Here is a 53773-nt window from a genome sequence, read left to right as displayed (position 1 = left end):
ACTGCGGCCAGACCAACTGCTCCAACGTGTGGGACACCGTCAAGGACGGCGTCACCGCATGGTCGGAGGCCCAGAAGAAGGCCGGCAAGACCGACGCGCAGATCAAGGCGCAGCTGTCCCAGTACGACCAGTGGGACCGCTACGACTTCGACAACGACGGCAACTTCAACGAGCCCGACGGCTACATCGACCACTTCCAGATCGTCCACGCGGGCGAGGACGAGTCGGCCGGTGGCGGCGTGCAGGGCACGACCGCGCTGTGGGCGCACCGCTGGTACGCCTACGGCACCGCGGCGGGCAAGACCGGCCCGGACAACAACAAGGCCGGCGGCACCCAGATCGGCAGCACCGGCATCTGGGTCGGCGACTACACGATGCAGCCCGAGAACGGCGGCCTCGGCGTCTTCGCGCACGAGTACGGCCACGACCTGGGCCTGCCCGACCTCTACGACACCACCGGTGGCGGCGAGAACAGCGTCGGCTTCTGGTCCCTCATGTCGGCCGGTTCCTGGCTCGGCAAGGGCCAGGACTCCATCGGCGACCTCCCGGGCGACATGACCGCCTGGGACAAGCTCCAGCTGGGCTGGCTGAACTACGACACGGCCAAGGCCGCGACGAAGTCCACCCACAAGCTGGGCGTGGCGGAGTTCAACACCAAGGACAAGCAGGCGCTCGTCGTCGAGCTGCCGAAGAAGCAGGTCAAGACCGAGGTCGTCAAGCCGGCCGAGGGCTCCACCCAGTGGTGGAGCAACATGGGTGACGACCTCAAGAACACCCTGACCCGCTCGGTCGACCTGACGGGCAAGAAGTCCGCCGCCCTGTCCCTCAAGGGCTGGTGGGACATCGAGGCCGACTACGACTACCTCTACACCGAGGTGTCCACGGACGGCGGCGCCACCTGGACCGCCCTCGCCGGCACCGCCGACGGCACGGCCCTCCCGGTCGACGCCTCCGGCAGCCCGTCGCTCACCGGTGTCTCGGGTGCCTGGAAGAACCTGAACTTCCCGCTCGACGCCTACGCGGGCAAGAAGGTCGACCTCCGCTTCCGCTACCAGACGGACGGCGGCGCGGGCGGCAAGGGCTTCACGGCCGATGCCGTCTCCCTGACCGCGGACGGGTCCGCGCTGTTCACCGACGGCGCCGAGAACGGCGACAACGGCTGGACCGGCAAGGGCTTCTCGCGCATCGGCGCCGACTTCTCCAAGGAGTACGCGCAGCGCTACATCGCCGAGAACCGCCGCTACGTCTCGTACGACTCCACCCTCAAGGTGGGCCCGTACAACTTCGGCTTCGGCAACACCAAGCCGGACTGGGTCGAGCACTACCCGTACCAGGACGGTCTGCTCATCTGGCAGTGGGACACCAGCCAGAAGGACAACAACACCAGCGTCCACCCCGGCCAGGGTCTGATCCTGCCGGTCGACGCCAACGCCAAGCCCATGAAGTGGGCGGACGGCACCCTGCTGCGCAACAAGATCCAGCCGTACGACGCCACCTTCAGCGCGTACTCGACGGATGCGTTCACGCTGCACAAGAACGGCGAGTCGCTGTTCCTGAAGCCGAAGCCCGCGAACCTGGTCTTCGACGACCACAAGGGCAAGTACTACTACGACGAGAACCCGACCGGATCGGTGAAGGTCACTGACACCAACACCAAGATCAAGATCCTGAAGGAGACCTACGACGGTGAGGTCATGACCATCGAGGTCGGCCCCTCCTCGAAGTAACTCGTTAAAACCGCAGGTCAAAGCATGATCGGCCGTCGCCCTCTAGCGGGCGGCGGCCGATCGCGTTTAGATGCCCGGTACGAGTTTCTTATTGACGGGGGAGATGACAGCGATGCCAGGCGGCGGTTTCGTGAGATTGCCGGGCGGCAGTGTGGTGGTTGCGCTCACACTGCCGAAGCCGACCGGAGAAGGTGGAAATGTCCGCGTGCTGGTGCACGCCGCGAACCGGGCCCGCGCCCTGACCAGGCTGCGGAACCTCGGCATGCGGGCGGTGTACCTGCGGGGCAACGCGCACCCGCCGACCCCGGACGAGGTCACGGCCGTCCTGCACCATCCGGACGGCCTGCTGTGGCGCGGCGCACCGGACCGGGCCCAGGAGCTCTGGCACCCCATCCGGGCCCTGCTGGGCACCCCCTAGGACGCGTCCTGGCCGGCCTGACCGCCGACCAGGGTCACACCGGCCGAACGGAGCTCGTCCAGGGCCCGTGCGGTCGTGTGCGGGGCCACGGCGGCGGTCAGGTCCAGCAGGACGCGGGCGGCGAAGCCGGCGCGGGAGGCGTCGAGGGCGGTGGCCCTCACGCAGTGGTCGGTGGCGATCCCGACCACGTCCACCTCGGTGACGTGCCGGTCCCGCAGCCACTGGCCGAGCGTCGTCCCGTTCTCGTCGGCGCCCTCGAAACCGCTGTACGCGGCCTCGTACGCGCCCTTGTCGAAGACGGCGGAGACGGCTCCCGAGGCCACGGCGGGGGCGAAGTTCGGGTGGAAGCCCACGCCCTCGGTCCCGGCGACGCAGTGGACCGGCCAGGAGGTCTCGTAGTCCGGCTCGGCCGGCGGGTGTGCGAAGTGCGACCCGGGGTCGACGTGGTGGTCGCGGGTGGCGACGACGTGCCGGTACGCGGGCGTGGCCTGGCCGATGTACTCGGTGACGGCGGCGGCGACATCGGCTCCGCCGGTGACCGCGAGGCTGCCGCCCTCGCAGAAGTCGTTCTGTACGTCGACGACGATCAGTGCGCGGTGCATTTCGCGTGCCCTTCGGCTTGATGGTGTGCTGCGGCGGGCCCTGCGGGGGGCTCTTCCCCCACCCCGCCCCTTCCCGAAACTGGGGCGCTGCCCCGGTCTTCCAGCCCCTCCGGCGTTTGAGGAGCAGAGTCCGGGGCGGAGCCCCGGCAGCGGACCCGCAGGGTCAGACGTACTCCGTCGGGATCACGGCCTCGCCCCGCGACAACTGCGTCGCGGACAGCGGCAGGCTCGCGCGCGCGGCGCGGTGGCGGTCCCGCGCGGCCTCCAGCGGCTCGCGGGCGACCACCTCGCCGGCCTTGACCAGATGGGTCAGGAGCTGGTGGTCGGCCAGGGCGGCGGGGACGGGCCCCACGCCGATCACCTCCGCCTCCGCGACGCCGTCGGCGTCCTGGCGGCGGGCCGCCCACTTGCGGCCGCCGATGGAGGTCTTGCCTCCCAAGGACTTCTTGGCCACCGGGACCAGCGCCGCCTTCGGATCCGCCGAGGTGGCCCGCGCCACCAGCTTGTAGACCATCGAGCACGTCGGGTGCCCGCTGCCGGTCACCAGCTGGGTGCCCACGCCGTACGCGTCCACCGGGGCCGCCGCCAGCGAGGCGATGGCGTACTCGTCGAGGTCCGAGGTGACCACGATCTTCGTCGAGGCCGCGCCCAGCTCGTCGAGCTGCTGCCGCACCCGGTGCGCCACCAGCAGCAGGTCTCCGGAGTCGATCCGGACCGCGCCCAGGTCGGTCCCCGCCACCTCGACGGCGGTACGGACGGCCTCGGCCACGTCGTACGTGTCCACCAGCAGGGTGGTGCCCCGCCCCAGCGAGTCCACCTGCGCGGTGAAGGCGTCCCGCTCGCTGTCGTGGACCAGGGTGAAGGCGTGCGCGCTCGTGCCGACCGTCGGGATGCCGTACCGGAATCCGGCCGCCAGGTCCGAGGTCGAGGTGAAGCCGCCCACGTACGCGGCCCGCGACGCGGCGACGGCCGCCAGCTCGTGCGTGCGCCGGGCGCCCATCTCGATCAGCGGGCGTCCGCCCGCCGCCGAGGACATCCGGGAGGCGGCCGCGGCGATCGCCGAGTCGTGGTTCAGGATCGACAGGATCACGGTCTCCAGCAGCACGCACTCGGCGAAGCTGCCCTCCACCCGCAGGACGGGGGAGCCGGGGAAGTAGACCTCCCCCTCCTGGTAGCCCCAGATGTCGCCGGAGAAGCGGTACGAGGCCAGCCAGTCCAGCGTCCGCATGTCGACGACGGCCCGCTCGCGCAGGAATTCCAGCACCGCGCCGTCGAAGCGGAAGTTCTCCACCGCGTCCAGCACCCGCCCGGTTCCGGCGATCACCCCGTAGCGGCGCCCTTCGGGCAGCCGCCGGGTGAACACCTCGAAGACCGAGCGTCGGTCGGCGGTGCCGTTGGCCAGGGCGGCCTGCAGCATCGTGAGCTCGTAATGGTCCGTGAAGAGCGCTGTCGACGGCACGTCCACCGGCAGGCCCAGGTCCGCAGGGTTCATGGCTGGGATGCTAGCGCACATTTCGTCAAAGTGACGAGATGTAGGCGGAGAATGCCGGACGGGGCTGTGCGGCCCCTGTTTGGGCGCTGGTGCGGTCGAGGTGGCAGCATGGGACGAGTGAGTGTTGCTCCTGTTGAGATCGAACGCACCAAATCCGCCGAAGAGACCTTCGCGGTCCCCGAACCCGACGTCCCCTGGGTGACCCTGGTGCACAACGACCCGGTCAACCTCATGAGCTACGTGGCGTACGTGTTCCAGGCGTACTTCGGCTACTCGAAGGACGTGGCGCACAAGCTGATGCTCGATGTCCATCACAAGGGGCGGGCGGTCGTCTCGAGCGGCACCCGCGAGGAAATGGAGCGCGACGTGCAGGCCATGCACGGCTACGGCCTGTGGGCGACCCTTTCGCAGGACCGCAACTGATGGGCGGCACCTTCGAGTCCCTGAAGGGCGGCGGCGCCGCCATCACGCTCGACGAGATCGAGATCTCGATCCTGCGCACCCTGGCGGTCCAGCTGCTGGAGCTGATCGGCCCCGGCGAGCCGGAGCCCGCCGAGGACGCCGACCCGCTCGCCGCGCTGTTCGCCGAGGGCCCCTCCGAGCCCCCGTCCGACCCGGCGCTGGCCCGGCTCTTCCCCGACGCGTACGGGGCCCCCGACGGGGCCGGCGACAAGGGCGTGGCCCCCGAGGAGCTCGCGGCCCGCTCCGCGGAGTTCCGCCGCTTCACCGAGAACGACCTGCGCGCCCGCAAGCGCGAGGACGTGCTGGCGGTCGTACGCAGCCTGGACGGGCTCGCCCCGTCCGGCGACGGTGCGGCGGTGCTGGAGCTGTCCGGCGAGCTGCCGCTGCGCTGGCTCGGCGCGCTCAACGACCTGCGCCTGACCATCGCGGCCCGCCTCGACATCACCGAGGACGACGAGAGCGCGATGCTGTTCCGGCTGCCGGACGAGGATCCGCGCAAGCCGATGGTGATGGCCTACCTCTGGCTCGGCGCTCTCCAGGAAACCTTGATCGAAACCCTCTGAGAATCCTCAAGCCGGAACACTGTTCGCTCAGCGGACGCTCAAATCCGGATAACGATCAGATCACCGCCCTGCGGTGATCTGATCCATTTCTATGCCTTTGGGGTGATTTTTTGATGCCCTCCGCCACATTTCTCCCCCTCGGGCGGCCGTAAGCACGTGATAAATCTTCACGATCGCCGACGGGACGCCACCCATGTCCCCCGGCTCGCTTGGACCGGCTGACCGCCGGCGTGCAACTCCATCCGTATCCGGGGGGATCGAGGACCCGATCCGCAGCCAACGAAGGCGCGGGTCGGCGTGGAGAAAGGCGCACCAGACATGACCTCTGTGCAGGTCGAGCAGCACGACAAGACGCCCGGCGAGGGCGGACAGGGCGAGGGCGGCGAGGGTTACCACCGCACGCTCGGCGCCCGGCAGATCCAGATGATCGCGATCGGCGGGGCCATCGGTACCGGCCTGTTCCTGGGCGCGGGCAAGGCGATCTCCAAGGCGGGCCCGAGCCTGATCCTGGCGTACGCCATCGCCGGCCTGGTCATCTTCTTCATCATGCGGGCCCTGGGCGAGCTGCTCATGTACCGGCCCGTCTCCGGCTCCTTCTCGGACTACGCCCGGGAGTTCCTGGGCCCGTTCTGGGGCTACGTCACCGGCTGGACGTACTGGCTGTTCTGGGTGGTCACCGGCATCACCGAGGTCACCGCGGCCGCGCAGTACATGTCGTACTGGACCCACGACAGCTTCCCTCAGTGGGCCTACGCGCTGATCTTCACGGTCATCCTCTACGCCGCCAACCTGATCTCCGTGAAGCTCTTCGGTGAGCTGGAGTTCTGGTTCTCCATGGTCAAGGTCACCGCCATCGTCGGCATGATCCTGATCTGCGCCGGCATCCTCACCATCGGCTTCTCCGACGCGGCCGACACCGCCACCGTCTCCAACCTGTGGAACGACGGCGGCTTCTTCCCCAAGGGCATCGGCGGCACGCTGATGACCCTGCAGATCGTGATGTTCGCCTTCCTCGCGGTCGAGCTCGTCGGCGTCACCGCCGGCGAGTCCAAGGACCCCGAGAAGACCCTGCCCAAGGCCATCAACACCGTGCCGTGGCGCATCGCCGTCTTCTACGTCGGCGCACTGATCATGATCCTGTCGGTCGTCCCGTGGACGCACTTCCAGCCGGGCGTCTCGCCCTTCGTCGCCGCCTTCGAGCGCATGGGCCTGGGCATCGGCGCCGCGATCGTCAACTTCGTCGTGCTGACCGCCGCGCTGTCCTCCTGCAACTCGGGCATGTACTCCACCGGCCGCATGCTGCGCGACCTCGCGATCAACGGCCAGGGCCCGAAGGTCTTCACCAAGCTCACCAAGAGCGGCACCCCGCTGGTGGGCACCACCTTCTCCGCCGCGCTGATGCTGGTGGGCGTCTGGATCAACTACGTCGCCCCGGGCAAGGCCTTCGACTACGTCGTCTCCTTCGCCACCATCTCCGGCATGTGGGCCTGGATCATGATCCTGGTCTGCCAGATCCGCTACCGGGCCAAGTCCGACCGCGGCGAGCTGCCGCAGTCCGCGTTCCGCGCCCCCGGCGCCCCGTACACGAGCTGGTTCGCGCTGCTCTTCATCGGCATGGTCATCGTGATGATGGGCGCCGACAAGGACTCCCGCGTCTCGCTGTACTGCGCCCCGCTGTGGGGCCTGATCCTGGGCGTCTCCTACCTGGTCATGAAGTCCCGCGACCCGCGCGGCGCGGCCTTCAGCAAGGCCTCGTAACACCCGGAGACCGTGCGTCCCGGCCGCCTGTCACGGCCGGGAACCGCGCTCCCACGACGTTGTCCCCAGGGCGGCGTGTCCATCATGCGGGCCCTTCCGTACCACTCCTCGGTACGGAAGGGCCCGTCTGCTTATCCTGTCGCTCATGCTGACCCTCACCCAGGCCCTGTACGACCAGATCGTCGAGCACGCCCGCAAGGACCACCCCGACGAGGCGTGCGGTGTCGTGGCCGGCCCGGCGGGCACCGACCGCCCCGAGCGGTTCGTCCCGATGCTCAACGCGGCCCGCTCGCCCACGTTCTACGAGTTCGACTCGAAGGATCTGCTGAAGCTCTACCGCGATCTGGACGACCGCGACGAGGAGCCGGTGATCGTCTACCATTCGCACACCGCGACCGAGGCGTACCCCTCGCGCACCGACGTCACGTACGCGAACGAGCCCGCTGCGCACTACGTGCTCGTCTCGACGGCGGACGAGGACGGCCTCGGGGAGTTCCAGTTCCGCTCGTACCGGATCGTCGACGGAGTGATCACCGAGGAAGAAGTGCAGGTCGTCGACGCCTACTGACCAGTATGTGAGCAGTGGGCGTCCGCGATGCGGGATCACACTCCAAACGGGGGACCGGGAATCGTTAACATGACCGCATGGTTTCCCACGACGTGAGCATCGAGACGCCCGGCAGGCTGCTGCTCGTGGCGCGGCTGCACGTCGACCTGTGCCGCCTCGCCAGCGCCATCTGTCCTGCGCTCTGAGCACCAGAGCCCTTCCGCGCGGGGGGCCGACGAACCGCGCGCCGCACCTTCCCACGCTTCTCACGCACTCCCAGACGACTGGAGACAGCCATGGCCATCGAGGTCCGCATCCCCACCATCCTCCGCACCTACACCGAAGGCGAGAAGGCCGTCTCCGGTGAGGGCGCGACGCTCGCCGACCTCTTCGCGGACCTGGAGACCCGTCACAAGGGCATCGAGGAGCGCATCGTCGACGGCGGCCAGCTGCGCCGCTTCGTCAACGTCTACCTCAACGACGAGGACGTCCGCTTCCTCGACGGCATCTCCACCGCCCTCAAGGACGGCGACAGCGTCACCATCCTCCCTGCCGTGGCCGGCGGATCGAAGTAATGCGCTACGACTCCCCGCTGGCCGCGGTCGGCAACACGCCGCTGGTCCGGCTGCCCCGGCTGTCGCCCTCGGACAACGTCCGCATCTGGGCGAAGCTGGAGGACCGCAACCCGACCGGCTCGATCAAGGACCGCCCCGCGCTCCACATGGTCGAGCAGGCCGAGAAGGACGGCCGGCTGTACCCCGGCTGCACCATCCTGGAGCCCACCTCGGGCAACACCGGCATCTCGCTGGCGATGGCGGCCAAGCTCAAGGGCTACCGCATCGTGTGCGTGATGCCGGAGAACACCAGCCAGGAGCGGCGTGACCTGCTGGCCATGTGGGGAGCCGAGATCATCCCGTCGCCGGCCGCCGGCGGCTCGAACACGGCCGTCCGGGTGGCCAAGGAACTGGCAGCCGAGCACCCCGACTGGGTGATGCTCTACCAGTACGGCAACCCGGACAACGCGGGCGCCCACTACGCCACCACGGGCCCGGAGATCCTCGCGGACCTCCCCTCCATCACCCACTTCGTGGCGGGCCTGGGCACCACGGGCACCCTCATGGGCGTCGGCCGCTACCTGCGCGAACACGTGGCGGGCATCAAGATCGTCGCGGCCGAGCCGCGCTACGACGACCTGGTCTACGGGCTGCGCAACCTGGACGAGGGCTTCGTCCCGGAGCTCTACGACGCCTCCGTGCTCACCACCCGCTTCTCGGTGGGCTCCGCGGACGCGGTGACCCGCACCCGGGAGCTCCTCCAGCAGGAGGGGATCTTTGCGGGCGTCTCCACGGGAGCCGCCCTGCACGCGGCGATCGGCGTCGGCCGCAAGGCGGTGGCCGCGGGCGAATCGGCGGACATCGTCTTCGTCGTGGCCGACGGCGGCTGGAAGTACCTGTCGACGGGCGTCTACACGGCCGCGACCACCGAGGAAGCGATCGAGGCCCTCCAAGGCCAACTCTGGGCGTAGCCCCTGCGGGGGTGCCCGCGCGGTACCGGGCGCGGCGCCGTTTCCCGGGCTCTGCCCGGACCCGGTCCTCAAACGCCGGACGGCTGAAAAGATCAGCCTCGCCGGCGTTTGAGGCGCGGGGTCCGGGGCGGAGCCCCGTGCAGCGGCGCCGCACTGCTAGTCGGCGAGCCGCTCCGCCAGGATCGCCGCGTGGCTGGAGGCCGGGTCCTTGACCGAGGTCAGCAGGGTGACCGGACCCGCCGCCGCCAGGCTCCGCAGGCGGGCCAGCTCCGCCACCGCCCCCGGCTCCGCCAGCTCCGCCTCGTACCGCTGCCGGAACTCCTGCGCCGAACCGCCGTCGTGGAACCACTTCCGCAGCTCCGCCGACGGCGTCACCGCCTTCGACCACTCGTCCACCCCGGCCACCGCCTTCGCCAGGCCCCGCGGCCAGAGCCGGTCCACGAGGACCCGTACCCCGTCCGCCGCCGGGTCCGGCGGGTCGTACACCCGCCGCAGGCGGATCACCGGTTCCCGCGTCACCGCGCGCCTCCCAGTCCCTTGATCTCGTCCCACACCGCAGGGTCCAGCATCCCCATCCGGGTGCGGAACTCCCACAGCGACACCTCCGCCGGCCGGTCCGCCTCCAGGAAGCTCGCCCGGCCCTGCGCCCCGACCGTCCCCGGGGGCAGCGGGATCACCCCGGCCCGCCGGTCGTCGTACTTCCCGGTGATCCACGCGACCCGCGCCCGGTGGCCCCGTACCGACCGCACCGCGAGGACCAGGCACGTACGGCCGTCGGCCAGGCACCACAGCTCGCCCGCCCGCGGCTGCGGCGGCGGACCGGACCCGTGCGCCGGCGGGGTCCGGCGGGGCAGCCCGAAGCGGCCACCGGCGACCAGCACCAGCAGCGCCACGGCCACCACCGCGGCCACCGCGGGCCACCAGGACGTGTCCATGCTTCGACCGTAGCCGCGCGGGAACGCCCCAGCATGGCAACGCCCGTGCCCACCGTCGCTCCCCCGGGTGACAGCGCAGGTGATTCCCCCCACAACGGCCTGCCGCGGAGGAGCGACCGGACGTTTCGCGCCTTACGCTCGACCCACGCACGGCCCGCATTCCGCCCACGGACCGTCCTCGGAGGTTCACGCTCCATGAAGCTCACCGTCGTCGGCTGTTCGGGGTCGTTCCCGTCCGCGGAATCGGCCTGTTCGAGCTACCTCGTCGAGGCCGACGGCTTCCACCTGCTCCTCGACATGGGCAACGGCGCCCTCGGCGATCTCCAGCGCCACATCGGCCTCTACGACCTCGACGCGATCTTCCTGAGCCACCTGCACGCCGACCACTGCATCGACATGTGCGCGTACTTCGTCGCCCGCTACTACCGGCACGAGGGCGGCCGCTGCGGCACCATCCCCGTCTACGGTCCCGAGGGCACCGAACGCCGCCTGACCACCGCCTACGACGACGTCCCCGACGAGCGCTCGATGAGCGAGGTCTTCGACTTCCGCACGCTGAAGTCCGGGACCTTCGAGATCGGCCCGTTCCAGGTCCGCACCGAGCGGGTCTCCCACCCGGTCGAGGCGTACGGCATCCGCATCGAGCACGGCGGCCGCTCGCTCACGTACTCCGGGGACACCGGCACCTGCCCCGAGCTGGGCCTGCTCGCCGACGGCACCGACCTCTTCCTGTGCGAGTCCTCCTTCACGCACGGCAAGGAGGACATCCCGGGCCTCCACCTGAACGGCCGCGAGGCGGGCGAGTACGCGCGCGGCGGCCGCGTGGGCCGGCTCGTCCTCACCCACATCCCGCCGTGGACCGACCCCGCGCAGAACATCGCCGACGCCCGCGCGGTCTACGACGGCCCCGTCGACCTGGCGTACTCGGGCGCGGTCTACGAGGTCTGACGCCCCGGCGGCGCGCCCTCCCGGCCGTGCCCCCCGCCCGCGACCGACCCCGCCCGCGACCCCGCCCCGGGGAAGCGCAGCACCCCTCCGTGACAGCGAGAAGCCCCCGCCCTCCCTTCCGGGAGAGCGGGGGCTTCTTCGGTCCTGCGGGGCCTACTTGGCGTCCGCCTTGGCCATCTCGGCCAGCTCCTCGTCGGACTCGCGGCCCGGCGTCGGGAGGTTGAACTTGACGATCGCGAAGCGGAATCCGAAGTAGTAGACCGCTCCGAAGACCAGACCGACCGGGATGATCATCCATGGGTTGGTCGCCTTGCTCCAGCCGAGACCGAGGTCGATCAGACCCGCGGAGAAGGTGAAGCCCGCGTGGACCCCGAGCGCCCAGGTGATCGCCATGGAAAGCGCGGTCAGGACGGCGTGGATCGCGTACAGCACCGGCGCGATGAACATGAACGAGAACTCGATGGGCTCGGTGACACCCGTGACGAACGAGGTGAGGGCGAGCGAGACCATCATGCCGGTGACGGCCTTGCGGCGCTCCGGGCGGGCGGTGTGGGCGATGGCCAGGGCGGCGGCCGGGAGGCCGAACATCATGATCGGGAAGAAGCCCGTCATGAACAGACCGGCTTCCGGGTCACCGGCGAAGAAGCGGTTCAGGTCACCGTGGACGACCTCGCCGGCGGCGTTGGTGAAGTCGCCGATCTGGAACCAGGCGACGGTGTTGACGAACTGGTGCATGCCGATCGGGATCAGCGCACGGTTGATGACACCGAAGATGCCGGCGCCCGCGGCGCCCAGCCCGGTCATCCACTCACCGAAGTTGGAGATGACATCGCCGATCGGCTCCCACACCAGGCCGAAGAACACACCGGCGATGACACCGACGAAGGCCATGATGATCGGGACGAGGCGGCGGCCGTTGAAGAAGCCGAGCCAGTCCACCAGCTTGGTGCGGTGGTAGCGCTGCCACAGGACCGCGGCGAGCAGACCCATGATGATGCCGCCGAGGACGCCGGGGTTGTTGTACACCGCCGGAATGTCGACACCGTTGTTCTCGGTGGTGTTGATGATGGCCTCGTGCACCGGGAACGCGGTGAGCACGTTCTTGTAGACGAGGAAGCCGACGAGGGCCGCGAGGGCGGTGGAACCGTCGGCCTTCTTGGCGAAGCCGATGGCGACACCGATGCAGAACAGCAGCGGCAGGTTGGCGAAGACGGCGTCACCGGCGGTGGCGAACACCGTGGCGACCTTGCCCCAGCCGAGACCGTCCTTGCCGAAGACGTCGGGCTGGCCGAGGCGCAGCAGGATGCCCGCGGCGGGCAGGACGGCGATGGGCAGCTGGAGGCTGCGGCCGACCTTCTGCAGACCCTGGATCAGGCCGGATCCCCGCTTCTTGGCGGGCGGCGCAGCGGCGTCAGTAGCCGTACTCATAACTTCCTCCGGGGGGAGCAAGGCGCCGCCAAGGGGTGGAACCAAGAAGGACGGCGACGTCTCAGAAAGGGGGACACGCCGCCGGGGGAAGCGGTCGTGGTCTACACCAATTCATGGTGTAGACCAGTTGTAACACGGTGAGGGTTAGATAAGGAACCTTCGATTTCCTGTGGCCTGGATCACACGCCCCGGGGTATGCCGAAGGGCCTCCGGATCGTGATCCGGAGGCCCTTGACGGACCGTACGGTAACCCTGCGGGGGCTGGGCTGGGCTGGGCTGGGCTGGGCTGGCCGGGCTCAGGCCTTGGTGGTCTCCGACTCCATCGCCGCGATCTCCTCGTCCGACTCCCGGCCGGGCGTCGCCAGGTCGAACTTCGTGATCGCGAAACGGAACACCACGTAGTAGACGACCGCGAAGCACAGGCCGATCGGGATGATCAGCCAGGGTTTCGTGGCCAGCCCCCAGTTGATGATGTAGTCGATCAGGCCCGCCGAGAAGGTGAAGCCGTCGTGGACGCCCAGGGCCCATGTCACGGCCATCGACACGCCCGTCAGCAGTGCGTGGATCACGTACAGCAGGGGCGCCACGAAGAGGAAGGAGTACTCCAGCGGCTCGGTGATGCCCGTGACGAACGAGGTCAGGGCCACCGACACCATCAGCCCCCCGACCTCCTTGCGTCGCTGCGGCTTCGCGCAGTGCGTGATCGCCAGCGCCGCTGCCGGCAGGGCGAACATCATGATCGGGAAGAAGCCGGACAGGAACTGCCCCGCCTCAGGGTCGCCGTTCAGGAACATGGTGATGTCGCCGTGCACGACCTGGCCGCTCGGCGTGGTGTAGCTGCCGAACTGGAACCACACCGGCACGTTCAGGAACTGGTGCAGGCCGATCACCAGCAGCGCGCGGTTCGCGACGCCGAAGACGCCCGAACCCCAGGAACCCAGGCTCACCAGCCAGTCGGAGAAACTCTCCAGCGCGTCACCGATCGGCGGCCAGATCCACAGACAGATCACGGCGAAGGCGATGCCGACGAAGGCCATGATGATCGGAACGAGCCGGCGGCCGTTGAAGAAGCCGAGCCAGTCGACCAGCTTCACGCGGTGGTAGCGCTGCCAGAACCAGGCGGCCAGCAGTCCCATGACGATGCCGCCGAAGACCCCGGGGTTCTGGAAGGTGTACTCGGCGAAGGAGTCGTCCTGCCCCAGGCATCCACCCCCGACGTCCTTGGTTCCCTCGGGGCAGGGTGAGGGGAATGCCTCCAGGACGCCGTGGTAGACGAGGAACCCGGCCACCGCCGCCAGCGCCGTCGAGCCGTCGGCCTTCTTGGCCATGCCGATCGCGACACCGACGCAGAAGAGGAGCGGCAGGCCGAGGCTGGAGCCGAGCAGGGCGCCGCCCGCCGCGGCCATGACCTTGGCGACGTCGGACCAGAATCCGTCCCCCCCGGCGTCGATCACGCCCAGCCGCAACAGGATGCCTGCCGCGGGCAGTACGGCGATCGGGAGCTGAAGGCTGCGCCCCATCTTCTGCAGCCCCTGGAACAGCTTGTTCCGCCAATTCGGCTGTGGCGCTGCTTTGGAGTTGCTCACGCTCATCGGCGTCCTCCCTGACCGGCCCGTTTTGGCTGCCGCAACACTTACGGCACACTGGTGTAGACCAGTTGTGGGCGGGTTGCTGCTGATCGTCATCATTCGGCAGGGGCCCGTCATGTGCCTGCGTAGATGGGCCAACCGTGCGTTACCGTGACAAAGCGGACCGTGCAGGTGGGTAGCCATGTACCGGCCGCCGAGACCCGTTCTTCGAAACACTCAGGGAGAAACACATGGCCACCAAGGCTGAGAAGATCGTCGCCGGGCTCGGCGGCATCGAGAACATCGAAGAGGTCGAGGGCTGCATCACCCGCCTGCGCACCGAGGTCATCAACCCCGACCTGGTCGACGAAGCCGCACTCAAGGCCGCCGGCGCCCACGGCGTCGTCAAGATGGGCACCGCGATCCAGGTCGTCATCGGCACCGACGCCGACCCCATCGCCGCCGACATCGAAGACATGATGTGATCCGGTCACAGCACTAGGCCCTGTCCGGGCCCCAGCGGACCCCGTCCCGGAAGCCCCGGACGGGGTCTTCGCACAGCGGCACAGGCTCGGGCGGGCAGGGACTAGGCTCGGAGCCATGTCTCGCATCGACGGCCGTACGCCCGAACAGCTCCGCCCGGTCACCATCGAACGCGGATGGAGCAAGCACGCCGAGGGCTCCGTCCTCGTCTCCTTCGGAGACACCAAGGTCTTCTGCACCGCCTCCTTCACCGAAGGCGTCCCGCGCTGGCGCAAGGGCAGCGGCGAAGGCTGGGTCACCTCCGAATACTCGATGCTGCCCCGCTCCACCAACACCCGCGGCGACCGCGAATCCGTCCGCGGCAAGATCGGCGGCCGCACCCACGAGATCTCCCGCCTGATCGGCCGCTCCCTGCGCGCCGTCATCGACTACAAGGCCCTCGGCGAGAACACCATCGTCCTGGACTGCGACGTCCTCCAGGCCGACGGCGGCACCCGCACCGCCGCCATCACCGGCGCCTACGTCGCCCTCGCCGACGCCGTTGCCTGGGGCCAGAAGAAGAAGTTCATCAAGGCCGGCCGCAAGCCGCTCACCGGCACCGTCGCCGCCGTCAGCGTCGGCATCGTCGACGGCGTCCCGCTCCTCGACCTCTGCTACGAGGAGGACGTGCGCGCCGAGACCGACATGAACGTGGTCTGCACCGGCGACGGCCGCTTCGTCGAGGTCCAGGGCACCGCCGAGGGCGAGCCCTTCGACCGCAAGGAACTGAACGCCCTCCTCGACCTCGCCGCCGGCGGCTGCGCGGACCTCGAGGCCATCCAGCTGGGCGCGCTCGAACTGTAAACGGCAACCGCCGGGCCCGGCCCGGCGTCCAGGAAGATACGGGCGCACGGTCTCGAAGCCGTGCGCCCGTCCTCGTAGCGTCCAAGCCCTCAGGGGGAGAACCGTATGAAGCTCCGCATAGCGGCCGTAGCCGTGGCCGCCGTACTCACCGTCCCGGCCCTGTCCGCCTGCGACGCGATCTCCACGGCGATGGACTGCGCGAACACGGCCGTGGCCATCACGGACGGCGCGAACGACCTCCAGCAGGCCGTATCCCAGGCGGGCAACAGCCCCCAGGACGCCCAGAACGCGCTCAACCAGATCGAGTCGAACCTGAAGAAGATCGGCGACCAGACGGACAACGCCGACCTGGGCAAGGCCATCGACTCGATGAACACCGCCGTCAAGAACGTCCGCACCTCGATCGAGAGCGGCAACAGCGTCCCGGACATCCAGCCGGTGGCGGACGCGGCCAGCGAGATCTCCAAGGTCTGCACCCCGGGATAACCCGGATAATGAGGGCATGACCTCGACGCCCAGCCGCCTCATCCTGGCCACCCGCAACGCGGGCAAAGTCTCCGAACTCCGCGCGATCCTGTCCGACGCCGGCCTGCTGCACGAGCTGGTCGGCGCGGACGCGTACCCCGAGATCCCGGACGTCAAGGAAACCGGTGTCACCTTCGCCGAGAACGCCCTCCTCAAGGCCCACGCCCTGGCCCGCGCCACCGGCCTTCCGGCGGTCGCCGACGACTCCGGCCTCTGCGTGGACGTCCTGCACGGCGCCCCCGGCATCTTCTCGGCCCGCTGGGCCGGCACCCACGGCGACGACAAGGCCAACCTGGACCTGCTGCTGGCCCAGCTCGGCGACATCGCCGACGAGAACCGCGGGGCCCACTTCGCGTGCGCGGCGGCCCTGGCCCTCCCGGACGGCACCGAACGCGTCGTCGAGGGCCGCCTCCTCGGCACCCTCCGCCACGCCCCGTCCGGCACCGGCGGCTTCGGCTACGACCCGATCCTCCAGCCGCAGGGCGACACCCGCACGTGCGCGGAACTGACGCCGGCGGAAAAGAACGCCATCTCCCACCGCGGCCAGGCCTTCCGCGCGCTGGTCCCCTTCGTCCGCGCCCTCCTGGGCTGACGGGGGCACGCCGACGGCCGGTCACCCTCGCAGGAGGGGGACCGGCCGTTGATGTGGGCCCGGTGGGACTCGAACCCACGACACACCGGACCTAAACCGGCGCCCTCTGGCCAGCTGGGGTACGGACCCGTGCGACCACCTTACTGGTCGACGGGGGTCCGTTGCGATGGGATGGCCGACCTTGATCGTTTGGCGAAGGTCGGCGTCTGGCTGTGGCAGGAGGGGCACAAGTAGCGGAGGTTCTCCCGGCGGTTGTCCAGCCGGTCACCGTTCACGTGGTCGATCTCCAAGACGAGTCTCTGGCCGCGCCACACGTCCCCAATGCCACACTCCGTGCATACATGTGGCACCCCGAGGTCGTCCAAGGCTCGACGCAGAGTCGCGGTCTTGGTGCGAGAGGAACCGACTTCGAGTCGCCTCAGGATCTCTGTTGACGACTTGCGTGCAGGGGAGGGGCGGCCGACGGCGTGCCCCTGGCCCGTGAAGTGCGCTGTCGACAGCCCGTATTCCTCGATGCTCCGTCTGGCTTTGGAGCGTGCGGCGCCGTCGAAGGGGTGGTGGCCGAGGGTGCGCATGACCCCAGCCATGTTCTTCGAGTCGGCGACCGCGGGTGCGATCTCCTCGTAGGCGAAGAGGCGGCGTGACGAAGTGCCTCGACGGGGGAAGTGCGACGTGTCTATCCCGAACCGTTCGAGGAGCTTGGCGATATGGACGTGGGCGCTGTTGTACGGCTCGACGCCCATGTGAGTGAGCATCCCCGCGATGCTGTCCGTGTGGGAGGCTGCTTCCCGTAGCCGCTCTTCTGTGTAGCGCTGCCGGACCCGGACGGGAAGTGGCTCGTCGACGAAGTGGGATGTGTCGATGCCGTAGTGAACCAGCCTGTCACGCACGTACCGCCGAGGGCCGGCCAGCAGTGGGGCGTCGAGCCGTCTCAGGAGGTCGACCAGGCTGGTGGCCAGCGGCGCGGTTCGGCTCAGCAGCTCCCGGGTGTACCTGACCTCGCTCACGCAGCCCTCCTCACCTTACGGCCGCGGTACGTGTCGGTAGCCGCATGGCAGTTGGGGCAAAGGATCCGAAGGTTTTCCCGCCGGTTGTCCCACCACTCGCCATTGATGTGATCGACCTCGTGCCGAAGCGGTTTGTTGTTCCACTCCGGACCGACCCCGCACTCGGCGCATTCCTCAGGAACGCCGGCCTTCAGCAGCTCCCGTCGCAAGCGATCGCCAGGGACTCTGCCGTCCTGCGGATCTCTGACGGAGAGCGTCGGTCCCAGAGCTCCCTTGGGGCGAGGCTTTCGGGTGGCGACGAAGTGCGATGTGTCGATGCCAAGAGTCGAGATCCGTCGGGCGATGTGCGTCTGGTTGCCTCCGACGTTGCTGATGCCGAGGCGGCTGACCACCTCTGAGATGGATGTGGACCCGGAAACGACTTCCCGGAGCCGTTCCTCGGTGTGCCGCGCCCATTTCGTGGGGAAGTGGGAACAGTCGATCCCTGATTCCCGCATCTTCGCCCGCAGGTAGCGCCTGCTGCCGCTGCTCGGTGTGCCGCCGCACCAGCGGACGGCGTCGTCCCAGTTGTTCGTCTCGCGGGCCGCGGCTTCCAGCAGCTCTCGGGTGTATCGGACCGCCATTGCCTTCTCCTCCCGGCCGCGCGTGCGGCCCTCGTACGGAGCAACGGCACCGGAAGGCGGACGGTCACGGGCTTTTGCGTCCGATAAGCGGAGCGGCCCGCACCGGTTGGGGTGCGGGCCGCTTGCGGACGAGAGGGCCGGGCTCAGAGGCCCAGGTCCTTGATGATCTTGGCTACGTGGCCCGTGGCCTTGACGTTGTAGAAGGCGTGCTCGACCTTGCCCTCCTCGTCGACGACCACCGTGGAGCGGATGACCCCGGTGACCGTCTTGCCGTACAGCTTCTTCTCGCCGTACGCGCCGTACGCCGTCAGCGTCTCCTTCTCCGGGTCGCTGACCAGGGTGACCTTCAGGTCCTCCTTCTCGCGGAACTTCGCCAGCTTCTCCGGCTTGTCCGGGGACACGCCGATGACGTCGTAGCCGTGTCCCGTCAGGAAGGACAGGTTGTCCGTGAAGTCGCAGGCCTGCTTCGTGCAGCCCGGGGTCAGCGCGGACGGGTAGAAATAGACGATCACCTTGCGGCCCTTGTGGTCGGCGAGCGAGACCTCGTTGCCGTCCGCATCGGGCAGGGTGAAGGCGGGGGCGGTGTCGCCCGGCTGGAGTCGCTCGCTCATCGTGACACTCTCCTCGGGAGGGGATCGGTATGCCATGAGACTAAGCTGACAGACTGTTCATGGCGGACTACGCCCCACACGACCACGACGACGACGGAGGCAGCGCGGTGCCGGAAGCCAGGACCCCCGCACAGATCGAGGCGGACATCGTCCGCCGCCGTGAGCAGCTCGCCGAGACGCTCGACGAGATCGGTGTGCGCATGCACCCGAAGACGATCATCGGGGACGCGAAGGCGCGGGTCGCCTCGACTGTCGACCAGACCGCCGGGCGGGCCTTCGCCACGGTGAACCGGATCGTGACGGATCTGCGGGACGGTCTGCGTCACGACGACGGGTCTCCGCGCGTCGACCGGATCGTGCCCGTCGCGCTGGTCGCGGTGAGCCTGGTCGGGCTGCTCGTGGTGTCGGCGCGCCGCAAGCGCGGATGACCCTGAGCGGTACGGGACGGGCGCGGGCAGGTAGGTTCGGGGCGTGAGCGAGAACACCACCCACGACAAGCTGCCCATTCGCATGCTGCACGACCGCGTGCTCGTGAAGTCCGATCTGCCGGAGGGCGAGCGGCGCTCGGGCGGCGGCATCCTGATTCCCGCGACGGCCGCGGTGGGCAAGCGGCTGGCCTGGGCCGAGGTGGTCGCGGTCGGGCAGAACGTCCGGACGGTCGAGCCCGGTGACCGGGTGCTGTACGACCCCGAGGACCGTGCCGAGGTCGAGGTGCGGGGCGCGACGTACGTGCTGATGCGCGAGCGGGACCTGCACGCCGTGGCCGCGGAGCGGCTGGAGGGGTCGGAGGACTCCACCGGGCTGTACCTCTGAGGCTGTGAGCAAGGGCTGGTGGCCCAGGTCACCGGCCCTTTTCGCTGCCCTTTGCTACGGTGGAGGAGAACCCGACGAGACGCGCCGTACCGGGTACGACAAGACGACGCACCCCGTATCGCTCGATGTCTCGGAGGTGCCGTCATGGCATGGGTTCTTCTTCTCGTCGCCGGTCTGCTTGAGGTCGGCTGGTCGATCGGCATGAAGTTCACCGACGGTTTCACCCGGCTGTGGCCCAGTGTGTTCACGGGTGCCGGGATCGTCGCGAGCATGGTGCTGTTGTCGTACGCCGCGAAGACCCTGCCCATCGGTACGGCGTACGGGGTGTGGGTGGGCATCGGTGCCGCCGGCGCGGCCGTGCTCGGTATGGCGGTGCTGGGTGAGCCCGTCACCGCCGCCCGGATCTTCTTCATCTGTCTGCTGCTGGTCGCCGTGGTGGGGCTGAAGGCGACCTCCGGTCACTGACCTGGCCGGAGGCCCGACCCGGTCACTCCAGGAACGCCGACGGCGGGCGCAGGCCGTCCGCCGGGCCTCCGTCGCTGCCTTGTGCGCTGCCTTGTGCGCTGCCTTGTGTGCCCTGGGTGGTGCCGCCCTGGTTGCCGCCCTGGGTGGTGCCGCCGTTGTCCTGGCCGCCGTTGTCCTGGCCTCCGTTCACCGGGCCGCCGTTGTCCTGGCCGCCCTGGTTCTGGCCTCCGTTGTTCTGTCCGCCCTGGTTGCGGCCGCCGGCCGGGTTCGACGGGGAGGGCCGGGCGGGGCGCTCGGGGGCGCTGGGCGAGGGTTCGCCGGGGGGCTCCTGCGGCGGGTTGGATTCCGGGCTGGGCGGTGGCGGGGGCTGTGCGCCGCCGGGCTGGAGTTCCAGGTCGAAGTCGACGGGGTCGGTGCCTTCCAGCGCGGTCTTGGTGTAGGCGGCCCAGATCCGGGCGGGGTAGCCGCCGCCGCCGATGCGGGCCTCGCCGAGGGCGCCGTAGAGGGATTCCAGGGTTCCGGTGTCCGGGTCCTGGCCCATCATCGAGATCACGGTGACCAGGTCCGGGGTGTAGGCGGCGAACCAGGCCGAGCGGTCGAGTTCGCCGGTGCCGGTCTTGCCCGCGGCCGGGTGGCCGGCGGCGAGGGCGGCCGTACCGGTGCCGTTGTCCACGACGCTGACCAGCATGGACGTGGTGGTGTCGGCGGCTTCGCGGCTGATGGCCTGGGTGGGGGTGCGCTGGGGGAGGCCGATGGTGTCGCCGCCCTTGGTGATCTTCTCCAGGAAGGTGTAGGGGGTGCGGCGGCCGTGGTCGGCGAGGGTGGCGTAGGCCTGGGTCATGTCCAGGACACTGGCCTGCAGGGTGCCGAGGGCCATGGCCGGGCCGGGTACGAAGTTGGGGGTGTTCTCGGGGATGCCGAGGTCGATGGCGGTCTTCTTGACCTTGGCGGTGCCGACGTCGACCGCCATCTGTGCGTACACGGCGTTGACGGAGAGGTCGGTCGCGGTGTTGACGGTGATGTTCCCGTAGGAGACCTGGCCCTCGTTCTCGGGGGCGAAGTGGATGCGGCCGCCGGCGACCGGGCGTTTGTTGTCGCCGCTGTAGATCGTGTTCGGGGTGATGCGGCGGCCGTCCTGGGTGCGGGAGCCGTTCTCGACGGCGGCGGCGAAGACGAAGGGCTTGAAGGCGGAGGCGACCTGGTAGTCGTGCCGGGTCGCGTTGTTCACGTACTGCCTGGTGTAGTCGATGCCGCCGTACATGGCGAGGACCTTGCCGGTGGCCGGGTCGATGGAGACGCCGCCGGCCCGGACCAGCCGGTCGGCCTTGCGCTTGTCGGGTTGGAGCTTGTTGACCATCTGGTCGTCGACGGCGTCGACGAGGGCGTTCTGGCGGCGTTTGTCGATGGTGGTGGTGATGCGGTAGCCGCCTTCGGCGAGGGTTTTGTCGTCGAGGATCTTGTTGTCGACGATGTAGTCCTTGATCGCTTCGACGAGGTAGCCGCGCTGGCCGGAGAGGCCGGCGGCGGCGCGGACCTTGCCCGGTTCGGGGAAGCGGGTCGCCGCGCGTTCGGCGGCGGGCAGCCAATTCTTCTTGACCATGCCGTCGAGTACGTAGTTCCAGCGGGCGAGGGCGCGGGGGCGGCTCTGGGGGTGGGCGACGACGTCGAAGGCGCTGGGGGAGTTGAGGAGGGTGGCGAGGTACGCGCCTTCGGCGGTGGTGAGTTTGCCTACGTCCTTGCCGTAGTAGGCCTGGGCGGCGGCCTGGATGCCGTAGGCGTTGCGGCCGAAGTAGCTGGTGTTCAGGTAGCCCTCAAGGATGTAGTTCTTCGACTTCTCACGACCGAGTTTGATCGCGATGAAGAACTCTTTGACCTTTCGTTTGATCGTCTGTTCCTGGCCCAAGTAGTAGTTCTTGACGTACTGCTGGGTGATGGTCGAACCGGACTGGGTGCCCTTGCCGGTCGCGGTGTTCCAGGCGGCGCGGAGCATCGCCTTGGGGTCGACCGCCCGTTCGGAGTAGAAGTCCCGGTCCTCGGCGGCCAGTACGGCCTCCTGCACGGTCCGGGGGATCTGCGACAGCGGCACGTTGACGCGGTTGACCTCGCCGTCGCGGGCGATCTGGGAGCCGTCGGAGTAGAGGTAGACGTTGGACTGCGCGGTGGCGGCGGCGTTGGCCGGCGGGATGTCGACCAGCAGGTAGCCGGCCACGAGGGCGCCGCCGATCAGCAGGGCGATGAGCAGGATGCCGCCCAGGATCATGCGCCAGGTGGGCAGGAAGCGGCGCCGGCCGGTTCTCCTGCCTCGGGCCTTCTTCCCCGGTCCGCCCTGGTGCGGCGCCTGCTCCGGCGGCGCCGGTTCTGCCCGCGGCTGCGGTACGTCGGGCGGGGTGTCGGGGTCGCGAGGGGTCCAGCCCGGGGGTGGTGACTGGTCGCTCATCTCCAGGACTCCTCGACGCCGTTCAAAATATCCACTTCTGTACCTCATGGTGTCTACCCGATGGCCGCTGATTCCGCTCCGGACGGGCATAAATCGGTCGCGTGGCTCGCCCCTCCGCACTAAGCTCGCGCGCTTTGGCCGACCTAGGAACGACGTGGGAAACGGAGGGATACGGTGCGCCGGAGAGTGCGTCGCGGAGTGTGTGACGGAGCGAGCGACGGAGTGCGTGACGGAGCGAGTGGCGGAGTGCGTCGCGGAGTGCGTCGGGCGGTGGGTCTCCACCTGGCGGTCGCGGCAGGCGGATTCAGGCGCTACGCCACCTACGGGACGGCGACCGCGGCCGGGGTGTTCACCAACACCGTGTTCGGGTTCATCGTCGCGTACACGTACATCGCGCTGTGGGACGAGCGGCCCGGACTCGGCGGCTACGACCAGTCGCAGGCGCTGACCTTCGTCTGGGTGAGCCAATCACTGCTGGCCGCCGCCGCCCTGATCGGCGGCGGCTTCCAGGAGGAGCTCCAGGAGCGGATCCGGACGGGCGACATCGCGGTCGACCTCTACCGGCCCGCCGACCTCCAGATGTGGTGGCTCGCGGCCGATCTGGGCCGGGCGGGCTTCCAGTTGCTGGGCCGCGGGGTGGTGCCGCTGGTGGCGGGGGCGCTGGCGTTCCCGCTGGCGCTGCCCGTCGATCCGCTGCGCTGGCTGCTGTTCCTGGTGTCCGTCCTGCTGGCGCTGGTGGTGAGCTTCGCGCTGCGCTACATGGTGGGGCTGGTGGCCTTCTGGCTGATGGACGGGGCGGGGATCAACATCATGGCCACCGTCGCCTCGGTCTTCTTCTCCGGGATGCTGCTGCCGCTGACCGTCTTCCCGGGCGGCTTCGGCGAGTTCGTCCGGACGCTGCCGTGGGCGGCGATGCTGCAGGTGCCGATGGACGTCCTGCTGGGCAAGCACGCGGGGGCCGGGGGAGCGGCCGAGGCGCTGGGCTTCCAGGCCGGGTGGGCGCTCGTACTGCTGGGAACGGGGCGGCTGTTGCAGTCGGCCGCGACGCGGAAGGTGGTGGTCCAGGGTGGCTGAGGCCGAGGCCGAGGCAGGGGTCGGGGCCGGGGCCGGGGCCGCGGTGGAGGCGGTACCGGCGCGGGCGTGGGCGCGGGATGGGGAGCGGGATGCCGCGGTGGGCGGGGCGTCGCGGCGCGGCCCGGTTCTGGAGGGGCTGCGCGGCTACCGGCTGATCGTGGGCATGTGGATCCGCTCCACGATGACGTACCGGATGTCCTTCGTCCTGACGACCGTCGGGCAGGCGGCGATCACCCTCCTGGACTTCGTCGCGATCGCCGTCATGTTCTCCCACGTGGACACCCTCGGCGGCTTCACGCTGCCCGAGATCGCCCTGCTGTACGGGTCCTGCTCGGCCTCCCTGGGCCTGGCGGACCTGCTCCTGGGGAACACCGACCGGATCGGCGCCCGGATCCGCGACGGTTCGCTCGACACGATGCTGGTGCGGCCGGTCCCGGTGCTCGCGCAGGTCGCGGCGGACCGGTTCGCGCTGCGCCGGCTGGGCCGGATCGGTCAGGGGCTCGGGGTGATGGGCTGGGCGGTCTGGACCCTGGACGTGGACTGGACGGCCGGGAAGGTGCTGCTGGTGCCCGTGATGGTGATCGCCGGTGCGGCCATCTTCGCGGCGGTGATGGTGACCGGGGCGGCCTTCCAGTTCGTGACCGGGGACGCGGCCGAGGTACAGAACTCCTTCACCTACGGCGGCTGCACGATGCTGCAGTACCCGCCGACGGTCTTCGCGAAGGACCTGCTGCGCGGGGTGACCTTCATCGTCCCGCTGGCCTTCGTCAACTGGCTGCCGGCGCTGCACGTGTTGGGGCGGCCCGATCCGCTGGGACTGCCCGGGTGGGTCGCGTACCTGAGCCCGCTGGTGGCCTTCGTGGTGTTCCTGCCCGCGTCGCTGGCGTGGCGCGCGGGAGTCCGTTCGTACCGAAGCACGGGGAGCTAGAGCTGTGGCGGATGCGCTGATCTCGTTGGACGGGGTCGAGAAGGTCTTTGACGTACGGCGCCGGGTGAGCCCGATGCGCCGGGAGAAACGCCAGGTCAGGGCGGTGGACGGGATCAGCTTCGAGGTCGCCCGGGGCGAGATGGTCGGCTACATCGGGCCCAACGGCGCCGGGAAGTCGACCACGATCAAGATGCTGACCGGCATCCTGACGCCGAGCGGCGGCCGGCTGCGGGTCGCGGGCATCGACCCGGCGCGGGAGCGGATGCGGCTCGCGCACCGGATCGGGGTGGTGTTCGGGCAGCGCACGACGCTGTGGTGGGACCTGCCGCTGAAGGACTCGTACGGGCTGATGCGGCGGCTGTACCGGGTGCCGCGGGCGCGGTTCGAGGAGAACCTGGAGCGGTGCGTGGAGCGGCTCGACCTGGCCGAGCTGCTGGACGTACCGGTACGGCAGTTGTCGCTCGGGCAGCGGATGCGCGGGGACATCGCGGCGGCGCTGCTGCACGATCCGGAGGTGCTGTACCTGGACGAGCCGACGATCGGGCTCGACGTGGTGAGCAAGGCGAAGGTACGGGGCTTCCTGCGGCAGCTGAACGAGGAACTGGGTACGACCGTGCTGCTCACCACGCACGATCTCCAGGACATCGAGCAGCTGTGCGAGCGGGTGATGGTGATCGACCACGGGCGGCTGATGTACGACGGGCCGCTGGGCGGGCTGCACGCGGCGGGGGCGGTGGGGGAGAGCGAGCGGACGCTGGTGGTGGACCTGGAGCGGGAGCTCGCGCCGATCAGCGTGGCGGGGGCACGGGTGGTGAAGGTGGAGGGTCCGCGGCAGTGGCTGGCGTTCCCGGCGGGGGCGTCGGCGGCGCCGCTGGTGGCGGCGGTGGCGGCGGACTACCCGCTGGTGGATCTGTCGGTGCGGGAGCCGGACATCGAGGATGTGATCGCGCGGATGTACGCGGGCCGCGGCTGACGTTTCCCCGCATCGCCTGAATCAGGGGAAAGCCGGGGACGATCCGGGGGCGATCTCAGGGGTTGAGTCGTACAACTCGCCGACAACCCTGCATAGTCTGGTCCGCATGAGTGACGAGCGGCCGGAGAAGCCGTTGCCGGAGCTGAGGGCGTCGGACGCCGACCGGGACCGGGTGGTGGAGCGTCTGCGGGACGCCGTCGCCGAGGGCCGGCTCGACATGGAGGAGTTCGAGGAGCGGCTCGACGCGGTGTACAAGTCGCGGACGTACGCGGAACTGGAACCGCTGACGCGGGACCTGCCGGCGCCGGCGGGCGGGCCGGTGGCGCGGCCGACGGCGGCCGCCGAGCCCTGGACGGGCCGGATCGGCGGGGCGGGCAGTTCGGCGACGGCCGTCGCGGTCATGTCGGGCTTCCAGCGCAAGGGCCGGTGGACGGTGCCGGCGCGGTTCGACGCGGTGGCGTTCTGGGGCGGCGGGGAGCTGGACCTGCGCGAGGCGGACTTCGCACAGCGCGAGGTGGTGATCAACTGCGTCGCGGTCATGGGCGGCATCCAGATCACGGTGCCGCCGGGGGTGGAACTGGACGTCCGGGGCTTCGGCTTCATGGGCGCGTTCGACCAGCGCGACAACCCGGGCCCGTCCGAGCCGGGCGCGCCGCGGGTGGTCGTGACGGGCTTCGCCTTCTGGGGCGGCGTGGAGATCAAGGTCAAACAACGCAAGCGCCCTCTGGGCGGCCCCTCCCTCCGCAAGGAGCTGTAACGCCACGCCGTGTCCTTGGGTCCTGGGCATCCCCGGCGGAAGGGCGGGGCGGCACGGAGGTCTTCCAAGGCCGCCCGCACCGTATTCCCTCACGGGAGCGAAATGGTGTAGCGGGGTAGGGAAGGCGAATCGTCGTCAGGGCGATTCGTCATCTGTTTCCGCGGCGGTGAGCGCGACCTCAAGCAAGTGCACGATCTCAGAGTTGAGGGACCGCCGGTCGGCCTCAGCCTGGGAAGTGAGGCGTTCGTGTACGTCGTCAGGAAGTCGAAGGGTAATACGAATCATGACACCATCATAGTGTCACCTAGGGTATGGTGATCACCGTGAAGCTCAGGTATCAGTTCCGCGTGTACCCGAGCCCTTCCCAACAACATGAGCTGGCGAAGGCGTTCGGGTGCGCCCGCGTCGTATGGAATGACGCGCTGCGTATCCGCCAGGATGCCTACAAGCAGGGCAAGCCGGTTCCGTCCATTACCGCATTGGCGAAATCGGTGCTCACCGAGGCCAAGGAGACACCTGAGCGTGCATGGCTCGGCGAGGTTTCGGCCGTAGTGCTCCAGTCGTCCCTGCGGGATCTCCAGGCGGCACACAGCAACTTCTTTTCATCGAAGAGGGGCGCCCGCAAGGGGCCGAAGATCGGACCGCCCCGTTTCAAGAAGAAGACCAGCCGCCAGGCGGTCAGGTTCACCAAGGCCGCCCGCTTCTCCATCACCACGGACGGCAGTCTTCGACTTCCGAAGATCGGGGACGTCTCCGTTCGTTGGTCCCGCGAACTTCCCTCCGACCCATCGTCGGTCACGATCATCAAGGACGCGGCCGGAAGGTTCTTCGCTTCCTTCGTCATCGAGGCTGACGATAATCCCCTGCCGGAGCTGGACATCGAGGAGACGGATACCGGTATCGATCTGGGCCTGTCCTCCTACGCTGTCCTCCGCGGCCGGAAAATCGCCTCCCCGAAGTTCTTCCGTCGGCAGGAGAAGAAACTCAAGCGCACTCAGCGCAAGCTCAGCAGGTGTTTGAAGGGTAGCAACAACCGCCGTAAGGCCAAGCTGGCCGTCGCCAAGGTTCATGCGCGTATCGCCGACCAGCGACGCGACTTCATTGAGCAGGAAACCACTCGAATAGTCCGTGAGAGCCAAGCGGTCTATGTGGAGGACCTGAACGTGAAAGGCATCGCTTGCTCTGGTCGGTTCGGCAAGTCCGTCCACGACCAGGCACTGGGAATGTTCACTCGGACGCTCGAAGCCAAATGCGCGAGGTACGGGCGAACCTTCGTCAGGGTCAACCGGTTCTTCCCGAGTACTCAACTCTGCTCGCACTGCGGCTCCCTGTCAGGACCGAAGGGGCGCGAAGGTCTACGGATACGCACCTGGACGTGCGACTGCGGAACTACCCACGATCGGGACCAGAACGCCGAGCACAACCTACGCTTTGAGGGACGGAGCATCGTGGCCGAGGGACGACCGGACACGTAAAACGCCTGCGGAGCCCGTGTAAGACCCGGCAAGCCGGGCTGTGGGTGATGAAACAGGAACCACCCGAAGGTCTCCGCTCACCAACGGCGGCCAGGCGGGAATCCCCCACATTCATGCGGGGGAGACGTCAAGCAGACAAAACCGGCGCCCCCGGGGAAGGTCAGGAGCACGTGGAGAACAACACCACAACAACCGGCAGCGCCTCACAGGCGGAGCCCCCCGCACCGCACCCCGTCACCCCCCGCACCGCGTTCGTCTTCAGCGCCGCCGACGAGGAGCGCCGCCGCGGGGTCCGCCGGATGAAGGCCACCGCGACCGGCCTGCTGATCCTGGTCGCGCTGGTCTACGTCCTCGCCGAGTACGCCCAGCACGCCTGGGGCGCGGGCGGCTGGGCCGCGTACGTCGCTGCCGCGGCGGAGGCCGGTATGGTCGGCGCGCTCGCGGACTGGTTCGCCGTGACCGCCCTCTTCCGGCGTCCGCTCGGCCTGCCTATCCCGCACACCGCGATCATCCCGACCAAGAAGGACCAGCTCGGCGTGTCCCTGGGCGAGTTCGTCGGGGAGAACTTCCTCTCCTCCGACGTGGTCCGGGCCCGGCTCCACGCCCTCGGCATCGGCGGCCGCCTCGGTTCCTGGCTTGCCGAGCCCGAACACGCCGACCGGGTCACGGCCGAGCTGGCCGCCGCCCTGCGCGGCGCGCTCACCGTGCTGCGCGACTCCGACGTGCAGGCCATCGTGGGCGAGGCCATCACCCGGCGCGCCGAGACCGCCGAGATCGCGCCGGGCATCGGCAAGACCCTGGAGCGGGTCGTCGAGGACGGCGGCCACCGCCGCGCCGTCGACCTCATCTGCGCCAAGGCCCACGACTGGCTGGTCACGCACGGGGCCTCGATCACGGACGCGGTCCAGGGCGGCGCCCCCGGCTGGACCCCGCGGTTCGTGGACCGCAAGGTCGGCGAGCGCGTCTACAAGGAGCTGCTCCGCTTCGTCACGGAGATGCGGGATATGCCCGAGCATCCGGCGCGCGGGGCGGTGGACCGTTTCCTGGCGGACTTCGCGGCCGACCTCCAGTCGGACACGGAGACCCGCGCGAAGGTGGAGCGGCTCAAGTCCGAGATTCTGGAGCGCGACGAGGTCCAGGACGTCATCGCCTCCGCGTGGTCGGCGATCCGGTCGATGATCATCTCGGCGGCGGAGGACGAGCAGAGCGAGCTGCGCCTGCGGGTCCGCGCCTCGCTGATCTCCTTCGGTGCGCGCCTGGCCACCGACGGCCGTCTCCAGGCGAAGGTGGAGGGCTGGATCGAGGGCGCGGTCGTCTACGTCGTCACCACCTACCGGACCGAGATCACCTCGTTGATCACGGACACGGTGGCGGGCTGGGACGCCGAGCACACCTCCCGCAAGATCGAGGCCCACATCGGCCGTGACCTGCAGTTCATTCGTATCAACGGAACGGTGGTCGGCGCCCTGGCGGGCCTGCTGATCTATACGGTGTCCCGCGCCTTCGGGGCGTAGGCCGGCGGGCTCAGACCGGCGGGGATCAGGCCGGCGGGGCCCAGACCGGCGGGGATCAGGCCGGCGGGGCCCAGACCGGCGGGGCTCAGGCCGGCGGGAGCGGCAGTTCCAGCTGGGCGTGCCCGCGGGTGGTGACCTCCGGGGGAGCGGGGCGGGCGGCGCCCAGGACCAGGAGCGCGCGCAGGGCGGCGATCACGTCCGCCGGTCTGTCGTGCAGGAGCCCGGGGGTCGTGCTGGCCACCAGGACACCCCGGGATTCCAGGCGCAGCCGCCGGTACAGGGTGGCCTGCCAGGCGTCGCGCGTGTAGTGGTACTCCGCGGAGTCGATCTCCAGCGCCACGCCCTCCTCGGGCCAGTACGCGTCCGGGCTGGCGAGGAAGGCCCCGTCCCGGCCGTGGAGGCGGGCGTTCCAGAGCGGGGCGGGGAGGCCGGCCGCCGCCAGGCCCGCGCGCAGTTCGGCGTGCAGGTCGTGCGGGTGGCACCAGCCGCCCTGGACGACGTTGGCCAGTACGGAGCGCACCAGGTCGGCATCGTCCGTACGGGCCGCGAAGTCGGCGGCGGCCCGGATCGGGCGGGCGCTGGGGACGCCGGAGATGTGGATGGTGGCGGGCCAGCGCGAGGTCGAGCAGGGCCGGACCCGGCCTGCGGCGGCCGGCGAGCGCGGGGCGCGGACGAGGACGTCCAGCGGTTCGGGCGGGGCGTCGCGGATGCCCAGGAGCGCGAGCGCGGCGCCGCCGGTGAGCGCGGCGGTGGACCCGGAGAGCGGATCGGCCGCGGGGTGGGCGGCGTACAGGACGGCGGACAGCGCCCGCTGCCTGGTGTCCGGCGGGCCGGTCTGCAGGAGGTACACCCGTGGCAGGAGCCGCTGCCAGGGTCCTCCGCGGCGGCTGCGGCCGCTGATGGTGGCGGCCGGGATCCCGGCCTGCTTGAGCTGGTGGCAGGTGGCCAGGTTCAGCTGGCGCCGGGCGGTACGGGCGATTGCGGTGATCATGCCCCGGGTATGCCCGGTGGGGCCTGCGCGATGCTCAGGCCGAGGGGTGGTTCGGGGCGAGGAAGACGACGACGCCGTTCTGCGTGCCGGGCAGGGGGGTGACCTCGTGCCAGCCGAGGCGCCGGTAGGTGGCGACGGTGTCGGTGGCCATCCGGGCGGTCAGCAGCCAGGCGCGCTCGTCGGGGGCGTCGGCGGTGATCTCGGCGAGGAGGATGCGCCCGGTGCCGTTCCCGCGCGCGTGCGGGCGTACGGCGAGCTCGTCGATCTCCAGGGCGCCGATGAGGAGTTCCCGTACGCGCTGCCGGCCGAGCTGCGCGGAGACCTGCCCGTAGCCGCGGTCGCGGGGGAAGGTCTTGGGGGTCAGCCAGCCGGTGGCGAAGCCGTCGATGCCCGCGGGCGACTGTGCGAAGGCGGTACGGAAACCGGCGCGGCGGCTGTCGGCCTGGAGCCGGAGGGAGAACTGGCGAATGGTTTCTTCGTCCTCGTTCCACGGTGGTGCGGAGAACACCTCGCTGTAGGCGTCGGCCAGTTCGTCCGACAGGTCCAGCACGGCCGGTCCATAACAGATCACGTTTACAGCTCCTTGGGCCGGCTTGGGCGGCTTCGGTCGTATCGCCCGTGTAGGAGAGTGAATCTACGCCGGGGAGGTTCCACGGAGGGCACCTGCGCGGATCCGGAGGGTGTGCGACAAATCCGACTTCCGTACGTGGCCCGGCCCGCCCGTATCGCCTTTCCCCGGCCCGGCGTTGAACCCGTGTGTCCAGCTCCCTCCTGCGCAAAGCCCTGGTCGGCCTCGCCGCGTGCGCGGTGGCGTTCTTCATCACCCTGGGCGTCATCGCCGTCCTGCCCCGCGCCGTCCAGGACACCGTCCCGCCCGGCGTCCTCGGCGGAGCCGTCGTGGTCCTGGGCGTGACGACCGCGCGCCGCTTCACGCGGCGCGCGCGTTAGCCTCGTGCGGAGACGTTCGAACGGCTGGAGGACCCCACGATGGCGCAGATTCCCACCTCGGCAGTAGCGGCGGCCGGCCTGGTCGGCGGCTACGCCACGGCCCGCTGGACCGGCGTACGCCCGCTCGGCGGCGTGGTCCTCGCGGCCGCGGGCACCCTCGCGGCCCGCGAATGGCACCGCCGCACGACCCCGACGACGACGGCCCTCCTCGGCGCGGCCTACGTCGCCGCGTTCGCGGGATCGCACCCCCTGGCAAAGAAGATCGGCGCCTGGCCGGCGGTCTTCACGGCGGCGGCCGCGGTAGCCACGGCCTCCTACGCGGCGGCGGACCGCTAGGGGGCATCCGGCCCTCTGGCCCTCAACAGCCCCTCAAGCTTGTCGAAGCCCTGGGTCCAGCCCTCGTCGTGCAGGGCGAGACGTCCCTCGGTGGCGAAGCCGAGCTGCACGAAGACGAGCCGGGTGGAGCCCGTGCCGTCGCCGTGCAGCTCCAGGACCACGATCGTCTCCCGGTCCTCGGGGTCGGGGTCTTCCCAGCGGAACGTGTACGACAGCAGGGCGGGCGGCTCCACTTCCAGGAATTCGCCGGTGAGGAAGAAGGAACCCCCTTCCGGCGGTTGCATCTCGATCCGATAGGCCCCGCCGGGCCGCAGGTCGCTCTCCCCCCGGGGAATGCTGAACCCGTCCGGCCCCCACCACTTCGCCAGCTCCACGGGATCGGTCAAGGCCTGGAACACCACCCCGGGCGCTACGGGGAACGCGCGCTCCATGCGGAGCCTGAGCAAGCCGTCCTGAGTCATCACGCTCCCTGGGGATGCGGCGGAAAAGCAACTCATTCCATCGTAGGAGGCGGGAACCGCGCTGTCGCAGGGACGCCGCAGCTATGGGACGCGCCATCGCAATTGCGTCGCCCGGGCGCATCAGTATCAGCATCAGCAGTCTTTGGTTCAGCCCCTCACAATCGATCTCCGGCCACGTTCGGCGCTGCCGCTGTGATTCCGTTGCGGGGCTCTTACTGCATCCGTATCCTTTCGGGCAACGCGTCGACGGAGACGAGTAGCCACGGATCACGCGAGCAGAGAGAGCCGCCGGTAGCTGTGAAGGCGGACTCGTGCCCCGTGGTGAAGACCCTCCCGAGCGCGGGGAGGAAAGGCCCACGGGCCCAATGCCCCGCCGGTTTGCCCCCGTCATCGGGCTGAATGAGGCCGCCGCTGTCTGGCGGTGGCAAAGGCGTGGTGGCACCGCGAGTACCCTTCTCGCCCACGCTTCCAAGGGATCATGACGACGCCCCTGGAGGGCTGCGATGATCCACACGACTAGCCGCGTACTGGTTTCTGACCTACGCGCACACCTCGACCAGACCGTCACCGTCTCGGGCTGGGTGAACGCGCTCCGGCTGCAGCGCAAGATGCAGTTCGTCATCCTGCGGGACCACTCCGGCATGGTCCAGGTGACCCACAAGCGCGACGGCGGCCCGCTTGAAGCCATCATCGAATCGGTTACCCCTGAGTCCGCCGTCCGGATCACCGGCCGGCTCGTAGAGGCGGCCCAGGTCAAGCTGGGCGGCCTGGAGATCGTCCCCGAAGCGATTGAGGTGCTGAACCGGGCGGAGACGCCCCTGCCGATCGACGAGCACACCGGCCCCGAGCACCGGCTCGACTGGCGATTCCTCGATGTACGCAAGCGGGCCACCGCGCAGATGGTGTTCGCCGCGCAGACGACCCTGGAGCAGGGGCTGCGGGAGTACGCCATGCAGAACGGCTGCACGGAGATGCACACGCCGAAGCTGATGGGCACCGCCTCGGAGTCCGGCGCGGAGGTGTTCAAGCTCGGGTACTTCGACCGGTCGGCTTACCTCGCGCAGTCTCCGCAGTTCTACAAGCAGATGGCCGTGGCCGCCGGCATCGACCGGGTCTTCGAGATCGGTCCCGTCTTCCGGGCCGAGCCGTCGTACACCTCGCGGCATGCGACCGAGTTCACCGGCGTGGACGTCGAGCTGTCGTGGATCGACGATGTCGAGGACGTGATGGCGTTCGAGGAGCGGATGCTCGCTCACGCCATCGCGAAGGTCGCCGAGGTCCATGGTGAGGCGATCCAGGAGGTCTTCGGTATCGAGGTCGTGGTGCCGGAGGCTCCGTTCCCCAGGATCACGATGGCCGAGGCGCAGGAGATCCTGCGGGCCGGCGGCTGGGACCCCGAAGGCGTCAAGGAGGACCTGGACCCGGAAGGTGAGCGCACCATCGCCGCCCACATGAAGCAGCTCACGGGCCACGAGTTCGTGTTCATCACGCACTACCCGGCCAGCATCCGGCCGTTCTACCACATGCGTCCGGCGGACCGGCCGGACCTGACGCTCAGCTTCGACCTGCTCTGGAAGGGCCTGGAGATCACCACCGGGGCCCAGCGTGAGCACCGCTCCGACGTGCTGCTCAAGCAGGCGGAGGAGAAGAGCATGGACACCGAGCCGATGCAGGACTACATGAACATCTTCCGCTTCGGGTGCCCGCCGCACGGCGGCCTCGGCGCCGGCCTGGGCCGGATCCTGATGGTCATGCTCGGCCTGGACTCGATCCGCGAGGCCGCGTTCCTGTTCCGCGGCCCGAACCGCCTCACTCCCTGAGCCAGGGGTAGACGCACCTCTGCCCCACCGCCTGCCTGGCGGTGGGGCAGCTGGGGCTCGCTCAGTACCGGGTGTGGCCCAGGTCGAGGGTCCACGCCTCGGCGGGGTTCTTGTCCCAGTGGTCGCGCAGGGCCAGCTCGCGGTCGGCGTACCGGCCGCGGCGGGACAGGCCGCCATGGGAGAGCGTGACGCTGAGCGCGAGCGGCGATTCGGTGGTGACCCAGTGCGGGGTCAGGGCGTGACTCCACAGCTGGTCGCCTGGCTGCATCGTTACCGACTGCCTGGCCGCCTCGTCGTGCGGTGGGGGATCTTCGGCGGTGGTCTCACCGAGGACCGCGGCTTGGGGTGACAGGTGCTTGTCGGGGTTGTGGTAGCTGTGGAAGGTCTTGATCCCTTGGACCTGCCACACCAGACCGTGCGAGTTGTCGTTGTGGTAGGTCGAGGCCGCCCCTTCGGTGGACAGGAACAGGATGGGCGCGCACCGCTGCCACGTGAATCCCTGCGTCGACAGATGGGTGCGCCAGGGCACCATGACCTCGTCCTGGAAGCCGGCCAGGATCTCGCCGTAGAACCGGGCGAGGTTGAAGTGCACCAGGCGGAACGGCCACGTGGCGATCTCCTCGACTGGGGCCGTCCGGAACGCGGCTGTGCGCTCCATGCGCACCTTCCAGTCGTCCTCGCCGAGAATCGTGAACCGCACCTCCTCGTCCCGGCGGACGTGGTCGAGGATGTCGATCGACGGCAGGAACAGGTAGTCGAACGGGACCTGCATACGGAAGTTCGGCGGCCGCCTCCAGCGGCTGTTGAAGTCGTTGGGATCGGTGACGGAGACCGACGGTTGCACGTGGACCCCCAAGGTCAGGCTGCCGCGCAGTCGCGGGACGCGGGGCGGCAGATGGCGGCGCAGTCGGGTCCGACGCGGTCCGTGGTCGGCGCGTCGAGGAAGGCTCGGATCTCGGTACGTGGGGCGTGGACACTGACCTCGGATGCTCCGTAGGGGCAGTGCCGCACCTCGCCGTCGGCCGACATGTAGAGGGTGGCCGACCGACAGGGGTGACTCTCCTCCTTGGACAGCTGTAGTTGCCGCAGGTCGTCGAGGTAGGAGCGGTATCCGTTGGACAGGCGGAAGTACTGGTCGAGTACCACCGTGTCGCGCGCCCTCTGGACCAGGGAGTCCTGGAGTGATCGGTTATCCCGGCGCAGGGCGGCTTCGGAGAGGAGGACGGGACTCAGCTGGACGTCGATCCCCGTTCCCGCTACGAGGTCGGCGAGCTGCGCGGCTTCGTCGTCGTCCACATCCCAGTAGGTGAGGTGAAGGACTTTCGAGGGGGTGTCGACGGCGTCCAGCGTCGAGACCGCCGAGGCTGCGGTCCGTGTGGTGCGGCCGAGTGTCATCGCGCCCTGCGAGTCTGCGGAGACGGTCACGTTGGTCAGAAGGTGTCCGACCTCCGCGAGGGCGGTGACCTCAGCCTCCGAGCGGGCCGAGGTCACCATGGACACCGTCATGCCGAACTGGAGAGCCAGGCGGACGAGCTGCCGGAGGTCCGGGTGATGGGTCGGCTCACCACCCGTGAGGCACACGCCCTCCACCCCGGTCTCCTTCAGCCGCGACAGGGCACGCGAGTACGTCGCGGTGGTGAGGAAGCCGCGGGCGCGGTCGGCCCGGAAGCAGAAACTGCACGCGACCTCGCAGTGCCCCGCCGTCGAGATCAGCGCCGTACGGACCGGGGTGCTCATTGCACCCCCGTGTTGTCCCATACCGCGATGGCCACGGTGCTGGTGTAGAAAGCGCACATCTGCGGGTCGGGCGTGCTGCCGCCGATGAGGGCTTGTTCGTTGCGGGACGGGCCGCCGCATATGGCCAGCGCCGGGCAGTCGCCGCACGCGGGGATCGGCGCGACCTTCTTCGTCGCCCTTGTGAGGCGGCTGGGGTCCGACCGTAGCTCGTCGAGTGTGTGGAGGAACTCGGGTTCGGTGAAGTTGATGTCGCAGACGCTGACCTGGTTGCCGGGCAGGAGGGCGGCGTTGAGGCTGCGGTCGCCCTGCATGTGGTCGAAGAGCATCGGTCGGCGGGTATCGAGGGCCTGGAAGGCACGGTCGAGGACGGAGAAGAGCATCCCGCCCTTCCCGAGTGCGGTCAGGCGGGCTTCGTAGAGCTCCCGGGCCAGGTCCGTGCCGTTCACCCGCCACTCGCCCCCGGTGGGGATGGGCGTGTTGACGTAGATGAACTTGAGGCCGAGGTCGTCGATGATCCACTGCACGCTCTCGGCCAGGCGCCCGATGTTCGACGCCGTCGGGGTGAGGTTGCAGCCAACGTGCAGGCCCTTCGCCTCGACCAGGCGCCGGACGTTGCGGCGGATGCGGTCGTCCGCGGGCTGTCCGCCGAGGAGGAGCCGGTTCGCCGAGTTGATGCCCGGCGGGCCGTCGATGGAGATGCCCACCCCGTACTCGCGCTGTACGAAGTGGTCGAGGGCCTCGTCCGTCAGGCGAGCGCCGTTGGTGACGACCGTGCGCCGGACCCGCTCTACGCCGTGCCGGGCCGCGAGGGTGTCGGCGAGTTCGTCGCCGTACTTCATGAGGTCGAAGCGGATCGTCGGCTCGCCGCCGAACCACTGGATCGAGACCTCTTCCTGCCCAGCGTTCTGCTCGAACAGGAACTCAAGGCCGGCGGCGAGCTCCTGCTCCGTCATGTCCGGCTTGCCGCTGTTCGTGTCGACGAAGCAGTACGTGCAGGCCATGTTGCAGCGGTCGGTGAGCACTACCCGCAGGCCGCTGATCCGACGCGGCGTCGGGTCGATGCCCAGGGTGTGGAGGCGGTGGTGGAGTGCTTCACGGCGGTCGGCCGCAGGGCCGTCCTTGGTGAAGCCGAGCCCGGCGAGGGCTAAGTGCGTCGCGGTCGGGGGGACCCCGGCGAGGTCAGAGACCTCGCCGGGGTCGAGAAGCACACTCTCCAGCGTGACCGGGTCGAGGAGGACAGCCTCCCCGTCCCGGTCGTACTGGAAGTATTTCCCCCACAGAAGCTGGGGAGTGGCCACTGGGTCAGGCCGCCGTTTCCTCTTCGGCGATACCCAGCTCGGCCATGACGGCGCGGACCTTGTCCTCGGCGTCGGCCTGGAGCCGGGCGGAGGCCGCGGGGGAACCGCCGTCGGAGAGGACGATCACACCGGGGAGAGTCGGGTTCGGCGCGATGACCGTGAGACCGGCCGGTTCGGTGCTGATGACCATGACGGCGCCCTCCAGGCTGACCCAGTCGGTGCGGTCCTTCAGGGCCTCCAGGATGCGGCCCTGCTTGTCGCGGAAGGAGGCGCGCTCTCCCATCCACACGCCCGCCTTGGACTTGGAGTCCACGACGTCCGCGTAGATGAGGTGGTTCTGCTTCTCTTTCCTGGGCTTCGGCATAGCTGATCTCCTTGGTGGAAGGGTGACCGCCCGGGACGGGCAGCTTGGATCCGCTCTGGTGCCGCCGGTCTGGTGCCGTATGGCACCTCGCCGGTTTCGTGCGCGGCGCTCTGGCGCCGTTCCCCGTCGGTGCCGTCCGCTTGGTCGGCACCGACGGGAAGCCTGTTCAGCCCCTTGTCTCGCTGGGCTGGGCCGGGTGGGCGATCGGCCGTAGGAGATGGAGAGTGTTCGGATCGGCAGTCCATTCCCGACCCGAGTGGTCCATCGGGCGCATGTGCGCCACCTTCCTGACCGGCCTATCGGTGAGTTTCGATACGTAGACCAGGACGGCGCCCACGGTTCCGCGACGTCCGCTGGCGGGGTGTGCGACGTCCTGGCCGAGGAACCGGTGCCCGGTGTCCTCCGTGACCCAGACGTTCGTCCCCGTGGTCTCGCTCATTGGGCTCCTCCGAGGCCGAGGAAGGCGTCGAACTGGGCGGAGCTCCAGGTGGAGGGGTCGCTGTTCCGGCTACGGAACGCCTCGGCGGCCCGGGGCAGGCCGCGGCGCTCCGACGGGGTGCCGGCTGACGTCTCCACGTACGGGGCCACGACGGCCTCGTAGTGCGTGCTGATCGCGCCAGGGGTTCTTCGGGGAAGCCGGGGGCCGCTCACGTTCCACTCCCTTTCGCCGGGGTCTTCGAGGTGGCGTAAGGGTCCCCCTGGTGCGGGTGTCACGGCCACGACGCGGTTGGTGTCCTCTGGTGCTCGCCAGGGTGACCGGGGTGTCATGGAGGTGGCACCGCGATGTCATCTGCACGGATTCCATTGCGCAGCAGGGATGTTGAGCAGTAGGCACGAAGTGGAGCGGGCGCGACGTGGCCCGTCTCCTGACCTTGAGGGAGCGACCGATGGACGATCCGGCGACGCTGCTGCGCGTGTTAGTCCAGCAACGGCATTGGCGTTACAGGGACTTCGTCACGGCATTCGAGCGCGCGGCCGTACAGGCCGGAGTGCAGGGCATGTCGGTGTCGGAGGCACAGTTCCGGCGGTGGACGTCGGGCCGGATCAAGACCATGGCGGGACCGGACACGTGCCGGGCACTGGAGCAACTCTTCGGCGTGGACGCCGCGGCGCTGTTCGGGCCACCGCCCGCGCTGTCGCCCTCGGCATCGGTGACTCCCACTGCGTACGACCTCGAAAGTGAAATCGCCATGACCGCACGTGACGCCGCTGATGAGGCGGGGGCTGCCGCCGCGCAGTCCGTATCCGACACGACCATCGACCAGCTCCGTGACGACGCCCTGTCCCTCGCCCGCTCGTACGGCGCCGCAAGCGCCTTCGAGGTGTTCCGGCGGGCCAGGCTTCTCCGCTCGGAGGCCGAGCACCAACGTGGACTCACCAAGGTGCCTGCGCAGCAACAGGAGCTGCTGATCGTGGCGGGACAGGCATGCGCGCTGCTGTCGACCGCCGCGTTCGACCTCGGCGCCCTGGACGACTCGGCACGCCTCGCCCGGTCGGCGGCCCTGTACGGGGAGATGGCCCGCTTCGATCCACTACGGGCCTACGCCACCGGATCCCTGGCAATCTGCGCGTACTTCACGGGCCGCCCCTCGGAGGCCGTACGCCACGCGCGGACCGCAATGGCCTACGCCGGTCTGGGCGACACGGCCAGGCGGCGACTGCTGTCCATCGAAGCCCGCGCCCACGGACACCTCGGGGACCGGGAACGGGCCACCCGCGCGCTCGTCGCGTCCACGCGGCAGGACAGCGGCGATCGGGACGCCCTGCACGACGACGTCGGAGGCGAGTTCGCCTTCAACGAGGAACGGCTGCTGATGTCCAACGGCACCACCGCCCTGCTCGTCGGCGACGGGGCAGGGGCCGAGGTGACTGCGCAGCGGGCGCTGGACCTGGTCGCGTCCCGGCCGCCGGCCCGGCAGTCGGTAGCGGTCCGGGGCAAGGCCGCGGCCGACCTCGCTGCGGCGCAGGTGCTCCGGGGCGACCTAGACGCGGCGGCGGCGACGCTGGAGACGGTGTGGGTGATCCCAGCAGAACAGCGTGTGGCGGGACTCTTGGAGCGCACTGGCGGCTTGCGTCGTGCGCTGACGGCCCCTGCGTTCAGAGGGACGCAGGTGGCCGTCACGCTCGGCGAACAGATCGAAGAGTTCGGGCGTCTCTCGGCGCCGAGGCAGTTGGGTACGGGGAGCGGGCTCCTTACCATCGAGCCCTGATCCAGCCCCTGCGCCTACGAGTAGCCGAGGGCGGCAAGGATCTGGGCTTCCTTGGCGGGGTCCACGCCGTGCTCGGCCCACCTCGGATGTTCGACCGGCCGACCATCTGCCTGCATCCACGCCCAGGTGTCGGCAATGGTGTCGGCAAGCGGACGGCAGCGGAGCCCGGCAGCCACGGCACGGGAAGCGTCGACGGACCACACCCCGGAGTGGGTGCGCCACAGTGGAAGCTCCGTCCACTGCTTGACACCGTGCGCAGTGAGTGCCGCCGCATCGGCCCACACCGGGCTGCCGGTGCTATCGGTAACGGCCAGGCATGTGGCGATGAAGTCGGCCCAGCTGACGCCCCCGGGGTGGGCGATGTTGAACGCCCGGCCGGTGCCACCGGTGCCGGCCTGATCGACGGCGAAGGCGGCGACGTCCCGCACGTCCACAGGCTGGATCCTCTGGGCGGCCGGCGCCGGGACGACGATCGGGCCGCCGCGCTGGGCTCGGGTGAGCCACCAGGGGAGGCGGCCGACGTACTCGCCAGGCCCCAAGATCACCCCGGGCCGCAGGAACACCACGTCGTCCCCGAAGGCGGCGCGTACAGCAGCCTCTCCGCCAGCCTTCTGGAACCCGTACTTCGTCGGACTGCCGTCGGCGCTGGTGTGCCCGAACAACTCGTCGGCATCCGGTGGGCACTCCAGCAGAAGGGAGTCCTCGGTGAGCGCTTGGTGGGGCCAGCCCTGATAGACGGACACCGTGGACACGTGCACCCACCGGGCGGCGACCGGGCGCAGGGCTTCGGCGGCGAGGAGCACATCACGGGGAGGGAACTCGCTGCTGGAGGTGTCGATGACAGCATCCCACGGCCCATGTGCGGCGAGCCGCTTCATGTCCTCGGGGCTGGTCCGGTCGCCCCGGACAGTGTCGGCGCCCTCGACCGCACCGGAGCGGCCACGGTTGAACGCCGTCACCTCCCACCCGCGTCGAAGTGCTTCGTCAACGATCGCTCGGCCGAGGAACCATGTGCCACCCATCACGAGAATCCGCATGAGGTCGACCCTGCCATGCAGCGCCATGCGACACCATCCCGCCCGTCATGGCCAGCGGCTGAGCCCACGAAAGGCCGGTTGAATCTGGTGGTTGGTAGCGGTGGGGCTGGTTGCCCCGTTCAGTGGATGTGACCGGTGCCGCGGCTGGCCGGTACCTGGTGCGGTTGTCACGGCCGCTCTGGCTTCTTGCGGTGCCGAGAACCACCGCTACGGCTGTGCGTTCCGAAGCCCTTCGATGAAGACGCGCCAAGCCACATCCCCGAACGAAACCGTTTCTCCCATCGGTCGCTTGGAGTCACGCAGAGCGATCGAGTAGGTGACGAATGCTGCCTCGACACACTCGCTGTGCTCGGCCCCGCTGTAGGAGGACTTGACCCAGACGGTGCTGCCTATGGCCGGTGAGATGAGGTTCATTACAACTCCTCGTGGACACGCTTGATTAGGGCTGATGATGCAGCCATGTCCAACGCTTGTGCGCGGAGGTACTCGAAGGCAAGCCGGTAGCGGTCCAGCTCTTTGTCCTGCTCCATGAACAGCGAACCTACGTGAGTGTCCACGTACACGACATCCAAAGATGGCTCGGGCCCGCCGATGATCACGAAACTGCCCATGGCGGCAGAGTGCGCACCCTTGGAGAAGGGCAGCACCTGCAAGGTGATGTGCTGAGACTTGTTGGCCTCAAGGAGGCGCTCGAGCTGAGCTTTCATCACCTGCCGCGAGCCCACAACACGTCGGATCACCGACTCGTCGAGGATGGCCCAGAGGTGCGGTGGCTTGGGGCGGTCGAGGATCTCCTGCCGCTTCATCCGGATATCGACAAGCCGCTCGATCTCCTCGGGCGGCAGCCTCATCTCTGAGGCGTACTGGACGGCCTCTGTGTAGGCGCGTGTCTGGAGAAGCCCGGGCACGTAGAGGCAGTTGAAGTGGTCTTCCCTCACGGCCTCGTCCTCCAGGGTGAGCAGCAGGTTCATGCTCTCCGGAATCGAGTCGGCGATGGAGTTCCACCATCCCTGCCGCTTCGCGCCCTTCGCTAGCTCTACGACTGCAGTCCGCTCAGCATCGGTGGCCCCGTATTCGCGGCACAACGCCTCCACGATGGGCCACTTCACCGGCCCCGCCTGGGTCTCGTACCGGCTGACGGTGGCCTTGGATACGCCGACGACGTGGCCGGCCTCCTCCAGAGTCATGCCCGCGCGGGCGCGCAGCTTGCGCATGGTCGCCCCGAGCTGTCGGCGTCGGGTGGTTGCTCTGGCTGACATGCGTGCCGTCTCCCGAGGTGCTGTTCTGCTGCCGGAGTGGAGGCAACAAGGCTATGTGCGACGGACGTTGCGCCGTCGGAATTCACCCGAACGATTCTCGTGAGAAGTTACATGATGAGACTTCTCAATGCGATACTCCACTCGTGACGCTACGCAGCGCAGTCGTACGGATACGACTGGTGCAGGTGCAGGTGCAGGTGCTGTCGTGGCATGGGAGGGAGCCCCATGAGTGGATATCCGTCTGTCGACCGCCGGTCTCGCTGTGTTCTGCCGTTCACGGCGGAGGCTGCGGAACTGTGTCTCCTGCGACGCATCGTCAGAGATCAACTTGTTGCCTGGGGTCTCCCGGCCCTCGCTGGAGATGCGCAGCTGGCCGTCACAGAACTCACGGCCAATGTGATCAAGCATGTGGGTGCGGGCACGTCCGCGACGCTGGTCATGGAGTCAGAGCCTGCTGAGGCACGTCTTCGAGTAGAGATCCACGACAAGAGCCACACCACCCCTGTGATGGAGCGGCCGTCCCGTGAAGAAGAGTCCGGCAGGGGCCTGCACCTGCTGGCTGCGCTGGCGGTTGACTGGGGCACGGTTCTGACGGCAACCGGCAAGGCGGTCTGGTGCGAACTCGCACTCCAGTCGGACCGGCAGTACCGTCGGGTGCAACGCGGAGCGGCCGTCCTGGCGGCCTACCGCGGTCTTTCCGATAGCCCGCACCCTCCCGCCGCCTGGCGCCCGCAGGCCGTGGAGCAGTCGGTGGCTGATCTCATCGCCGACGTCCTCCACTGGCTAGCGGCACAGGGTTGCGACCCGGACGACATCCTGGACCGTGCCCAGACCCACTACGAGGCCGAGACGGGCGCGGCATAGGGAGCGCCGGAGCCGGGGCGATCGCGTAGGAAGTCCCTAGACTTCCTACGCGATGGACAAGAAAGAACCCTCCGAGCCCGTTCCGTGGAGCCCGCCCCCAGGCTCCTGGGCATCGTCGGCGGCTAACCGCCGCAGCATGCTGGGCAACCGAAGCCGCGACACTTCACCGGAACGGGCACTGCGGTCTCTGCTGCACGCCAGCGGGCTGCGCTACCGCGTGGCGGCCAAACCGCTTCCGGACATGCGTCGTACCGCTGACTTGGTGTTCCGCCCTGTACGCGTTGCCGTCTTCGTCGACGGCTGTTTCTGGCACGGCTGCCCCGATCACTTCGTAGCGCCGAAGACAAACCCTGAGTACTGGCGGGAGAAGATCGGCAGGAACATGCAGCGGGATCGGGAGACGGACCAGAAGCTCGCCGAGGCGGGTTGGCTTGTCTTGCGCTTCTGGGAGCATCAGGCTCCCGAGGAGTGCGCGGATGCAGTTCGGGGTGCGATCGCTGCCCGGAGGAACGCACCCGAGTGAGGATCTCGAAGGGTGAAGCCTCGAAGCTCCCTCTCGGGATTCCGCTCCTCCTCAGCCAGCATCTGTTGCTGCGAGTAGCACAGATGCTGTGGGTGTTAGCAGAGGGGCGAGTGCCGGTATGCCTGATTCGAGAACATCGGATGGGATGTTGAGACGGCACGCTTCCCAGCGCCCGAGGACGCCAGGGTCGGTCGGAACGTGCGACGCGATCCAGTCGCTCGGTACGGTCCATACGGCGATCGGCTCGCCATTCGGTCGGAGCTGGACAGCGACCATGCGCCAGTGGGGGTCGCGGAGCATCGTCTCGTACTCATTGCGCGATATGTAGACCGTCAACCGGCCACGTCGCAGAGTTGATTTGACTTCGAGATGGACCGAACAGACCTGTCCCTGAACTGCGATGTCGTAACCGTGAGCGTCGGACCACGCTGCAATGTGCTCGACTGCTGCCGCAGTCGAGGCATGCAGAAGGTTGAGTAGGGCCTCCTCGCCCATGGCCCCGATTCGGGCGCGTCCAGCTGCGTCTACCTTTCCCCAGGCGGCGCCGATGCGCGCGTACGCGTCGTCGGCTTCGAGCCCTAGCGCCTCGGCAGCACGAAGTGCGTCCTCAGGGATTTCGTCGGGGCTCTGGACGAGTACGTCGGCATCAGACAGCCAGGAGGCGCCGCTGTCCACGATCGCAGCGTCGTAGATTCTCACTTCTGGAGGTACGCCGACGTCCTTCGCATCGAGCATCCCCGTCTTGCGAATCCATGCGTATGCGGCGTCGTACTGGGTGGGCGTGATGTCGCTGAACTCGGCGTGCGTCGTGAAGAGCGCACGGCAGCGCGCGGCGCCCGATGCCGGGAGGCGGTGGAGCCAGCGCGCGGCCGCGCGTAGGACCGGATCAGGAGGTACGGGCATGGAGGTAGCCCATCATCGCTTGCAGGTCCTTTAGATCCAAGCCACCGCCAACGGCTGGCTCCTCATCGAGGTCGGCCAGTTCCTGAACCGCAGGATCGTCGAGGATGCGTCCCATGAACTGCAGTTTGTCGGCGAGCCGCTGGGCGACTACTTCGTCGATGGTGCCTTCGGAAGCGAGTACGGTGATGCGGGTCTCGGCCTCTGGAGCGAGCCCTAGACGGTGGATCCTGTCGAGGCTCTGGAGGAAGCGCCCTGCCGCGAAGTCCCGATCGACGTAGACAGCATCGTGGCAGTCGTGGTGAAGGCTGATGCCTTCGCCGAGCGTCGCTGGGTTGGATAGGAGCACCATGCAGTCAGGATCCCTGCGGAACCGGTTGATCTGGTCATCACGATCCTCAGTGCCGCCATGAACGACAGCCGGGGAGAATGCCCCGAGGATCCGCTTGAGCGTGTTCAAGCTGCGAACGAAGGTGGACCAGATGAGCGTCTTGCGACCCAGGGCTGCATTGGCTGAGACGATGGCCAACACCTCCTGGTACTTGGGTGACATCTCATAGCTGGGCAGGTCTTGCATCAACTCGTAGAGCGGCGTGTTCTCCGGCACGGTGAGCGGGGGTACTTGGTACGCCAGAGGCTCGTGACGCGTTGTGCCCACTGCTAGGAGCGCAGGGCTGGTCGCCGCCATCAGCATGTAGACGATGACCTTGCCGAGTTGCTGAAAATCGGCCTCCGCACCCGCAACGCGTGCTGAGAACCGGCCGATGAGCGCGTCGTGGATCTCGCGGTGCAGAGGAGGAAGGGGCACAGGACGCAGGCTGGTAGTCACGGGCGGCAGCCCAAGCTCGCCCTTCGTTGTTCGGGCGAAGAGGGGGCGGAGCGCCTGGCTCGCCTTGACCAGATCGCCGCCGGCCACGGCTTGAGTGACCTTCCTGCGGCCATGGCCTGGCCAGACGAATCCAAACAGATTTTCCAAATCTCTGACACCGTTGGGGGCCGGGGTGCCTGTGAGGATGAGTCGGCGGCGGGCCCTGGGGCCGAGGGCGAGGCAGGCAGAGCCGTAGGTGCCGTCAGCTCCGAGCTTCATGCGGTGAGCCTCATCGAGCAGCAACAGCGATGGCCGGGCTGTCAACCAAGCGCTCAGCTCATTGACAGCGCCACTGAGGCGCTCGTAGTTCACGATGACGGCTTCAGCCGTCGGATCCACCCTTCCGGAGAAGACTTCCATGCTGAGAGGCTTCTCCAGGCACTGGGAATTCTCGTTATGCCATGCCTCGTAGCAGGACTTCGGCCCTACGACGAGAAGTCGCTCAACTCCTTCTGCTCGCCGCATGGCTTGGAAGACAGCGAGGCCGACCCGGGTCTTGCCGGCGCCGGGCACAGAGAAGTTGGCGCCGTGCCGCAGCGAGATCAGCTTGGCAATATCCCGCCGTTGGAATCCGGTCAGATCGGCAGTCCAACCAGGGCCGAGGAGTCCGTCGATCTCGGTTGGGTTCACAGCGCCTACGGCAGCGGCTTCCGGATCGAGGCGCCTCTCTACAGCTTGAGCGTCGGCTGCTGAGTCTGTGGCGAGGGCAGCCAGCTGAGGATCCCATTCTACCGAGCTGGGTTGTGGCCAGGAAGCGACTGCCACAAGGTTAGTGAGAAGGTCGTCGATTTCGATGTCAACAGAACCGTGTGAGCGCTGCGTGCTGCTGTTGAAGCGCAGCGCGAGCCGGCGCAGGTCGGCCTCGAAGCCGAATGCTGCTCGAAGGCGGGCCCTGGTCGCGGCATCGCCGAACTCGATCTTCAGGCTCGGTCCGACCGATTGCATGATCACGCCTCCGCGCGCGTGGCTTCGAGCAGCCATGCCACGCCGTCGCCAGGAGTGGTGAACGTTCGCCCGGCCTGCTTCGCCAGTCGAACAAGGCTTGCCCGGAGAGTAAGTAGTGCGTCGTCGAATGATTCTTCATCAAGGACGCGCTTTGCTTTGGCGTCGGCGAACTCGGAAGCGCACTGATTCACGTGATCTGCAGCATCCGTGAGGCGCTCTGGCACGGCGATCTTACGCTTCTGCAGTTGGGCATTCAGGCCGGCCAGCTTAACTGCGGCGGTAAAGACATCGCTTGCAGCAGTCATAAGCTGACCTGCTCTGGCCACCTCTGCGGGGTCCAGCTTGTCGGCGTTTTGTACTGCGGCTTTTGCTCGCAGGAGGGTATCGGTCAGGGCACGAGTTGTCTTGACCGTCGGGGCTGCGTCTTGGACAGCTACGCCTGGAAGGCCGGGAATGCCCACGGAAGCGGACTGCTGTTCTGCAGGCTTCAATTCCATGGGCAGGCGCTCGTCAAGGTACCGGGTGTGGAAGTCGGCCTCCGCCAGTCGAATTGACGTCTTGGCGAAGTCCAGCACGACCATGGCCAGGCGCGACTCCTTCAGCTGATCTGCTGCATCAGGGTCGGTTTGCTTCAGTTTGGTGTAGTCGCGGTGCAATTCTCGGAGCTGTTCCTGGTCTTCTTCGAAGTCCACCAGGCGCAGGGTTGCTCCGCTATCTGTCCGACTGCGTTCGATCGCATCGAGAATGAGCTGGTATACCCACCTGTCCTTGTGGAGGGTATTCGTCTTAATGTTGAAAGCGCGCGCGATGTCGTCTTCGCGCCTACCTGCGGCCAGCTGCTCTTCGACTGCGATGAGCCGGTTCACGTATGTGTAGTCGCGCCGCTTGTCGCGACGGAGCTGGAGAGAGAGTTCAACGTCGCTGATATCGCTGCGCGAGGTGTCGGGCGGGAGGACGGCGACACGGATGTCCTTGACTCCGAGCTGTCGTAGAGCGGCGCATCGGGTGTTGCCGTCAACGAGGATTCCCTCGGGCGTGATGATCCCGGGATCCTTCTGGCCGGACTCGCGGAGCTCATCGACGAGGGCGGTGAAGTCGGGGTCGGTCTGATTCGGGTTCGAGGGTTTGCAGCCGAGCAGGTGGCGCAGATAGTCCTGGGCGGGCTCGCTCCAAGGTTCCTCGTCCAAAACACGGTTCCGCTCCAGGTCGAGGGAGCGCTGTGCCCGGATGCGGTGCGTATCAGGGTTGAAGTACAGCATCTGGACAGGCATCGAGATGACGTCTAGGTGCTTTTGCTGCCCCCTCCAGTCGACCGTGACCTTGGCGCCGGCCTCCGTCCTTGCCTGGACGAGGCGCTCCTCGACGAGCATGCGGTTCGTCTCTGCCTCAGGCGGAACGTCGAACTTCCCTGCCATGCCTGATCCTCCAAGGGCGCCGTGGCCATCCGTGATGTCATGCATCATTGCAGCAGCCACTGACGACTTGAGTCAGATGATCATAAAATCAGTCACCCAGTCAGCGTGTGAACGGAGTTGCGGTGTCTCTGCCTGCATGGAACGACCCGGAGGTCAACGGTGGCACCATGGTCCGCGGGGCGTTGTGGCTCCTCCAGGAGATTGGTGAAGGCGGCACCTTCACCAAGGAGCAGATCCGTGAAGCCTTCCCCGGAATCGCTCAAGCCGACCGGCGGATCCGGGGCCTCCGTATCTTCGACTGGGTCATGCATACCAACACTGAGGACGCTTCGCTAGCTTCCGATCAGCAACGGTTCGTCAAGGCGGGCGTACCGGTGTGGGATCCGGTCGCGCGTCGTGCCGCAACGCCGAAGAAGGTGTCTGCGAAGGAAGTGCGGGCCGCTTTGGAGCGGGACGACTACATGTGCACCGTGTGCGGCATCACCGGTGCCGAACCGTACGCCGACGACATCAATCAGACCGCCGTGCTTTCCGTCTCGCGCCGCGACGTGGTGCTCCCCAGCGGAGAGCGGGAAATCCTGCCAGTGACGGAATGTAAGCGTTGCCGTGCGGGTGGTGATGACAGGCCCGTGGACGCGGCTCGTCTGGTCGAGGACATCGAGTGCCTCGATCCGGCGGACCGGGAACGCCTCGCTCGCTGGGCGGAGAGGGGGCGGCGAGACGCTGTCCCTGTGGAGCGCGCGTGGAGCGCCTACCGCCGCCTTCCCGCTCAGGCGCGCGCTGAAGTACACCGAGCACTGAAGGGCTAGTTCAATCGAGTTCCAGCAGGGGCCGGGGCGCCGGCCCCTGCCGCGGCAAACCGGGCATTTGTGACATGTCCGTGGTAGCGCATAGACTTCCGCGTCCTCACCAGAGCCCGCATCGACCATTCCGCAGGTAGCGAACCTGCAGGCTGGGATGCTGGCATCCCGTGCGGAGCTGGAAATCCAATTTCATCATCTTGCGGCCACTGGGGTACCCGCTGACTGCTCGTGCGCTGGCTAGGCCAGCGCATCTGGAGGGAGATCGCATGTCTTCGGCGAAGAGCAACGAGGATCTCGAGGTGGTCGAGATCTGCGCCGGTGCAGGCGGTCAGTCTCTGGGGCTTGACCGTGCGGGTTTCCGGCACCGGCTCGCGGTCGAACTCGACTCGCATGCCGTGGCTACTCTGCAGCTAAATCGGCCGAAATGGGATGTGCGGCAGGGGGATGTCGCCGATATCGAAGTTTGGGACCCGGAGAAGTTCAAGGGCGTCGACCTCTTCGCTGGCGGCGTGCCATGCCCGCCGTTCAGCATCGCAGGCAAGCAGATGGGCGCTACCGACGAGCGAGACCTCTTCGCTTGGGCTATCGAGGCCTGCGGGCGTATGCAGCCCAGGGCCCTACTCCTGGAGAACGTCCGAGGGCTCAGCGCCAACCGCTTCTCTGCCTATCGTCAGCATGTCCTCGACCAGCTTCATGACTACGGGTACGTGGGCGAGTGGAAGCTCCTCCACGCGTCCGACTTCGGAGTTCCTCAGCTTCGGCCGCGTTTCGTGCTTGTCGCCATGCCCAAGGAGTACGCCGAATACTTCACGTGGCCTGAGACTCTCGACGCCCCCAAGCCGACAGTCGGCGAGACCCTGCTTGACTTGATGAAGGCAGGCGGCTGGGAGGGTGCCGAAGATTGGGCGAAGAAGGCTGACTCCATTGCACCGACCATCGTCGGAGGTTCGAAGAGGCACGGGGGAGCGGACCTGGGGCCGACGCGGGCGAAGCGTGCCTGGGCCGAGCTCGGTGTAGATGGCCTTGGCGTTGCAGATGCCCCGCCTGCTCCCGGATGGGAGCCCAAGCCTGGAGTCCCAGGGCCCAAGCTCACCACAGAGATGGTCGCTCGCATCCAGGGCTGGAGGCATGGATTTGACGAGTGGAAGTTCGAGGGCCGCAAGACTGCGGTGTACCGCCAGATCGGAAACGCATTTCCCCCTCCAGTAGCCGAGGCTGTCGGTCGGTCGATCGCGAGAGCCCTCCGTAAGGAAGGCCCGCGCCATGAGCTGATCGAGTCCACTAGCACTGTCCAGGACCCTGTCTACAAGCTGCTTCGTGGTGCGACCCGTCCCATGGCGTCGGACCAGATCATTGCGAAGCTTGCCAAGGCCGGTATCTCCATGGACATCCCTGAGATCGAACGGCACCTGAGCCATCTGAGCCGTGACTTTGAAGTGCAGACCATCCAGCGCTCGTCAGGCGCGTATGCCTACTCCCTTGGCGCGTTCAAGGCGTTCACTGGACAAGAAGACCACCAGCGTCACGACTTCTTCGTCCATCAGCGCGCGAAGATCAGCTAAAACGCGCGGTTAGGAAGTGCCGTGGCACTCCGCGTACGGCTTGCCCGATGTGCACCAGCAGGGGGCGGTGGGGGTCGGGGGCCATGGGGTGGCCTTGCCGCGGGCTGCCAGGGTCGTGGCGTATTCGGCCAGCAGGGACGGGGAGGCCGGGGAGGTCTTCTCCGATGCCGCGAAGGCCTCGTACGAGGGGACGCTCGCCGTGACGATGCCCAGGTTCGTGGTGCCCGAGGCGGCCAGGGCGCGGAGGGAGGTTTCGATCTCCCTCAGGTGGGCCTCGTGTGAGGGGTATTCGGAGGCGAGGGTCGGGTAGCTGGTCAGCAGCTCCGACAGTTCGTGCTGCGGCCAGTGCAGGATCGCCACCGGGAAGGGGCGGGAGAGGGCCGCGCGGCGGTCGCCCAGTTCGGCGCGCAGGCGGGCGATCTCGGCGCGCAGTTCGGCGGGGTCGTCGGAGCCCAGGGCCCAGATGCGCTTCGGGTCGTGGAGCTCGTCGAGGGGGATCGGGCCGATGTGGCGGGTGTCCGCGACCATGTCCCAGTCGTCGTGCGGGCGCCCGAGGAGGCGGCGTACGCGGTGGCGGCCCGTGAGGAGGGCGGTGGTGGCCGGGGTCAGCGGGTCGTCCTCCGCGATGAGGAGGGTGGCCGCCTCGGTGAAGCAGTCGTGCGAGGCCTCCAACTCGTCGTGGGCCTCCAGGGCTTCCGCGATGACCTCCCACGGCGCCGGGTCCTTGGGCGAGGCGGCGCGGATGCCCGAGATGAGGGCGCGGGCCTCCGGCTCGTGGCCGTACTCCCAGAGGTTCGCCGCCTGCAGGGCCTTGATCAGGTGGGGGTCGGCGGGTGAGGAGGAGAGGAGTTGGTCGTACAGGGCACTCGCCCGGTCGCGTGCGTCGGCCAGTTCGAGGTGGGCCGCGGCCTGGAGGAGCAAGGGCTCCTGGTCCTCGGGGTAGCGGGTCGCCGTGCGGATGAGGCGCTCGGCTTCGGCGATGTGCTCTGCAGGCGTATCGGGGCGCATGGTTCACACCGTACTGCCGCTGGTCAGTTGGCGGGGGAGGACTTAGGGTGCCGCCCGTGCGAGATCGCGTACCTGTGGTGGTGCAGGGGAGCGGCCGGCGGGGGCGCCGGGCCGGTCTCGCGGGGGTGCTGTGGGCGGGCGCCGAGCTGATCGTCACCGTGGGGGTGGTGGTCCTGTTGCTGGTGGTGCATCAGGTGTGGTGGACCAATCGGCAGGCCGCGGCTGCCGCGCAGGAGCAGGTCCAGGCGCTGGAGCGGGCGTGGGGTGAGGGGCCCGTCGCTGGTTCCGGGGTCGGTGGTGGTGGCGGGGACGAGGCCGGGGTCGGTGGCGGTGGCGGGCCGGTGGTGGGGCCGGAGCCGAGCGGGCCGGCGGATTCCGGGGCGGCGCCCGCGGCGACCCGGGCCGCCGCCCGGCCCGCCGCCGGGCCTTCCGCGCGGGACCGGGCGTACGCCGTGCTGCGTGTCCCGCGCCTCGGGCTCGTCGTGCCCGTCGCGCAGGGCGTGGACAAGCGGGCCGTCCTGGACAAGGGCTACGCCGGGCAGTACCCGGGGACCGCCGGGCCCGGGGCGCAGGGGAACTTCGCGCTGGCCGGGCACCGGAACACGCACGGCGAGCCGTTCCGGTACATCAACCGGCTGCGGGCGGGCGACGAGCTGATCGTCGACATGCGCGGGCGCCGGTACACGTACGTCGTCGGGAAGATCCTGAGCGAGACCACCGAGCGGGACACCGGGGTGATCGCGCCCGTGCCGCGCAGCGTGGTGAAACCGGACCAGGGGTACAGCGAGCCCGGGGCGTACATCACGCTCACCACCTGCACGCCCGAGTACAGCTCGAAGTACCGGCTGGTGGTCTGGGGGACCCTACTCAAGTCTTCCTGACCTCGATACTTCCGGCCGATGGATCTGTCGGTGGGCCCGGTTACCATCGATGTCGTACGGGAGTTCGTGCGCGGGAGTGGAGAGGGGGAGGTCCGTATGGCTCGGCGACGACGCGACGGCCGCCTGCTGTCCTTCGCCCTGTACGCGCGGACCTCGCGGGTCCTCGCCCTGCTGCTCCCGCTCGTGCTGCTCGGGGGACTCCTCGGGCTGTTCGCCGGGGAGGGCGGGCTGGGCGCCGTGGTGGTCGCCTTCACGGCCACCGTCGCCGTGGGCACCGCGGCTCTCGCCGCCGCCGCGCGGCTCGTGCGGCCCGTGCCGCCGCACCGAATACGCACCGCGATCCGTGATCGCGAGCAGCGCACGGCTTTCCTGCCGCAGCGTGATCCCGATGCCTCGGGCCGGTCGAGGCCCAGGGCGCCCGGCCGTCTCGTACCGACGGCCGCGTAGGGGCGCGCAGTACTTCTCGCCTTCTGCTGACTGATCACTGTTGTCGCCCCTCGCGGGTCGTCACGCCGAAATGCATCTCTTTCGACGTTCGACGAGACCCTTCGGAGGGCCCGCGTGTCCGTTTTCACCCACCTTGTTGCTGAGCTGGGCCGGCTTCTGGAGCCGGTGCTGGCGCAGTCCGCGACCGCTGCCGCGATCGTGCTGTTCACCGTGCTCGTACGGCTCGCGCTGCACCCGCTGAGCCGGGCCGCCTTCCGGGGAGCGACTCCTGCGGCGGGGTGCCTGCCGATCCTGTTGCAGCTGCCGGTGTTCTTCGTGATGTACCAGGCGTTCTCCTCCGCCGAGGTGGGCGGGAAGGCCAACGAGCTGCTCGGGCACCGGCTCTTCGCCGCGCCGCTGGGGGCCCGGTGGACCGAGGCGCTGGGCGAGGGCGGCCTGTTCGGGGCGCAGGGGCTGGTGTTCCTCGGGCTGTTCGGGGCGATCGCGGTGGTGGCCGCGTGGAGCGCGGTGCGGGGGCGCCGGACGGCTGCCTCGGTCGCGGCCGCCGCCGCTGCCGCCGCAGCCGGTGCCCCGAAGAAGGCCGCCGCCTCCAAGAAGCCCGGGGCCAAGCCCGGGGCCAACGCCGGGGCTAAGCCCGGGGTCGGGGGCATGGCCGAGGTGAGCGCCGAGCAGCAGGAGGTCATGCGCAAGCTGGGCGGCGTACTGCCCCTGCTGTCGTTCGGGACGCTGATCACGGCCGCCGTGGTGCCGCTGGCCGCCGGGATGTACCTGCTGACCACCACCGCGTGGTCGGTGGCGGAGCGGGCCTGGCTCCAGTACCGCAAGGAGCGGGCGGAGCGGCTGATGGGTGGAGGCGAGCGTTCCAGTCTGTGAACAGGGTCTTGCGGATTGGGTGGACATCTTGGAGGATCGACCAAATCCTCCGATGGCCGCAACCCATCGGCCGGCCCTGGGCACGCCCCTGGGTCGACCACCCACGACCACGGGAGAATGCCCATGAAGCTGCTGCGTGTCGGACCCGTAGGGTCGGAGCGCCCCGCGCTGCTCGACCGGGACGGGACCCTGCGTGACCTGTCCGGCCTGATCACGGATGTGGACGGCGGCCTGCTGGCCGACGACTCCGTGCTGACCCGGGTACGGGACGCGGCCGAGTCCGGTGAGCTCCCGGTCCTGAGTGCCGAAGGCCTGCGCATCGGTGCCCCGGTCGGCCGCATCGGCAAGGTCGTGGGCATCGGCCTGAACTACTTCGGGCACGCCGCCGAGATCGGCGCGGAGCCGCCGGCCGAGCCGATCCTGTTCCTGAAGGCCCCGGACACCGTGGTCGGCCCCGACGACACCGTGCTGATCCCGCGCGGCAGCGTGAAGACCGACTGGGAGGCCGAGCTCGGCGTCGTCATCGGCAGCACCGCCCGCTACCTTGACTCCGCCGTGCAGGGGCTCGCGCACGTCGGCGGGTACGTGCTGGTCAACGACGTCTCGGAGCGCGAGTTCCAGATCGAGCGCGGCGGCACCTGGGACAAGGGCAAGAACTGCGAGACCTTCACCCCGCTCGGCCCCTGGCTGCTCACCGCCGACGAGGTCCCGAACCCGCAGGTCCTGGACGTGAAGCTGTGGGTCAACGGTGAGCTCAAGCAGGACGGCAACACCTCGGACCAGATCTTCCCGGTCGGCGAGGTCGTCCGGTACCTGAGCCACTTCATGACCCTGTACCCGGGCGACGTCATCGTCACCGGTACGCCGGGCGGCGTGGCCATGGGCCAGCCGGAGCCGAAGCCCTACCTGCGGGCCGGTGACGTGGTGGAGGTGGAGATCACGGGTCTCGGGCGTCAGCGCCAGGAGTTCAAGGGCGCGTAGCCGGACGCGGACGCGGACGCGGACATGGAAGGGGCGGGGGCCCCCCCCCGGGCCCCCCCCCGTAACCCGGGGGGGGGGGGGGTGAGCCCCCGGCCCCCCATCGGGGGCCGCGGGTGGGGGGGCCCCCCGCGGCGGCCCCGGCGCGCCCG

Annotated in this window: 60 protein-coding genes, 1 tRNA gene, 1 pseudogene and 1 riboswitch (1 of these 63 only partly in view); of the genes and pseudogenes, 35 read left to right on the top strand and 27 right to left on the bottom strand. The window is 68.8% G+C overall.

The annotated features are described in order from the left end of the window. Nucleotides 1-1727: the 3' portion of an immune inhibitor A domain-containing protein gene (locus ACFY04_RS04840; RefSeq protein ID WP_389114288.1), read on the top strand. Its footprint begins 628 nt before the window's first position; 1727 of the gene's 2355 nt are visible here — the last part of the coding sequence; its start codon lies off the left edge, out of view; it ends in the stop codon at nt 1725-1727. Nucleotides 1728-1839: 112 nt separating this feature from the next. Beyond that, a complete protein-coding gene (locus ACFY04_RS04835) occupies nt 1840-2145 on the top strand; it encodes a hypothetical protein (RefSeq protein ID WP_389114287.1) in 306 nt (101 codons plus the stop codon). Here ACFY04_RS04835 and ACFY04_RS04830 read toward each other — a convergent pair. Both ACFY04_RS04830 and ACFY04_RS04825 read right to left on the bottom strand, forming a co-directional pair. Continuing rightward, on the bottom strand, nt 2142-2747 hold the full coding sequence (locus ACFY04_RS04830; protein WP_389114210.1) for an isochorismatase family protein: 606 nt from the start codon (nt 2745-2747) through the stop codon (nt 2142-2144). The genes ACFY04_RS04835 and ACFY04_RS04830 overlap by 4 nt on opposite strands. A gap of 163 nt (nt 2748-2910) precedes the next feature. Next, nucleotides 2911-4239, bottom strand: coding sequence for a nicotinate phosphoribosyltransferase (locus tag ACFY04_RS04825; RefSeq protein WP_389114209.1), 1329 nt, complete (start codon nt 4237-4239; stop codon nt 2911-2913). A 108-nt stretch (nt 4240-4347) separates the two neighbouring features. Between ACFY04_RS04825 and clpS the strand changes: the two genes are divergently transcribed. The 7 genes from clpS to ACFY04_RS04790 all read left to right on the top strand — a co-directional run bounded on the left by clpS (nt 4348) and on the right by ACFY04_RS04790 (nt 9094). After that, on the top strand, nt 4348-4662 hold the full coding sequence (gene clpS, locus ACFY04_RS04820; RefSeq protein ID WP_389114208.1) for an ATP-dependent Clp protease adapter ClpS: 315 nt from the start codon (nt 4348-4350) through the stop codon (nt 4660-4662). Then, nucleotides 4662-5264, top strand: a complete 603-nt coding sequence (locus ACFY04_RS04815) for a DUF2017 domain-containing protein (RefSeq protein WP_389114207.1) — start codon at nt 4662-4664, stop codon at nt 5262-5264. Before clpS ends, ACFY04_RS04815 begins: the two co-directional genes overlap by 1 nt. A 318-nt stretch (nt 5265-5582) precedes the next feature. Beyond that, nucleotides 5583-7022, top strand: a complete 1440-nt coding sequence (locus tag ACFY04_RS04810; protein WP_314252773.1) for an amino acid permease — start codon at nt 5583-5585, stop codon at nt 7020-7022. Nucleotides 7023-7167: 145 nt separating this feature from the next. Continuing rightward, a complete protein-coding gene (locus ACFY04_RS04805; RefSeq protein WP_373037156.1) occupies nt 7168-7590 on the top strand; it encodes a Mov34/MPN/PAD-1 family protein in 423 nt (140 codons plus the stop codon). A 77-nt stretch (nt 7591-7667) separates the two neighbouring features. Next, complete coding sequence (locus ACFY04_RS04800; RefSeq protein ID WP_314252769.1) at nt 7668-7775, top strand: putative leader peptide; 108 nt, start codon at nt 7668-7670, stop codon at nt 7773-7775. A gap of 90 nt (nt 7776-7865) precedes the next feature. Next, entirely contained in the window at nt 7866-8144 is a 279-nt protein-coding gene (locus ACFY04_RS04795; protein ID WP_030010597.1) for a MoaD/ThiS family protein, read from the top strand. After that, on the top strand, nt 8144-9094 hold the full coding sequence (locus ACFY04_RS04790) for a PLP-dependent cysteine synthase family protein (protein WP_389114206.1): 951 nt from the start codon (nt 8144-8146) through the stop codon (nt 9092-9094). Before ACFY04_RS04795 ends, ACFY04_RS04790 begins: the two co-directional genes overlap by 1 nt. Nucleotides 9095-9250: 156 nt before the next feature. Here the strand turns inward: ACFY04_RS04790 and ACFY04_RS04785 are convergent, their stop codons facing one another. Both ACFY04_RS04785 and ACFY04_RS04780 read right to left on the bottom strand, forming a co-directional pair. Next, on the bottom strand, nt 9251-9613 hold the full coding sequence (locus ACFY04_RS04785) for a DUF488 domain-containing protein (RefSeq protein WP_389114205.1): 363 nt from the start codon (nt 9611-9613) through the stop codon (nt 9251-9253). Then, the gene (locus ACFY04_RS04780) at nt 9610-10029 is read right to left on the bottom strand and encodes a hypothetical protein (protein ID WP_389114204.1); all 420 of its coding nucleotides are present in this window, start codon (nt 10027-10029) and stop codon (nt 9610-9612) included. The genes ACFY04_RS04785 and ACFY04_RS04780 overlap by 4 nt, the downstream gene beginning before the upstream one ends. A 195-nt stretch (nt 10030-10224) precedes the next feature. Here ACFY04_RS04780 and ACFY04_RS04775 point away from each other — a divergent pair, with 195 nt between their 5' ends. Continuing rightward, nucleotides 10225-10977: an MBL fold metallo-hydrolase gene (locus ACFY04_RS04775; protein WP_351162518.1), complete on the top strand. Its 753-nt coding sequence runs from the start codon at nt 10225-10227 to the stop codon at nt 10975-10977. Nucleotides 10978-11130: 153 nt separating this feature from the next. On the opposite strand, the gene ACFY04_RS04770 is transcribed toward ACFY04_RS04775, so the two are convergent. Then, entirely contained in the window at nt 11131-12405 is a 1275-nt protein-coding gene (locus ACFY04_RS04770; RefSeq protein ID WP_389114203.1) for a PTS transporter subunit EIIC, read from the bottom strand. A gap of 296 nt (nt 12406-12701) precedes the next feature. Further along, nucleotides 12702-13997: a PTS transporter subunit EIIC gene (locus ACFY04_RS04765; protein ID WP_389114202.1), complete on the bottom strand. Its 1296-nt coding sequence runs from the start codon at nt 13995-13997 to the stop codon at nt 12702-12704. A 218-nt stretch (nt 13998-14215) separates the two neighbouring features. Between ACFY04_RS04765 and ACFY04_RS04760 the strand changes: the two are divergent. From ACFY04_RS04760 to rdgB, 4 genes and pseudogenes are all read left to right on the top strand, one after another. Then, nucleotides 14216-14458, top strand: a pseudogene (locus ACFY04_RS04760) (glucose PTS transporter subunit EIIB); the annotation flags it as partial. Nucleotides 14459-14573: 115 nt separating this feature from the next. Continuing rightward, nucleotides 14574-15299: a ribonuclease PH gene (rph, locus tag ACFY04_RS04755; RefSeq protein ID WP_301370806.1), complete on the top strand. Its 726-nt coding sequence runs from the start codon at nt 14574-14576 to the stop codon at nt 15297-15299. Nucleotides 15300-15404: 105 nt separating this feature from the next. After that, on the top strand, nt 15405-15785 hold the full coding sequence (locus ACFY04_RS04750; protein ID WP_314252753.1) for a hypothetical protein: 381 nt from the start codon (nt 15405-15407) through the stop codon (nt 15783-15785). 16 nt (nt 15786-15801) lie between these two features. Further along, nucleotides 15802-16416: an RdgB/HAM1 family non-canonical purine NTP pyrophosphatase gene (gene rdgB, locus ACFY04_RS04745; protein WP_389114201.1), complete on the top strand. Its 615-nt coding sequence runs from the start codon at nt 15802-15804 to the stop codon at nt 16414-16416. 54 nt (nt 16417-16470) lie between these two features. On the opposite strand, the gene ACFY04_RS04740 is transcribed toward rdgB, so the two are convergent. The 4 genes from ACFY04_RS04740 to bcp all read right to left on the bottom strand — a co-directional run bounded on the left by ACFY04_RS04740 (nt 16471) and on the right by bcp (nt 18657). Then, nucleotides 16471-16545, bottom strand: a tRNA-Leu gene (locus ACFY04_RS04740). A gap of 11 nt (nt 16546-16556) precedes the next feature. After that, nucleotides 16557-17423, bottom strand: a complete 867-nt coding sequence (locus tag ACFY04_RS04735; protein WP_389114200.1) for an HNH endonuclease — start codon at nt 17421-17423, stop codon at nt 16557-16559. Next, nucleotides 17420-18046, bottom strand: coding sequence for an HNH endonuclease (locus ACFY04_RS04730; RefSeq protein ID WP_389114199.1), 627 nt, complete (start codon nt 18044-18046; stop codon nt 17420-17422). The genes ACFY04_RS04735 and ACFY04_RS04730 overlap by 4 nt, the downstream gene beginning before the upstream one ends. 143 nt (nt 18047-18189) lie before the next feature. Beyond that, nucleotides 18190-18657, bottom strand: a complete 468-nt coding sequence (bcp, locus tag ACFY04_RS04725; RefSeq protein WP_030009033.1) for a thioredoxin-dependent thiol peroxidase — start codon at nt 18655-18657, stop codon at nt 18190-18192. 107 nt (nt 18658-18764) lie between these two features. Here bcp and ACFY04_RS04720 point away from each other — a divergent pair, with 107 nt between their 5' ends. The 3 genes from ACFY04_RS04720 to ACFY04_RS04710 all read left to right on the top strand — a co-directional run bounded on the left by ACFY04_RS04720 (nt 18765) and on the right by ACFY04_RS04710 (nt 19935). Next, a complete protein-coding gene (locus ACFY04_RS04720; RefSeq protein ID WP_389114286.1) occupies nt 18765-19085 on the top strand; it encodes a DUF3618 domain-containing protein in 321 nt (106 codons plus the stop codon). Nucleotides 19086-19128: 43 nt separating this feature from the next. Beyond that, a complete protein-coding gene (locus ACFY04_RS04715; protein WP_030009035.1) occupies nt 19129-19470 on the top strand; it encodes a co-chaperone GroES in 342 nt (113 codons plus the stop codon). A gap of 43 nt (nt 19471-19513) precedes the next feature. Then, a riboswitch (guanidine-III (ykkC-III) riboswitch) is annotated at nt 19514-19583 on the top strand. A 31-nt stretch (nt 19584-19614) separates the two neighbouring features. After that, on the top strand, nt 19615-19935 hold the full coding sequence (locus ACFY04_RS04710; RefSeq protein ID WP_030009036.1) for a multidrug efflux SMR transporter: 321 nt from the start codon (nt 19615-19617) through the stop codon (nt 19933-19935). 22 nt (nt 19936-19957) lie between these two features. On the opposite strand, the gene ACFY04_RS04705 is transcribed toward ACFY04_RS04710, so the two are convergent. Then, nucleotides 19958-22372, bottom strand: a complete 2415-nt coding sequence (locus tag ACFY04_RS04705; RefSeq protein ID WP_389114198.1) for a transglycosylase domain-containing protein — start codon at nt 22370-22372, stop codon at nt 19958-19960. 270 nt (nt 22373-22642) lie between these two features. Between ACFY04_RS04705 and ACFY04_RS04700 the strand changes: the two genes are divergently transcribed. From ACFY04_RS04700 to ACFY04_RS04685, 4 genes are all read left to right on the top strand, one after another. Then, nucleotides 22643-23446, top strand: coding sequence for an ABC transporter permease (locus ACFY04_RS04700; protein ID WP_389114197.1), 804 nt, complete (start codon nt 22643-22645; stop codon nt 23444-23446). Further along, nucleotides 23439-24374, top strand: a complete 936-nt coding sequence (locus tag ACFY04_RS04695) for an ABC transporter permease (protein WP_389114196.1) — start codon at nt 23439-23441, stop codon at nt 24372-24374. Before ACFY04_RS04700 ends, ACFY04_RS04695 begins: the two co-directional genes overlap by 8 nt. A gap of 4 nt (nt 24375-24378) precedes the next feature. Then, nucleotides 24379-25347 (top strand): ATP-binding cassette domain-containing protein, encoded by a 969-nt coding sequence (locus ACFY04_RS04690; protein WP_389114195.1) that lies wholly within the window; start codon nt 24379-24381, stop codon nt 25345-25347. A 106-nt stretch (nt 25348-25453) separates the two neighbouring features. Continuing rightward, on the top strand, nt 25454-26104 hold the full coding sequence (locus tag ACFY04_RS04685) for a DUF1707 domain-containing protein (RefSeq protein WP_389114194.1): 651 nt from the start codon (nt 25454-25456) through the stop codon (nt 26102-26104). Nucleotides 26105-26239: 135 nt separating this feature from the next. Here ACFY04_RS04685 and ACFY04_RS04680 read toward each other — a convergent pair whose 3' ends face one another. Then, the gene (locus ACFY04_RS04680) at nt 26240-26389 is read right to left on the bottom strand and encodes an Arc family DNA-binding protein (protein WP_389114193.1); all 150 of its coding nucleotides are present in this window, start codon (nt 26387-26389) and stop codon (nt 26240-26242) included. Nucleotides 26390-26415: 26 nt separating this feature from the next. Here ACFY04_RS04680 and ACFY04_RS04675 point away from each other — a divergent pair, with 26 nt between their 5' ends. Both ACFY04_RS04675 and ACFY04_RS04670 read left to right on the top strand, forming a co-directional pair. Continuing rightward, nucleotides 26416-27579 (top strand): RNA-guided endonuclease InsQ/TnpB family protein, encoded by a 1164-nt coding sequence (locus ACFY04_RS04675; RefSeq protein WP_389114192.1) that lies wholly within the window; start codon nt 26416-26418, stop codon nt 27577-27579. A 113-nt stretch (nt 27580-27692) separates the two neighbouring features. Then, nucleotides 27693-29093, top strand: coding sequence for a DUF445 domain-containing protein (locus tag ACFY04_RS04670; RefSeq protein ID WP_389114191.1), 1401 nt, complete (start codon nt 27693-27695; stop codon nt 29091-29093). An 85-nt stretch (nt 29094-29178) separates the two neighbouring features. On the opposite strand, the gene ACFY04_RS04665 is transcribed toward ACFY04_RS04670, so the two are convergent. Then, nucleotides 29179-30084, bottom strand: coding sequence for a hypothetical protein (locus tag ACFY04_RS04665; RefSeq protein ID WP_389114190.1), 906 nt, complete (start codon nt 30082-30084; stop codon nt 29179-29181). Between the two features lie 34 nt (nt 30085-30118). After that, entirely contained in the window at nt 30119-30655 is a 537-nt protein-coding gene (locus tag ACFY04_RS04660) for a GNAT family N-acetyltransferase (protein WP_389114189.1), read from the bottom strand. 185 nt (nt 30656-30840) lie between these two features. Here ACFY04_RS04660 and ACFY04_RS04655 point away from each other — a divergent pair, with 185 nt between their 5' ends. Both ACFY04_RS04655 and ACFY04_RS04650 read left to right on the top strand, forming a co-directional pair. After that, on the top strand, nt 30841-31032 hold the full coding sequence (locus tag ACFY04_RS04655) for a hypothetical protein (RefSeq protein ID WP_314252731.1): 192 nt from the start codon (nt 30841-30843) through the stop codon (nt 31030-31032). Nucleotides 31033-31071: 39 nt separating this feature from the next. Beyond that, on the top strand, nt 31072-31368 hold the full coding sequence (locus ACFY04_RS04650; RefSeq protein ID WP_314252730.1) for a hypothetical protein: 297 nt from the start codon (nt 31072-31074) through the stop codon (nt 31366-31368). Here ACFY04_RS04650 and ACFY04_RS04645 read toward each other — a convergent pair. Further along, nucleotides 31365-31829 (bottom strand): SRPBCC domain-containing protein, encoded by a 465-nt coding sequence (locus tag ACFY04_RS04645; RefSeq protein ID WP_389114188.1) that lies wholly within the window; start codon nt 31827-31829, stop codon nt 31365-31367. The genes ACFY04_RS04650 and ACFY04_RS04645 overlap by 4 nt on opposite strands. Nucleotides 31830-32332: 503 nt before the next feature. Between ACFY04_RS04645 and aspS the strand changes: the two genes are divergently transcribed. Beyond that, nucleotides 32333-33649: an aspartate--tRNA(Asn) ligase gene (aspS, locus tag ACFY04_RS04640; RefSeq protein WP_389114187.1), complete on the top strand. Its 1317-nt coding sequence runs from the start codon at nt 32333-32335 to the stop codon at nt 33647-33649. 61 nt (nt 33650-33710) lie between these two features. Here aspS and ACFY04_RS04635 read toward each other — a convergent pair whose 3' ends face one another. From ACFY04_RS04635 to ACFY04_RS04615, 5 genes are all read right to left on the bottom strand, one after another. After that, entirely contained in the window at nt 33711-34493 is a 783-nt protein-coding gene (locus ACFY04_RS04635) for a hypothetical protein (RefSeq protein ID WP_389114186.1), read from the bottom strand. A gap of 14 nt (nt 34494-34507) precedes the next feature. After that, nucleotides 34508-35386, bottom strand: coding sequence for a radical SAM protein (locus tag ACFY04_RS04630; protein ID WP_389114185.1), 879 nt, complete (start codon nt 35384-35386; stop codon nt 34508-34510). After that, on the bottom strand, nt 35383-36684 hold the full coding sequence (locus ACFY04_RS04625; protein WP_389114184.1) for a radical SAM protein: 1302 nt from the start codon (nt 36682-36684) through the stop codon (nt 35383-35385). The genes ACFY04_RS04630 and ACFY04_RS04625 overlap by 4 nt, the downstream gene beginning before the upstream one ends. A 4-nt stretch (nt 36685-36688) precedes the next feature. Then, nucleotides 36689-37048 (bottom strand): hypothetical protein, encoded by a 360-nt coding sequence (locus ACFY04_RS04620; RefSeq protein ID WP_266907177.1) that lies wholly within the window; start codon nt 37046-37048, stop codon nt 36689-36691. A gap of 435 nt (nt 37049-37483) precedes the next feature. After that, a complete protein-coding gene (locus ACFY04_RS04615) occupies nt 37484-37699 on the bottom strand; it encodes a hypothetical protein (RefSeq protein WP_389114183.1) in 216 nt (71 codons plus the stop codon). Between the two features lie 236 nt (nt 37700-37935). Here ACFY04_RS04615 and ACFY04_RS04610 point away from each other — a divergent pair, with 236 nt between their 5' ends. Continuing rightward, on the top strand, nt 37936-39258 hold the full coding sequence (locus ACFY04_RS04610; protein WP_389114182.1) for a DNA-binding protein: 1323 nt from the start codon (nt 37936-37938) through the stop codon (nt 39256-39258). A 14-nt stretch (nt 39259-39272) separates the two neighbouring features. Here the strand turns inward: ACFY04_RS04610 and ACFY04_RS04605 are convergent, their stop codons facing one another. The 3 genes from ACFY04_RS04605 to ACFY04_RS04595 form a co-directional block, all read right to left on the bottom strand. Then, on the bottom strand, nt 39273-40322 hold the full coding sequence (locus tag ACFY04_RS04605; RefSeq protein ID WP_389114181.1) for an NAD-dependent epimerase/dehydratase family protein: 1050 nt from the start codon (nt 40320-40322) through the stop codon (nt 39273-39275). Between the two features lie 180 nt (nt 40323-40502). Then, entirely contained in the window at nt 40503-40709 is a 207-nt protein-coding gene (locus tag ACFY04_RS04600; protein ID WP_389114180.1) for a DUF397 domain-containing protein, read from the bottom strand. After that, nucleotides 40709-41554 (bottom strand): helix-turn-helix domain-containing protein, encoded by an 846-nt coding sequence (locus ACFY04_RS04595; protein ID WP_389114179.1) that lies wholly within the window; start codon nt 41552-41554, stop codon nt 40709-40711. The genes ACFY04_RS04600 and ACFY04_RS04595 overlap by 1 nt, the downstream gene beginning before the upstream one ends. A 225-nt stretch (nt 41555-41779) precedes the next feature. Between ACFY04_RS04595 and ACFY04_RS04590 the strand changes: the two genes are divergently transcribed. Together ACFY04_RS04590 and ACFY04_RS04585 are read left to right on the top strand one after the other, a co-directional pair. Then, entirely contained in the window at nt 41780-42418 is a 639-nt protein-coding gene (locus tag ACFY04_RS04590) for an ATP-binding protein (RefSeq protein WP_389114178.1), read from the top strand. Nucleotides 42419-42470: 52 nt separating this feature from the next. Then, a complete protein-coding gene (locus ACFY04_RS04585) occupies nt 42471-42941 on the top strand; it encodes a very short patch repair endonuclease (RefSeq protein WP_389114177.1) in 471 nt (156 codons plus the stop codon). Between the two features lie 51 nt (nt 42942-42992). Here ACFY04_RS04585 and ACFY04_RS04580 read toward each other — a convergent pair whose 3' ends face one another. From ACFY04_RS04580 to ACFY04_RS04570, 3 genes are read right to left on the bottom strand one after another with little or no spacing between them, the layout of a single operon-like run. Beyond that, the gene (locus ACFY04_RS04580; RefSeq protein ID WP_389114176.1) at nt 42993-43844 is read right to left on the bottom strand and encodes a protein NO VEIN domain-containing protein; all 852 of its coding nucleotides are present in this window, start codon (nt 43842-43844) and stop codon (nt 42993-42995) included. Then, nucleotides 43828-45654, bottom strand: a complete 1827-nt coding sequence (locus tag ACFY04_RS04575) for a DEAD/DEAH box helicase (protein WP_389114175.1) — start codon at nt 45652-45654, stop codon at nt 43828-43830. The genes ACFY04_RS04580 and ACFY04_RS04575 overlap by 17 nt, the downstream gene beginning before the upstream one ends. 2 nt (nt 45655-45656) lie before the next feature. Continuing rightward, nucleotides 45657-47069 (bottom strand): ParB N-terminal domain-containing protein, encoded by a 1413-nt coding sequence (locus ACFY04_RS04570; RefSeq protein ID WP_389114174.1) that lies wholly within the window; start codon nt 47067-47069, stop codon nt 45657-45659. 122 nt (nt 47070-47191) lie between these two features. Between ACFY04_RS04570 and ACFY04_RS04565 the strand changes: the two genes are divergently transcribed. Next, nucleotides 47192-47878 carry a hypothetical protein gene (locus ACFY04_RS04565; protein WP_389114173.1) on the top strand — a complete coding sequence of 229 codons (687 nt, stop codon included), beginning with the start codon at nt 47192-47194 and terminating at the stop codon, nt 47876-47878. Between the two features lie 260 nt (nt 47879-48138). After that, the gene (locus ACFY04_RS04560; RefSeq protein WP_389114172.1) at nt 48139-49434 is read left to right on the top strand and encodes a DNA cytosine methyltransferase; all 1296 of its coding nucleotides are present in this window, start codon (nt 48139-48141) and stop codon (nt 49432-49434) included. Between the two features lie 9 nt (nt 49435-49443). On the opposite strand, the gene ACFY04_RS04555 is transcribed toward ACFY04_RS04560, so the two are convergent. Beyond that, a complete protein-coding gene (locus ACFY04_RS04555) occupies nt 49444-50442 on the bottom strand; it encodes an SEC-C metal-binding domain-containing protein (RefSeq protein WP_389114171.1) in 999 nt (332 codons plus the stop codon). Between the two features lie 56 nt (nt 50443-50498). Here ACFY04_RS04555 and ACFY04_RS04550 point away from each other — a divergent pair, with 56 nt between their 5' ends. The 4 genes from ACFY04_RS04550 (at nt 50499) to ACFY04_RS04535 (ending at nt 53624) form a co-directional block, all read left to right on the top strand. Further along, nucleotides 50499-51323, top strand: coding sequence for a class E sortase (locus ACFY04_RS04550; protein ID WP_389114170.1), 825 nt, complete (start codon nt 50499-50501; stop codon nt 51321-51323). A gap of 96 nt (nt 51324-51419) precedes the next feature. Then, nucleotides 51420-51770: a DUF6412 domain-containing protein gene (locus ACFY04_RS04545; protein WP_389114169.1), complete on the top strand. Its 351-nt coding sequence runs from the start codon at nt 51420-51422 to the stop codon at nt 51768-51770. 114 nt (nt 51771-51884) lie between these two features. Further along, on the top strand, nt 51885-52643 hold the full coding sequence (locus tag ACFY04_RS04540) for a YidC/Oxa1 family membrane protein insertase (protein ID WP_389114168.1): 759 nt from the start codon (nt 51885-51887) through the stop codon (nt 52641-52643). A 123-nt stretch (nt 52644-52766) separates the two neighbouring features. After that, the gene (locus ACFY04_RS04535) at nt 52767-53624 is read left to right on the top strand and encodes a fumarylacetoacetate hydrolase family protein (RefSeq protein ID WP_351163557.1); all 858 of its coding nucleotides are present in this window, start codon (nt 52767-52769) and stop codon (nt 53622-53624) included. The last annotated feature ends 149 nt before the right edge of the window (nt 53625-53773 follow it).

The organism is Streptomyces sp. NPDC001549, from assembly GCF_042894025.1.
Taxonomy (GTDB): domain Bacteria; phylum Actinomycetota; class Actinomycetes; order Streptomycetales; family Streptomycetaceae; genus Streptomyces; species Streptomyces kutzneri.
This window is presented reverse-complemented; position numbering and strand designations above follow the sequence as displayed.

Excerpts from the sequence above, each read along its gene's own strand:
- ACFY04_RS04825 (WP_389114209.1), bottom strand. The coding sequence starts at position 4,239 with ATGAACCCTGCGGACCTGGGCCTGCCGGTGGACGTGCCGTCGACAGCG.
- ACFY04_RS04570 (WP_389114174.1), bottom strand. The coding sequence starts at position 47,069 with ATGGCAGGGAAGTTCGACGTTCCGCCTGAGGCAGAGACGAACCGCATG.
- ACFY04_RS04670 (WP_389114191.1), top strand. The coding sequence starts at position 27,693 with ATGCGGGGGAGACGTCAAGCAGACAAAACCGGCGCCCCCGGGGAAGGT.
- ACFY04_RS04810 (WP_314252773.1), top strand. The coding sequence starts at position 5,583 with ATGACCTCTGTGCAGGTCGAGCAGCACGACAAGACGCCCGGCGAGGGC.
- ACFY04_RS04555 (WP_389114171.1), bottom strand. The coding sequence starts at position 50,442 with ATGCGCCCCGATACGCCTGCAGAGCACATCGCCGAAGCCGAGCGCCTC.
- ACFY04_RS04730 (WP_389114199.1), bottom strand. The coding sequence starts at position 18,046 with ATGGCGGTCCGATACACCCGAGAGCTGCTGGAAGCCGCGGCCCGCGAG.
- ACFY04_RS04795 (WP_030010597.1), top strand. The coding sequence starts at position 7,866 with ATGGCCATCGAGGTCCGCATCCCCACCATCCTCCGCACCTACACCGAA.
- ACFY04_RS04580 (WP_389114176.1), bottom strand. The coding sequence starts at position 43,844 with ATGCCCGTACCTCCTGATCCGGTCCTACGCGCGGCCGCGCGCTGGCTC.
- ACFY04_RS04650 (WP_314252730.1), top strand. The coding sequence starts at position 31,072 with ATGGCGCAGATTCCCACCTCGGCAGTAGCGGCGGCCGGCCTGGTCGGC.
- ACFY04_RS04680 (WP_389114193.1), bottom strand. The coding sequence starts at position 26,389 with ATGATTCGTATTACCCTTCGACTTCCTGACGACGTACACGAACGCCTC.
- rph (WP_301370806.1), top strand. The coding sequence starts at position 14,574 with ATGTCTCGCATCGACGGCCGTACGCCCGAACAGCTCCGCCCGGTCACC.
- ACFY04_RS04585 (WP_389114177.1), top strand. The coding sequence starts at position 42,471 with ATGGACAAGAAAGAACCCTCCGAGCCCGTTCCGTGGAGCCCGCCCCCA.
- ACFY04_RS04535 (WP_351163557.1), top strand. The coding sequence starts at position 52,767 with ATGAAGCTGCTGCGTGTCGGACCCGTAGGGTCGGAGCGCCCCGCGCTG.
- ACFY04_RS04710 (WP_030009036.1), top strand. The coding sequence starts at position 19,615 with ATGGCATGGGTTCTTCTTCTCGTCGCCGGTCTGCTTGAGGTCGGCTGG.
- ACFY04_RS04835 (WP_389114287.1), top strand. The coding sequence starts at position 1,840 with ATGCCAGGCGGCGGTTTCGTGAGATTGCCGGGCGGCAGTGTGGTGGTT.
- ACFY04_RS04600 (WP_389114180.1), bottom strand. The coding sequence starts at position 40,709 with ATGAACCTCATCTCACCGGCCATAGGCAGCACCGTCTGGGTCAAGTCC.
- ACFY04_RS04620 (WP_266907177.1), bottom strand. The coding sequence starts at position 37,048 with ATGCCGAAGCCCAGGAAAGAGAAGCAGAACCACCTCATCTACGCGGAC.
- rdgB (WP_389114201.1), top strand. The coding sequence starts at position 15,802 with ATGACCTCGACGCCCAGCCGCCTCATCCTGGCCACCCGCAACGCGGGC.
- ACFY04_RS04775 (WP_351162518.1), top strand. The coding sequence starts at position 10,225 with ATGAAGCTCACCGTCGTCGGCTGTTCGGGGTCGTTCCCGTCCGCGGAA.
- ACFY04_RS04765 (WP_389114202.1), bottom strand. The coding sequence starts at position 13,997 with ATGAGCGTGAGCAACTCCAAAGCAGCGCCACAGCCGAATTGGCGGAAC.
- ACFY04_RS04750 (WP_314252753.1), top strand. The coding sequence starts at position 15,405 with ATGAAGCTCCGCATAGCGGCCGTAGCCGTGGCCGCCGTACTCACCGTC.
- ACFY04_RS04830 (WP_389114210.1), bottom strand. The coding sequence starts at position 2,747 with ATGCACCGCGCACTGATCGTCGTCGACGTACAGAACGACTTCTGCGAG.
- clpS (WP_389114208.1), top strand. The coding sequence starts at position 4,348 with ATGGGACGAGTGAGTGTTGCTCCTGTTGAGATCGAACGCACCAAATCC.
- ACFY04_RS04705 (WP_389114198.1), bottom strand. The coding sequence starts at position 22,372 with ATGAGCGACCAGTCACCACCCCCGGGCTGGACCCCTCGCGACCCCGAC.
- aspS (WP_389114187.1), top strand. The coding sequence starts at position 32,333 with ATGATCCACACGACTAGCCGCGTACTGGTTTCTGACCTACGCGCACAC.
- bcp (WP_030009033.1), bottom strand. The coding sequence starts at position 18,657 with ATGAGCGAGCGACTCCAGCCGGGCGACACCGCCCCCGCCTTCACCCTG.
- ACFY04_RS04595 (WP_389114179.1), bottom strand. The coding sequence starts at position 41,554 with ATGTCAGCCAGAGCAACCACCCGACGCCGACAGCTCGGGGCGACCATG.
- ACFY04_RS04770 (WP_389114203.1), bottom strand. The coding sequence starts at position 12,405 with ATGAGTACGGCTACTGACGCCGCTGCGCCGCCCGCCAAGAAGCGGGGA.
- ACFY04_RS04790 (WP_389114206.1), top strand. The coding sequence starts at position 8,144 with ATGCGCTACGACTCCCCGCTGGCCGCGGTCGGCAACACGCCGCTGGTC.
- ACFY04_RS04560 (WP_389114172.1), top strand. The coding sequence starts at position 48,139 with ATGTCTTCGGCGAAGAGCAACGAGGATCTCGAGGTGGTCGAGATCTGC.
- ACFY04_RS04675 (WP_389114192.1), top strand. The coding sequence starts at position 26,416 with ATGGTGATCACCGTGAAGCTCAGGTATCAGTTCCGCGTGTACCCGAGC.
- ACFY04_RS04800 (WP_314252769.1), top strand. The coding sequence starts at position 7,668 with ATGGTTTCCCACGACGTGAGCATCGAGACGCCCGGCAGGCTGCTGCTC.
- ACFY04_RS04645 (WP_389114188.1), bottom strand. The coding sequence starts at position 31,829 with ATGACTCAGGACGGCTTGCTCAGGCTCCGCATGGAGCGCGCGTTCCCC.
- ACFY04_RS04665 (WP_389114190.1), bottom strand. The coding sequence starts at position 30,084 with ATGATCACCGCAATCGCCCGTACCGCCCGGCGCCAGCTGAACCTGGCC.
- ACFY04_RS04610 (WP_389114182.1), top strand. The coding sequence starts at position 37,936 with ATGGACGATCCGGCGACGCTGCTGCGCGTGTTAGTCCAGCAACGGCAT.
- ACFY04_RS04685 (WP_389114194.1), top strand. The coding sequence starts at position 25,454 with ATGAGTGACGAGCGGCCGGAGAAGCCGTTGCCGGAGCTGAGGGCGTCG.
- ACFY04_RS04780 (WP_389114204.1), bottom strand. The coding sequence starts at position 10,029 with ATGGACACGTCCTGGTGGCCCGCGGTGGCCGCGGTGGTGGCCGTGGCG.
- ACFY04_RS04605 (WP_389114181.1), bottom strand. The coding sequence starts at position 40,322 with ATGGCGCTGCATGGCAGGGTCGACCTCATGCGGATTCTCGTGATGGGT.
- ACFY04_RS04805 (WP_373037156.1), top strand. The coding sequence starts at position 7,168 with ATGCTGACCCTCACCCAGGCCCTGTACGACCAGATCGTCGAGCACGCC.
- ACFY04_RS04575 (WP_389114175.1), bottom strand. The coding sequence starts at position 45,654 with ATGCAATCGGTCGGACCGAGCCTGAAGATCGAGTTCGGCGATGCCGCG.
- ACFY04_RS04545 (WP_389114169.1), top strand. The coding sequence starts at position 51,420 with ATGGCTCGGCGACGACGCGACGGCCGCCTGCTGTCCTTCGCCCTGTAC.
- ACFY04_RS04815 (WP_389114207.1), top strand. The coding sequence starts at position 4,662 with ATGGGCGGCACCTTCGAGTCCCTGAAGGGCGGCGGCGCCGCCATCACG.
- ACFY04_RS04630 (WP_389114185.1), bottom strand. The coding sequence starts at position 35,386 with ATGAGCACCCCGGTCCGTACGGCGCTGATCTCGACGGCGGGGCACTGC.
- ACFY04_RS04590 (WP_389114178.1), top strand. The coding sequence starts at position 41,780 with ATGAGTGGATATCCGTCTGTCGACCGCCGGTCTCGCTGTGTTCTGCCG.